Origin of the sequence: Ruminococcus sp. AM31-15AC (genome assembly GCF_003462045.1) — a bacterium.
GTDB classification, from domain to species: domain Bacteria; phylum Bacillota; class Clostridia; order Oscillospirales; family Ruminococcaceae; genus Hominimerdicola; species Hominimerdicola aceti.
On the sequence record NZ_QTYG01000023.1, the window covers coordinates 1 to 40505 of the forward strand.

41 protein-coding genes are annotated in these 40505 nt (G+C 43.7%); 20 read left to right on the plus strand and 21 right to left on the minus strand.

Features of this window, described 5'->3' with window-relative positions; genetic code table 11:
* The first annotated feature begins 115 nt into the window (after window positions 1-115).
* The 5 genes from DW793_RS07970 (at window position 116) to DW793_RS15950 (ending at window position 3463) form a co-directional block, all read left to right on the plus strand.
* On the plus strand, window positions 116-766 hold the full coding sequence (locus DW793_RS07970; protein ID WP_117877055.1) for a TIR domain-containing protein: 651 nt from the start codon (window positions 116-118) through the stop codon (window positions 764-766).
* Window positions 767-787: 21 nt separating this feature from the next.
* A complete protein-coding gene (locus tag DW793_RS07975) occupies window positions 788-1660 on the plus strand; it encodes a macro domain-containing protein (protein WP_147342180.1) in 873 nt (290 codons plus the stop codon).
* Between the two features lie 112 nt (window positions 1661-1772).
* A complete protein-coding gene (locus DW793_RS07980; RefSeq protein ID WP_117877051.1) occupies window positions 1773-2339 on the plus strand; it encodes a TIR domain-containing protein in 567 nt (188 codons plus the stop codon).
* Between the two features lie 696 nt (window positions 2340-3035).
* The gene (locus DW793_RS07985; RefSeq protein WP_118157577.1) at window positions 3036-3239 is read left to right on the plus strand and encodes a hypothetical protein; all 204 of its coding nucleotides are present in this window, start codon (window positions 3036-3038) and stop codon (window positions 3237-3239) included.
* Window positions 3236-3463 carry a sigma-70 family RNA polymerase sigma factor gene (locus DW793_RS15950; protein ID WP_118157578.1) on the plus strand — a complete coding sequence of 76 codons (228 nt, stop codon included), beginning with the start codon at window positions 3236-3238 and terminating at the stop codon, window positions 3461-3463. The genes DW793_RS07985 and DW793_RS15950 overlap by 4 nt, the downstream gene beginning before the upstream one ends.
* Before the next feature lie 182 nt (window positions 3464-3645).
* On the opposite strand, the gene DW793_RS14615 is transcribed toward DW793_RS15950, so the two are convergent.
* On the minus strand, window positions 3646-3804 hold the full coding sequence (locus DW793_RS14615) for a hypothetical protein (RefSeq protein ID WP_181979935.1): 159 nt from the start codon (window positions 3802-3804) through the stop codon (window positions 3646-3648).
* 116 nt (window positions 3805-3920) lie between these two features.
* Here DW793_RS14615 and DW793_RS07995 point away from each other — a divergent pair, with 116 nt between their 5' ends.
* From DW793_RS07995 to DW793_RS08035, 10 genes are all read left to right on the plus strand, one after another.
* Window positions 3921-4124 (plus strand): hypothetical protein, encoded by a 204-nt coding sequence (locus DW793_RS07995; protein WP_117905928.1) that lies wholly within the window; start codon window positions 3921-3923, stop codon window positions 4122-4124.
* 1 nt (window position 4125) lies between these two features.
* Window positions 4126-4473: a type II toxin-antitoxin system PemK/MazF family toxin gene (locus tag DW793_RS08000; RefSeq protein ID WP_117864168.1), complete on the plus strand. Its 348-nt coding sequence runs from the start codon at window positions 4126-4128 to the stop codon at window positions 4471-4473.
* Complete coding sequence (locus tag DW793_RS14620; protein WP_178182115.1) at window positions 4466-4624, plus strand: hypothetical protein; 159 nt, start codon at window positions 4466-4468, stop codon at window positions 4622-4624. The genes DW793_RS08000 and DW793_RS14620 overlap by 8 nt, the downstream gene beginning before the upstream one ends.
* Window positions 4625-4636: 12 nt before the next feature.
* Entirely contained in the window at window positions 4637-4750 is a 114-nt protein-coding gene (locus DW793_RS08005; RefSeq protein ID WP_118157579.1) for a DUF3789 domain-containing protein, read from the plus strand.
* 72 nt (window positions 4751-4822) lie between these two features.
* Window positions 4823-6367, plus strand: a complete 1545-nt coding sequence (locus tag DW793_RS08010) for a recombinase family protein (RefSeq protein ID WP_118157580.1) — start codon at window positions 4823-4825, stop codon at window positions 6365-6367.
* 106 nt (window positions 6368-6473) lie between these two features.
* The gene (locus DW793_RS08015) at window positions 6474-7412 is read left to right on the plus strand and encodes a recombinase family protein (protein WP_118157581.1); all 939 of its coding nucleotides are present in this window, start codon (window positions 6474-6476) and stop codon (window positions 7410-7412) included.
* Window positions 7351-8967: a recombinase family protein gene (locus DW793_RS08020; protein ID WP_252969747.1), complete on the plus strand. Its 1617-nt coding sequence runs from the start codon at window positions 7351-7353 to the stop codon at window positions 8965-8967. Before DW793_RS08015 ends, DW793_RS08020 begins: the two co-directional genes overlap by 62 nt.
* Window positions 8968-9026: 59 nt before the next feature.
* Entirely contained in the window at window positions 9027-10130 is a 1104-nt protein-coding gene (locus DW793_RS08025; protein ID WP_118157583.1) for an amidoligase family protein, read from the plus strand.
* 13 nt (window positions 10131-10143) lie between these two features.
* The gene (locus DW793_RS08030; RefSeq protein WP_117939024.1) at window positions 10144-10647 is read left to right on the plus strand and encodes a gamma-glutamylcyclotransferase family protein; all 504 of its coding nucleotides are present in this window, start codon (window positions 10144-10146) and stop codon (window positions 10645-10647) included.
* A 13-nt stretch (window positions 10648-10660) separates the two neighbouring features.
* Window positions 10661-10930, plus strand: coding sequence for a hypothetical protein (locus DW793_RS08035; protein ID WP_118157584.1), 270 nt, complete (start codon window positions 10661-10663; stop codon window positions 10928-10930).
* 225 nt (window positions 10931-11155) lie between these two features.
* On the opposite strand, the gene DW793_RS08040 is transcribed toward DW793_RS08035, so the two are convergent.
* Window positions 11156-13906 carry a glycoside hydrolase family 3 protein gene (locus tag DW793_RS08040; protein ID WP_118157585.1) on the minus strand — a complete coding sequence of 917 codons (2751 nt, stop codon included), beginning with the start codon at window positions 13904-13906 and terminating at the stop codon, window positions 11156-11158.
* Window positions 13907-14142: 236 nt separating this feature from the next.
* Here DW793_RS08040 and DW793_RS08045 point away from each other — a divergent pair, with 236 nt between their 5' ends.
* The gene (locus DW793_RS08045) at window positions 14143-19911 is read left to right on the plus strand and encodes a DUF3320 domain-containing protein (protein WP_118157586.1); all 5769 of its coding nucleotides are present in this window, start codon (window positions 14143-14145) and stop codon (window positions 19909-19911) included.
* 61 nt (window positions 19912-19972) lie between these two features.
* On the opposite strand, the gene DW793_RS08050 is transcribed toward DW793_RS08045, so the two are convergent.
* From DW793_RS08050 to DW793_RS08075, 7 genes are all read right to left on the minus strand, one after another.
* Complete coding sequence (locus tag DW793_RS08050; RefSeq protein ID WP_118157587.1) at window positions 19973-21709, minus strand: ABC transporter ATP-binding protein; 1737 nt, start codon at window positions 21707-21709, stop codon at window positions 19973-19975.
* Between the two features lie 2 nt (window positions 21710-21711).
* Window positions 21712-23460, minus strand: a complete 1749-nt coding sequence (locus tag DW793_RS08055) for an ABC transporter ATP-binding protein (RefSeq protein ID WP_118157595.1) — start codon at window positions 23458-23460, stop codon at window positions 21712-21714.
* Between the two features lie 249 nt (window positions 23461-23709).
* Window positions 23710-23874: a hypothetical protein gene (locus DW793_RS15365; RefSeq protein WP_252969749.1), complete on the minus strand. Its 165-nt coding sequence runs from the start codon at window positions 23872-23874 to the stop codon at window positions 23710-23712.
* 50 nt (window positions 23875-23924) lie between these two features.
* Window positions 23925-24272, minus strand: coding sequence for a TetR/AcrR family transcriptional regulator (locus tag DW793_RS15370; protein ID WP_252969751.1), 348 nt, complete (start codon window positions 24270-24272; stop codon window positions 23925-23927).
* 123 nt (window positions 24273-24395) lie between these two features.
* Window positions 24396-24983 (minus strand): TetR/AcrR family transcriptional regulator, encoded by a 588-nt coding sequence (locus DW793_RS08065; protein ID WP_118157588.1) that lies wholly within the window; start codon window positions 24981-24983, stop codon window positions 24396-24398.
* A 5-nt stretch (window positions 24984-24988) separates the two neighbouring features.
* Window positions 24989-25867, minus strand: a complete 879-nt coding sequence (locus DW793_RS08070; RefSeq protein ID WP_118157589.1) for a hypothetical protein — start codon at window positions 25865-25867, stop codon at window positions 24989-24991.
* Window positions 25867-26223, minus strand: coding sequence for a dihydropteridine reductase (locus DW793_RS08075; protein ID WP_118157590.1), 357 nt, complete (start codon window positions 26221-26223; stop codon window positions 25867-25869). The genes DW793_RS08070 and DW793_RS08075 overlap by 1 nt, the downstream gene beginning before the upstream one ends.
* A 220-nt stretch (window positions 26224-26443) precedes the next feature.
* Here DW793_RS08075 and DW793_RS08080 point away from each other — a divergent pair, with 220 nt between their 5' ends.
* From DW793_RS08080 to DW793_RS08095, 4 genes are all read left to right on the plus strand, one after another.
* Window positions 26444-27592, plus strand: a complete 1149-nt coding sequence (locus tag DW793_RS08080) for an SLC13 family permease (RefSeq protein ID WP_118157591.1) — start codon at window positions 26444-26446, stop codon at window positions 27590-27592.
* An 82-nt stretch (window positions 27593-27674) separates the two neighbouring features.
* Window positions 27675-28274: a hypothetical protein gene (locus DW793_RS08085; protein ID WP_022288117.1), complete on the plus strand. Its 600-nt coding sequence runs from the start codon at window positions 27675-27677 to the stop codon at window positions 28272-28274.
* A gap of 58 nt (window positions 28275-28332) precedes the next feature.
* Window positions 28333-28437, plus strand: a complete 105-nt coding sequence (locus DW793_RS08090; RefSeq protein ID WP_022288118.1) for a DUF3789 domain-containing protein — start codon at window positions 28333-28335, stop codon at window positions 28435-28437.
* A gap of 240 nt (window positions 28438-28677) precedes the next feature.
* Window positions 28678-30171, plus strand: a complete 1494-nt coding sequence (locus tag DW793_RS08095; RefSeq protein ID WP_118157596.1) for a sodium:solute symporter family protein — start codon at window positions 28678-28680, stop codon at window positions 30169-30171.
* A 507-nt stretch (window positions 30172-30678) separates the two neighbouring features.
* Here DW793_RS08095 and DW793_RS08100 read toward each other — a convergent pair.
* From DW793_RS08100 to DW793_RS08155, 12 genes are all read right to left on the minus strand, one after another.
* Complete coding sequence (locus tag DW793_RS08100; RefSeq protein WP_046439839.1) at window positions 30679-31083, minus strand: bis(5'-nucleosyl)-tetraphosphatase; 405 nt, start codon at window positions 31081-31083, stop codon at window positions 30679-30681.
* Window positions 31084-31258: 175 nt separating this feature from the next.
* Entirely contained in the window at window positions 31259-31492 is a 234-nt protein-coding gene (locus DW793_RS08105; protein WP_022288121.1) for an acyl carrier protein, read from the minus strand.
* Window positions 31493-31602: 110 nt separating this feature from the next.
* Entirely contained in the window at window positions 31603-32418 is an 816-nt protein-coding gene (locus DW793_RS08110) for an acetyl-CoA carboxylase carboxyltransferase subunit alpha (protein WP_022288122.1), read from the minus strand.
* Window positions 32411-33289, minus strand: a complete 879-nt coding sequence (gene accD, locus DW793_RS08115) for an acetyl-CoA carboxylase, carboxyltransferase subunit beta (RefSeq protein WP_046439842.1) — start codon at window positions 33287-33289, stop codon at window positions 32411-32413. The genes DW793_RS08110 and accD overlap by 8 nt, the downstream gene beginning before the upstream one ends.
* Window positions 33289-34659 (minus strand): acetyl-CoA carboxylase biotin carboxylase subunit, encoded by a 1371-nt coding sequence (locus DW793_RS08120; RefSeq protein ID WP_038672424.1) that lies wholly within the window; start codon window positions 34657-34659, stop codon window positions 33289-33291. Before DW793_RS08120 ends, accD begins: the two co-directional genes overlap by 1 nt.
* A 38-nt stretch (window positions 34660-34697) precedes the next feature.
* Window positions 34698-35129 (minus strand): 3-hydroxyacyl-ACP dehydratase FabZ, encoded by a 432-nt coding sequence (fabZ, locus tag DW793_RS08125; protein WP_022288125.1) that lies wholly within the window; start codon window positions 35127-35129, stop codon window positions 34698-34700.
* A gap of 20 nt (window positions 35130-35149) precedes the next feature.
* Window positions 35150-35626, minus strand: a complete 477-nt coding sequence (gene accB, locus DW793_RS08130) for an acetyl-CoA carboxylase biotin carboxyl carrier protein (RefSeq protein ID WP_038672426.1) — start codon at window positions 35624-35626, stop codon at window positions 35150-35152.
* A gap of 15 nt (window positions 35627-35641) precedes the next feature.
* Window positions 35642-36874 carry a beta-ketoacyl-ACP synthase II gene (fabF, locus tag DW793_RS08135; protein ID WP_118157592.1) on the minus strand — a complete coding sequence of 411 codons (1233 nt, stop codon included), beginning with the start codon at window positions 36872-36874 and terminating at the stop codon, window positions 35642-35644.
* A 91-nt stretch (window positions 36875-36965) separates the two neighbouring features.
* Window positions 36966-37700, minus strand: a complete 735-nt coding sequence (gene fabG, locus DW793_RS08140; RefSeq protein ID WP_038672431.1) for a 3-oxoacyl-[acyl-carrier-protein] reductase — start codon at window positions 37698-37700, stop codon at window positions 36966-36968.
* Window positions 37701-37715: 15 nt separating this feature from the next.
* Window positions 37716-38330, minus strand: a complete 615-nt coding sequence (locus DW793_RS15375) for a hypothetical protein (protein WP_118157593.1) — start codon at window positions 38328-38330, stop codon at window positions 37716-37718.
* Between the two features lie 9 nt (window positions 38331-38339).
* Window positions 38340-39278 carry an enoyl-[acyl-carrier-protein] reductase FabK gene (gene fabK / locus DW793_RS08150; RefSeq protein WP_118157594.1) on the minus strand — a complete coding sequence of 313 codons (939 nt, stop codon included), beginning with the start codon at window positions 39276-39278 and terminating at the stop codon, window positions 38340-38342.
* A 90-nt stretch (window positions 39279-39368) separates the two neighbouring features.
* Window positions 39369-40376: a beta-ketoacyl-ACP synthase III gene (locus tag DW793_RS08155; RefSeq protein ID WP_252969752.1), complete on the minus strand. Its 1008-nt coding sequence runs from the start codon at window positions 40374-40376 to the stop codon at window positions 39369-39371.
* Window positions 40377-40505 lie beyond the last annotated feature (129 nt).

Sequence of the window (40505 nt, forward strand, 5' to 3'; positions counted from 1 at the left end):
TAAGCAGGTTTTGATAAATGCGTTTTGAACATAAAAAAACACAGTGAATTAGAGTCAATGATTTAATAGGGAACACTTAGTATCGGAATAAAATTTTTTAAATGGAGATGTTATTATGACATATGAAGAAGTAATTGAAAAAATCAGATCAACCACTAAAGTGTCTGTTGTATCCGTAAAAGATATTCAGCACGGAAAAAGTATAACGTTGTCAAACGGAAGTATTATAAACTGTTTTAATACAGGCAAACATAATGTTCAAGGAAGAAACACTGATGAAACTAAAGCTATTCTTGGTGAAACTGCTAAGCTTGGAAACAGAAAAATATTTGTTGTTTACGGTCATGATGATATTGCACGTACACAGCTTGAAGCATTGCTTCGCCGCTGGGATCTTGAGCCGATTATTCTTGATCAGCAGGCTTCAGGGGGACAAACCATAATCGAAAAGCTTGAAGAATACAGTCAAGAGGTTGGATATGCAATAGTTTTGGCAACTCCTGATGACGAAGGAAAATCCAAAAGCGAAGATAGTTACAAATCCCGTGTAAGGCAAAATGTAGTTCTTGAACTTGGAATGTTCCTTGCAAAATTGGGTAGAGAAAAGGTTGCAATTCTGCTTAAAGAAGATATAGAATTTGAAAAGCCTTCTGATATTCATGGTTTAATATATATTCCATTTGACAAGAAGGTGGATGAAGTTGCAATAAATCTCATAAGAGAACTTTCAAAGCAGGGCTATAATATTGACCCATTAAGGATTTGATTGACAAAGATGATTCGAAGAATGCTGACAATAATAAAAATCAACCTAAAATACATACTATCGAAATTCACAATAATCGCATCATCAGTTTTTGGATTGGCTTCAATCGTTCAACTATTTTTTGATTGGAATACAATCGGAATAGAAGACGATGATGTTAAGTGTAAGATAAAGGCTTTTACAGTGCTTTTGTTTATTTGTTTCCTTACAGCACTTGTCTGGGGACTGCATTCATCAAAAGAGGTAACAATACTATCTGAGGATGATGTTGAAATTATTGTAAGATATGATGATCTTATGAAGATAGCATTTCCCAAAAAACCTCAGACTGAAAGAATAGTCGTCATAGCAGTTAATTGTTGTTATGATACTGTTGTAAATGATGACATTATTCACGAAGGCTCTGTGCATGGTCAGTTTCTAAAAAGATTTGCTTATTCGGACGAAAAACGACAAGCTCTTGATGCTGAAATAGAAAGTTCCCTTAAAGCATTTGGCTATGAATATGAGGATATCGCTCTTAACGAAAAAAGAGAAGGAAAGCGAAAAAGATATCCTATGGGTTCAGTATCCCGAATAAAAGGCGAGAATGGAGTTACTTTTTTCTTGCTTGCTCTTACAGAATTTGATGTTGACTGTGTTGCTCATTGTGATAAGCATCAATACTTTGATTGTATTCTAAAATTGTTTGAGTATTATGACAAACATGGTCAAGGGAAGGAACTCTATCTATACCCTATGGGAACAGCCATGTCACGAACAGGGTTATCGAAAAAAGAAGCATTGGAGAGTATTGTTCTTTTAACCCAAATATCTAAAAACTATTTAAAATGCAAGACAACAATAATCGTTGATAAGAAGTGTAAAAACGAAATATCGATTACGGATTTATAACATGAACGTATGTCAGTGGGGGTTAAATTTCCCTATGATATTCTAAGTGGTTATCGCCTCCCTTGTTCATAGTTGTACGGTCGGTTGCCCCTTATTTAAAGGAGAAATCAGAATGGCTTATAGAAATGGTACATATATTGCATTTGACGGTCAGGGAAAGACTGATCCGACACAAAGTGATTTAAAATATCTTGGACTTCTCAGAAGTTGGGATAAGAATTCAAACTTTGATTTTCATTTTATTGATAGTCATAAGAAGACAGCAGCTGTTTTGGATTCAAGCTTGAGAAAAACGCTTGAAAATCGGCTGATGGAGAGAATGCGCAATTCAAAAAACATGCTTCTGGTACTTTCTGGTGAAACTAACTATAATAGAGGATTGCTTAATTTTGAAATAGAGAAAGCAGTTGACTTATATGAACTTCCTCTAATAATAGCATACACGGATTGTTCTCATGTTATTAATTATGATGACTACAGCATCAGATGGCCCAAAGTACTTGTAGATAGAGTCAATGATGGATCTGCAAACGCAATACACATTCCCTTTAAAAAGAAAGCTATAATTGAAGCACTAAACAGATTCTCAGTGAATAGCACAGGAAGTGATATTTTGAGGGGTCCGGATAATGTGTTTTCAAAAGAAGCATATGCACAGTGGGGATATTATTTCTCATAAATATATGATGATATAAAATGGAGGGAGCGTTATGATACAGCATTATTTGCTTATACGTCGTGAAGTATAAGACAAATAAAACTTCAGGAAATACTTGAAAATGAGGAGCTTCAGGGAAATGAAAAAGCCTTATTAACCTCTCTGTTGGATGCTGTTTTCTATTACTATGTTAAGTATCATAACCACGTTGACAATAGTTATAATGTCATGCAGCTGTATAAGCAATATTTTATGGGCTTTTATTCCCACTCTGATTCTTTGTTCTTCTTCAATGCTTTTAGATTCCATTTTCGAGAAACATTTATAACAGATTGAATCCGATGTACTGAACTCGTCACGTTTTTTCGTGCTCGCTGGAGAGCATCGGCAGGATAGATTCCTACACAAAAGGAGTCCATCTTGTCGGTGCTTTTTAATTTATAAATAAAATATTCAACGCCTGATATGCATTATGGCAGGGGATACAAAATATGACCGTTTTGCAGAGAATGCAAACAGCATATTTTGTGCCCTTTCTTTAGTACGCCCATTTTTCAGGCAAACAGAGTCTGTGTACTAAGTATGCAGGCTCGTTTTTTGTGTCCTCAGAAGAAAGGACACAATATGATTTTTACAACAAAGTGGCTGTGCATTATATCCAAATATCCGTAAGCCTTCGTTTTGATTCAAAACAAAAATCAAAACGGAGGAATATTAATGAGTAAAAATACATTGCGTGTCTATGACACCATAGCAAAGAAGTATGTTGAGGTTGAAGTCAGTGAAAACGTCAGAGTGGGATACAATCGAAGTCAGTGGAATATTGACGATAATGACAAGTCGTTCTATCAACATGAGATTCAGTTCTCAGCCTTATCGGAGGCATTGACGGAGCATTTGAGAACTTTCACGAATTTGTGACTGACAAAGATGTTACTGAACGAAATGTTATGCTGCATGCGGAATATGACAGACTGCATAGTTGTTTAGCATTGTTATCGGATGACGAGCGAAAATTAATTGAACTTATATATTTTAAAAACTTAACAATTGAAGAATGCGGAAAATATCTTGGTATTACTCACCAAGCTGTCAGCAAGAAAAGAAAGAGGATTTTGTGCAAACTCTACAAACTTTTAAAATAATCAAAAAAAATGGTTGCAAAAAGCGTTGCTTCTTCCCCTATACAAGCGGAATAAAAATCCGAAGTAGCTTGACAACCGAATATCAACTCTGCAAGTACGTTAATCACACGGTCGGTATGAAATCTCGGCAGCCAAATGAACCATGCGCGACGACCTCAAAAAGCGAGCGATAACCATGACGTTCAGACCTTTGGACAGCAACCAAAGTCGGCGATGAAACGTGTGAGGATAATGATACTTCCCAGTGAGGGCTGATATAGCGGGTGAGAGTCCCATGATGCGGTTACGCTGACCGCAGCTTGCAGAGTTCCGCCGTGACGGTCGTTGAGAACAAATATCACGGAAAATCGTCTGAAACTAACGAATCAGACGAAGGCAAAACGAAGTTATACGGCGGTTTGCGTTATAGCAGACCGCCATTTACATATTAAATTCACAAGAACAGGAGGCTGATAGTATGAATGATATATCAGAAGAAAAAGAAACGCCGAAGCTATTTGACTTTCAGCTAAAATCAAGTAAATTCGGCATTGATGTTAGAATCCCGTGCATAAAGCTTTCAGATAATCACCCATGCAAAGGCTGTGTGTGGTATGACAGGAATACCGACGTACTGTTTTGTCCGTTTCATAAGTGTGTAAGATACAGAAAAGGTGAATGAAATGCTGATTAAACGTGGAGATATTTTTTACGCAGATTTGAATCCCGTGGTCGGCTCAGAGCAAGGCGGTATTCGTCCTGTGCTGGTGGTACAGAATAATGTGGGAAACAGGCACAGCCCAACGATCGTGGTTCTTCCGCTTTCGACGGCAAAAAAGCATTATCTTCCCACTCATATTCATATCCGAGGTTCAAAAACATTGCCCAAGGATTCAATCGTGCTTGCGGAACAGATACGGACGATAGACAGATACCGATTGAAAAGTTACGTGGGTTCAGTTGATTTTGAACTTATGGAAAAAGTAGAAAAAGCGATGAAAATAAGTATAGGAGTTGATTTTGATGACTAAATTTGGACAAGCAGAATACAGCGATTTTATGGCGAGAGTATTTGCGGACAAGCTTGATGAAATTCTTGAAGCAGCCGACAAACAGAATTTTAACAGCAAAAATACGGAAGATATATACGGTCAGTTCCCGTCTTCAAGGGACGCAGCATAAGGGGGTTAAGAAATGTTAGGATTTATTATTGGATTGCTTGCAGGCGGTACAGCGGGAGTAATCACAATGTGTCTTTGCACTGCGGCAAAGCAGACAGATGAAAATATGTCAAATTCGGACAAGTAATTTTGTCGGGTTTGGTAATACCATTCTGAAAAGATTTGTGGTATTCTTGTTGGTTGAAAGGAGAGTGAGAAAATGCCGACAGTAACGGTTATACAGCCGACAATAGCAGAAGAAAAAGCAGTCAAGATACGTTGTGCCGCATATTGCCGAGTATCAAGCGATTCCGAAGATCAGCTTAATTCCTTTATGGCTCAGACAAGGTATTACAGTCAGTTTTTTGAGGATTCGGAAACAGAGGAACTCATCGACATATATGCTGACGAGGGTATCACAGGAACCCGTGAGGACAAGCGTGACGAGTTTCAGCGAATGATAAAAGACTGCCGAAAGGGTAAAATCGACAGAATTTACACCAAGTCCATAAGCCGCTTTGCCCGAAATACAAGGGATTGTCTGAAGAACGTAAGAGAATTGAAATCCCTTGGAATTACGATATATTTTGAGAAAGAGAATATTGATACCGCTAACATGACTGACGAAATGATGATAACAATTATGGGCGGTTTGGCGCAGGAGGAATCGACGTCCATTTCGCAGAATATGCAATGGAGCATAAGGAAACGTATGGCTAATGGAACATATATAGTATCCCATGTTCCATACGGATATATGAAATCTGGGGGGAAAATGATTGTAAATCCTAGAGAAGCTGAAATTGTAAAGCGCATATATGAAGATTTCTTGAATGGAAAAGGACTCCTGCGGATAAGTAATGACCTTAATGCAGGGGGTATTCCAAAAAACTCAAAAGGCGAACCTTGGAACAAAAATGTTGTACGGTATGTACTGACAAATGAAAAATATATTGGGGACTGTCTTTGGCAAAAGAAATTTACCGAGAATGTATTCCCTTTCAGGAAAAGCAAAAATCAAGGTCAGGTGGACAGCTACTATATAACCGACGCTCACGAGCCGATTATATCAAGAGAGGACTTTACAAAGGTTCAAACGCTTTTAAAACAGCGCGGCGAATATTACGGTAATACCGAATTTAAGCAGTATCCGTTAACTATGAAAATTTTCTGTGATAATTGCGGAAAAATATATAGACGCAAAAACATAAATGGAAAAATTTATTGGGTATGCCGAACGCATGATAACAGAGCAAAAGATTGTCCGAATAAGGCAATAGCTCAGAAATTGATCTATATTTCATTTATCAGATTATGCAATAAGCTGTGGTACAACTACAAGCAAATTCTTGTACCTCTCCAAACGTCGTTACAGGATTTAAAGCTGAAAAGATTCAGCGGAAACACCAATGTTATGGATATTCACAAAGAAATCGCAAAACTTAAGGAGCAGACCCATGTACTCGCAAGGCTGAAAACAAAAGGATTTCTGGACGAGGCTAAGTATATTGAACAGACTACGGAGCTTACAGCTAAAATCAATAAGCTGCAAGTTGAGCTGAAGAAGCTTTCACGTTCCGACGATGAGGATGAAACGCTTGAACAGATAGAAATGCTGTTCGACTTCTTTGAAAAGCGAGATAAGCCGATAACCGAGTTTGAGGAATCTACGTTTGAGAGTATCGTTGAGAAGATCGTGGTAATAGATCAGCATGAGCTGGAGTTTCACTTGATTGGCGGATTGAAGTTCAAAGAAAATATATAACAGAAAATGCCTTGCAGTAAAATTGCAGGGCATTTCTTTGTTAGTTTTGGCACTGGATTTCCGCAGAATTTTGTGGTATCCTTGTTGGTTGAAAGGAGTGATATCAATGGCAAGAAACAGAGTAATCCCCTTCGGCTACTGCATGAAAAACGGCGAAATAACTACCAATCCAAAAGAAGTTTACGCAGTTGAAGAAATTTTTAGAGAATATCTGAATGGCAGCAGTTTTCTGCAAATCGCAAAGTTGATGGAGTCTGAAAAAATCAGGTACAGCGAGGATTCCGACCGTTGGAACAAAAATATGGTCAAGCGGATAATCGAAAATGAGAAATATCTCGGAACTGACAAATATCCGCAGATAATTGATGAGGATATTTTCAAGCGAGCAAATGAAAAGCGGGTACAGAAAGCTACTACGCTTAATCTGGTATGCGATGATTTACAGGGAATCAGAAAGGTTACATACTGCCTTGAATGCGGAGAAAAGCTTTTCAGAAGAACTAACGGCAAAGGACGTGAATATTGGAACTGCGGAAATCCCGATTGCTTTAAATATGAATATCGACTGACAGATCAAATGATAATAGGTGCAGTGCTGACCGTTTTAAACACTGCTATTGCAAATCCCAGCCTATTAGAGTACGGCGGCGAAATAAGCGTGTATTCCCCTACTGTCGATGTTATCCGTCAGCAGAATGAGATAAACCGGATGACAGATTCTGCTCAAATAGATTTTGACAGAGTGAAAGCTGAGATTTTCAGGCTTGCCGAGCTGAAATACGATTGCTGTACTTACAATGACAGTCCGCAGAAAACAGCGGAAATCAAGGCTCTGCTTGAAAATCACGAACAATTAAATACGCTCGATATTGGCTTATTTAAGTCCTGCGTAAACAGGATTTTGATAAGCCATTTTTGTACCATAGAGGTTGAATTAATCAACGGCACACGCATCCAAAACATATCAGAAAGGAATGAGAATTGTGTCAACCGCATCGAATGTAACGATAATTCCTGCCAAAGCGCAGACTGCGGAGAATCGTGACAAGTATCACCAGCTTCGTGTTGCTGCATACTGCCGTGTAAGTACAGAGCAAGAGGAGCAGCAAAACAGCTATCAGGTTCAGATCGCATATTACACAGACTTGATAAATCGCAAAAAAAAATGGACACTTGCAGGAATTTTTGCTGACGAAGGTATCAGCGGTACTCAGACAAAAAAGCGTACCGAATTTAATCGCATGATCCGTATGTGCAAAAACAAGAAAATTGATTTAGTGATCACAAAATCCATAAGCCGATTTGCCCGAAATACTGTAGATTGCCTCGAATATGTCAGACAGCTTAAAGACTTGGGGATAGGCGTTGTTTTTGAAAAGGAAAATATAAACACGCTGACAATGACAAGCGAGTTTATGATAGCTCTGTACGGCAGTTTTGCACAGGCGGAATCGGAGTCAATAAGCAAAAATGTAAGCTGGGGCAAAGAAAAGGCTTTCCGTGAGGGCAAGGTACAGTTTCAGTATAAATATCTTCTCGGCTACAAAAAAGGGGCTGACGGCAAGCCCGAAATTGTACCTGATGAAGCTGAAACAGTAAGACTGATTTACACGCTGTACCTTGACGGATACACGCTTTTAAATATCGCAGATACGCTTATGGCTCAGGGCAGAAGGACGGCTACAGGCAAAAATATCTGGAGTAAAGGCGAGGTTCAGCGGATTCTGAAAAACGAGAAATATGTCGGCGACGCACTTCTGCAAAAGACTTTCACGGTGGACTGCATAACTCACAAAGTGGTGAAAAATAACGGAGAGCGACCGATGTATCTGGTTACTGACCATCACGCTCCGATAGTTGACCGTGACACGTTCAACCGAGTACAGCAGGAGCTTGCAAGGCGAACTTCCAAGCGTAAAATCAGTGATAAAACCAAAACTGAGCAAGGCAAATACAGCGGAAAATATGCGTTATCAGAGCTGTTGATATGCGGTCACTGCGGAACTCCATACAGACGCAGGGTGTGGTCAAGAAACGGCAAAAAGCAGGTGGTCTGGCGGTGCATAAGCCGTTTGGAACACGGCAAAAAGTACTGCCCCGATTCACCTACGATAAAAGAAGAACAGCTACACCAAGCGATAATTCGGGCGATAAACAATTACTATTCCTGCCGAAATGATATTGCAAGGATTTTAAAAGCGAATATTGGTTCGGTGCTTGAATGTCAAGGTCAGGAGGAAATTTTAGCTGCCGAAAAAAGGCTTAGGGAAATCGACCAAGCAAGAAATGATTTAGTCAATTTGATAGCCTCCGGCGGCTGCGACGAGGACAAGCTTGACAGTGAATTTGAAAAGCTTTATGCGGAAGAACAGCAGTTGAGCGAACGTCTTGAAAATCTGAAATTGCAGAACAAAACTTCAGAAGGAACACAGGCGAAACTTGATGAAATTATGGATATGATAGAGCATGAAAAGTTTGAGTTGGAAACCTTTGATAATGTGCTGATACGCAAATTAATCGAGTGCATAAAAGTACTGAGTAAGACCGAAATATTGGTGATTTTCAAGGGCGGATACGAAGTTAGAACGGAAATTGAATAACGATTAAATTTACGGCTTGCGGAGAAATCTGCAGGCTGTTTTTGTTGGGAGGCGGTTATTTGGCAGGCAATTTTGATGGGATAAAGACAAGAAATTTTGGCATTGAGATAGAAATGACAGGCTTAACTCGCTGTCAGGCGGCAAAAGCGCTTTCAGGTGTTCTGGGAGGAGAGGTTGTCCATGAGGGTGGCACTTATGATAAATATACGGTTAAAGATATTAAAAGCAGGGATTGGTCTATTGTGTACGACGGAAGTATCAACTGTTACAATGCAAACGGCGACCGAGCTTCCAAATCCTACAGTGTGGAAATGAATTCTCCTGTTCTTGAATATGGGGATATTCCGCTTTTGCAGGAGGTTGTACGAGCTCTTAGAAAAGCGGGCGGAGTAACAGGTCCGAGATATTGTGCAGGCACGCATATACACATTTCGGCAGACGATTACACTCCGCAGCAGATACGCAATCTTGTAAATATTTTTGCAAGTAAGGAGGACTTTCTGTGGGACGCTTTGCAGGTTTCTTCTGCTCGTGAATCCTACTGTCACAAGATGGATAAGCAGTTCATCGAGGAAATTAACCGAAAAAAGCCTAAAGATATGGAAGAAATAAAGGGACTTTGGTATCACGGCAGAATGAGCGAACAGTTTCAGCATTACTCAAATAGCCGATATGTTATCTGCAATCTGCACTCATTCTTTCAGCATGGTCATTACGAGATAAGGGCATACAACGGAAGTCTTCATGCCGGTGAGGTAAGAAGTCAGATAGTTCTTGCGCTTGCCATAAGCAATGCGGCAATGACTAAGAAATACTGTTCTCCGCGCATTTCACAAAGCGATAATATGCGGTACAGCTTTCGTGTATGGCTTTTGAATCTTGGACTTATCGGAGATGAGTTCAAGAATTGCAGAACGCATTTGCTAAAACATTTGGATGGCGATATTGCATGGCGGCACCCGGAGGACGGAATAGCCGCAAGAGCAAAGCTGAAAGAAAAACGTGAAGCTGAACGGCAAGCCGCCCGTGGGCAGCGTGTCGAGCCTGTAAGCGAGGTTCAGGAGTTAAACGAAAATGTATCCGATGAAAATTCAGAGCCGACAGAGAGCGAATGTGAGAACTTTGAAGAAGATGAAGAAATGGGCATGGAAATGTCAATGTGATCGGAGGTAGAGAATGAAAAATAAACAGTTATATATTGCATATGGAAGCAATATAAATTTGGAGCAAATGGCATACAGATGTCCACATTCAAAGGTTGTAGGAACATCAGAAATCAAGGATTATGAATTAGAGTTCAGGGGCGTTGCAACAATCGTTCCGAATAAGGGTGCAAGAGTTCCCGTTCTGATATGGGAGCTTGACGAAAGGGATTTGCCTACTCTTAACAAATACGAAGGCTACCCCAGTTTCTACAGGCAGGAAAAAATGACCTTTGAAATGGACGGAAAAACCTACGAAGGTATGGCATATCTGATGAATCGTGGGACAATTTCTCCACCGAGTCAGCAGTATTACAACACGATTTTGCAGGGATACAGAGAAAACGGTTTGGACGAGAAATATCTTCAAACAGCTCTTGAAAATTCTCAGCAGCTTGAGTATTACGTGAATGATGAATTCGATGAGGATTTTGATGATGATTACGACCTTGACGATGATATGCAGATGAGATTTTAAGGAGAGTGGTTGAATGAAATACAATGGTTTTTATGTGAAAATATCTCCCGATACTGATCTGCATCGGGAGGATAAGGACGGTAATGATGTTCGCTGTAACGGGTTTACAGTTGAAGTCTTTGCAGATAAGTCCGAAAAGCTTGAGATTGATGTTTTTTCGGCGGCGGTGGATTTTGAACTGCTGGAAGACAGTCTTGAAGAAGTGGAACAATTTGCTAAGGATTATATTGACTGTGAGGAGAAGGAATACCGTAGAATGAGTGATGAGTTCAATGAACATTGACCGGTAGAAATAATTTTTAATCGGAATGGTCATAATTTATCTCGTTTTAGATATGCATCCATTTGGTATCAGCAAGACAGTTTCAGGACTATCATTCGATAGTCCTTTTTTCATGCCCAGATCACCCACAAATACCACAAAAAGATCGGTCAGTAATCCCATTTGGGATCTACTGACCGATCTTGCTGTTTATTCACTTGCACAAAACATAACGCTAGCCTTAAATCAACGTTTCTCGTCCGTCAGCTCAAACCTGATACTGTGCAGGTCAAGCCCATTCTGTGCAAAGTATATCCTGAAAGTTGTGAAGCGTGAGAACATAGGCGTTTTCTTTTCCATTGAAACGGCCTTTCCACCTGTGCCATTAAAAGTGAACGTACCCACCGCAGTTCCCATGCTGAACAGCGTCATAGGTATCTGCGCAAGCTCACTCTGCGTAGAGCTTGCCGTGACTATCACCCTGTAAATACCGAAGTTTGACAAGTCAAGAGCAAAGCTGTAGGAAGTGCCTTTCTTTGTGTCAACATCACTAAGGTCAAGAGTTATGTCACGGTCTACCTTATAAAACTGCACAGGCTTGTCGTCCTCCTGCTCCTCGTCCTCTCGGTTTATCACCTTGACAGTATCTCCAATACCCTCCGCACGCTTAAGAGCATTAGTGTGAAGAAGGAATCCGCATATGTTCGCCGCATTTCTCTGAAGCTCACACCTCTCTATACCGCCATTTTCAAGGGCAGCAAGCGTGTTGTCGTCATTCTTTTCTCCGTCAGGACAAACCATGTAAACATCGTTCTGCGCCCTAGCCATAGCCGCAAGATCCGTCTTGTCAGGCTCTTTTCCACGAACGTTTATGTTCGCCCACCAGTCCGTCATGGTGAAGCCCTTGAAGCCCCATTCCTCACGAAGTATCACTGTGTTAAGGTCAAAGTTTCCTGCCGTCCACAAGCCGTTTACTCTGCCATATGTGGTCATAACAGAGGAAGCTCCTCCCTCTTTTACCGCTATCTCAAAACCCTTTAGATATATCTCCCTGAGTGCTCTTTCCGATACCACCGAGTCGATAAAATGCCTGTTTGTCTCACGATTGTTCGCACAGAAGTGCTTTATCGTACCTGTCACTCCTGCACCAGCCATGCCCTTTAACTCAGCCGACGCCATTTTGCCCGTAAGAAAAGGATCTTCCGAGAAATACTCAAAGTTTCTGCCGTTCAAAGGGTGTCTGTGAATGTTCATTCCGGGACCAAGCAGACAATCCACCTTGTTAGCCGCCATTTCAAGCCCCATAAAAGCGAAAAGCTCACTTGTAAGCTCCTTGTTGAACGAAGAAGCTATCATCGTACCGTTCGGCAAGCTGAAAGCCTTTGTGCCGCAGTCAAGCCTCATACCCGACGGACCGTCCGAACAGCAGCCCGCAGGTATGCCAAAGCCATTGAGATTTTCCGACACTCCCCCGAACGCCGAAGCCGTGCCAGCCGTGACCCTAGGGCTTCCCATGCCCTCGCCCCTTATAATGCAGGAAAGGTCATAGTCTGAAAGCTGTGCAATAAATTCGTCCATTGTGTTCTTGCCGTTCTTAACGTCCCAAAGCTTTATGCCCTTGTCACCGGTGTATGCTATCTCTTTCGGAAGCTTCTCCAAACGCCTTGCACTTTCGTCTACCTCAGATACAGGAACAGCCTCTCTGCCAATGCTGAAAGCTCCGCCCTCGCAAACAGGCTTTATCCTCTCAAAACTCTCCACAGGAGCAAGCGCCTGAGTGAGCCTTTCTGTTACCAGATCCTCACCCTGCTCAAAACTGCAAGCATATTCCGCACTTCTCACGTCACTGCCCACATAGAATTTATATTCCCCTGCTTCAAGCACATAGCATGACTTGTTGCCCGTCACGCCCGAATCGTCATAAGAAGCAAGCTTTGCGATATCCACTGCTATCTCAACCACCTGCTCTTCCTGTGGTACAAGCTCCCTGGTCTTTTCAAAGCCGCAAAGCACTCTAGCCGCCTTGCCGAGTTTGCCCTGCGGAGCTTCGCAGTAGACCTCTATTACCTCTTTGCCCTTGTAAGAACCGATATTTTTCACCGATACAGAAAGCTTCACAGCCCCCTCTGTTATCTCAGCCTTTTCCGTCTTTATCTCAAACTCAGTGTATGAAAGACCAAATCCGAACGGATAAAGCACCTTTTCTTTAGCAAAAGTCTCAAAATAGCGATATCCCACATAAATATCCTCAGCGTAAATATCCCTGTTTTTCTCCCTGCCGAAATTAGCGTCCGAAGGGTAGTCCGACGCCTTGTATGCGATAGTGTCAGGAAGCTTTCCGCTTGGGCTGACCTTTCCTGTCAAAACGTCCGCTGTACCCTTTCCGCCTGTCATTCCCCCCTGCCAAACATAAAGCACAGCATCAGGGGCAATTCTGTTTATGTCGGTCATATCGATGATATTTCCCACGTTGAGAAGCAAAACAACTTTTTTGAAATGCTCCCTCACCACCGTGAGCATAGCTATCTCGTCATCGCTTAGCAAATAAGAGCCTGCCTCCAGCCTGTTGTCCTGCTCCTCGCCTGCCGTCCTGCCTATTATCACAATGGCAGTTTCACAGCTTTTTGCAGTTTCTTTGACAAGTCCCTCGTCAAGTGGCATCTCTTTCTGCGACCAAGGCTCTCCGCCCCAGCCCTCGCCTAAGTCGAATGGGTTTTCCTTGTCCCATTTTCTGTATGTGTCAAGAAGTTTCTCATTGACCTTTACGCCATTATCAATAAGCCCGTCCAGAATGTTCACTACCTTAGTAACGTTCACCATTCCTCCCGAGCCTGTTCCGCTTTTATAATAATGAAACTGTATGCGTCCGAAAACAGCCACCTCTTTGTCTGTATCAAGTGGCAGAGCATTATTATCATTTTTGAGCATAACGATTCCCTCAGAAACCATTTTCGCCGCAGTATCAAGATATTTGTTCCAATCAAGTATTCTTTCCATAGCTTTCACCTTTCCAAATTTTCTATTGAATTTCAAAGTGTATTATAGCACAACCCTCCCACCTATTCAATAAAGATACTATGAACAATGGGTTTACTTTTTATATAGCATATCCTGTCCTCAGGAAAAATATTGCACAATGTGTTTGTTTGTGCTATAATGAGTATATATGACTGCACCGCACGCTTCTTGTTCGGTGTTCTTTATTAAAAAAATTATTGTCGGAGGGGTTAAAAGTGGATAATATCGTCACTGTCGGCGGACACATAAACGCATCTATAAACTTTGCCATGCAGCAAAACTATGTCCCTGTCATAAGAAGTCTTGTAGTAAACAACAACTCAGAGGAAGTCCTTGAGAATATCGGACTTAAAATAACCTTTGAGCCTGAGTTTGCAAAGGAATTTACATATTATATCGGCTCTATCCCCGCAAAAAGTTCTGCCGAGATATCCCCCGTGAGAATATCTACCAACACAGATCTTCTTTTCTCTCTTACAGAAAAAATGGTGGGCAATATCACCATTGAGGTGCTTCAAAAGGGTGAAAATATCTTCACCTATCAGAACACTATAGAGCTTCTCGCCTGCGATCAGTGGAGTGGTTTGAACATAATGCCTGAGATGATAGCCGCATTTGTTACGCCAAATCACCCTGCGCTCTCCCCAATCATTCATGAAGCTTCCACGTTCCTGAAAAAGTGGAAGGGCGACCCCTCTTTCACAGGCTATCAGACCAACAACCCAAACAACGTGAAGCTTCAAATGGCAGCAATTTTTGCCGCCCTCGTCCAGCAGAAAATAGTCTACAACGATCCCCCTGCAAGCTATGAAGTCATAGGTCAGAGGATACGCCTGCCGCATAAGGTCTTGGAGCAAAAAATGGGCACTTGTCTTGACCTTGCGGTGCTTTATGCCGCCTGCCTTGAAGCGGTGGGACTTCACCCTCTGCTGTTTTTCATGACAGGTCACGCATTCTGCGGCTGTTGGCTTGAAAACGAAACTTTCGCAGATTGTTGCGTTGACGATGTTTCCGCCATTGAAAAGCGCATTGCGGAAAATGCCGAAGAAATGCTCCTTGTGGAGTGTACAGACTTTGTTGACAGCAACGTTCACGATGTCGAGCGTTTCGACCATGCCATGAAACACGGCAAAGACCATATAAGCAACATGGAATTTCAGTGCGTCATAGACATTATCCGCACCCGTGGAAGTGGCATAAGACCTATCCCACTGCGTCCCGAGCAAACCTATTCAGGTATGCAGCTTGCAGAAGGATCCGACAAGCCAAAAGAGATTCTCGCCCCCTCCGAGCTTAACAGCTCGCTTCTTGGCAAAGTGGCAGAGGGCAACGATAAGCCCGTCACAAAAATGCGCATATGGGAAAGAAAGCTCCTTGATTTCAGCCTGCGAAATTCTCTTTTGAACTTCCGTGTCACAAAGAACACCATGCAGCTTATGACCGCAGACCTTGGAAAGCTTGAGGACGAGCTTGCAAGCGGAAGTGACTTCCGTATCATGGAAATACCTACCGAGTGGACAGTTTCCACTCGTGACGCAAAAATATTCGCTATCGAGAACGAAAAGGACCTTGTGACAAATATCGCCGAGAACGAGTTCAAAAACAACCGCATAAGAACTTTCCTCAGCGAAACTGACCTTGACTCTGCCCTGAAAAACCTCTACCGCTCTGCAAAGGTGAGCATGGAGGAAAACGGCAGCAACACCCTTTTCCTCGCCCTGGGACTTCTCCGCTGGTATGAAAGCGACCTTTCCGAAAAGCCACGCTATGCCCCTTTGGTGCTTATCCCTATAGATATCGTCCGCAACACACGCAATAAGGGCTATATAATAAGGAGCAGGCAGGAAGAAACTCAGATAAACGTCACGCTTCTTGAATATCTCCGACAAGATCACGGCATAAGTATCACAGGTCTTGACCCTCTACCACTTGACGAACACGGCATTGACCTGCCCCTTGTTTTCAATACTATCCGTCAGGCGGTCATGGGCAAAAAGCGTTGGAACATTGAGGAATATGCCTTTATAGGTCTGTTCTCGTTCAGCCAGTTCGTAATGTGGAACGACCTTCGCAACCGCTCAGAGGAGATAAGCCAAAACAAGGTGGTGTCCAGCCTTATGGCTGGCTCTCTCACCTATGCCCCCGAGGATATAAGCATAACCCCTGAGAATATAGATTCCGACCTTGACCTTGAAAACATGGCAGTGCCAATGAGCGCAGACTCCTCACAGCTTGCCGCCATTGCCGCATCAGGAAACGGCCAAAGCTTTGTTCTCCACGGTCCTCCGGGAACAGGAAAATCTCAGACTATCACAAATATGATAGCAAACGCACTCTATAATGATAAAAGCGTGCTGTTCGTTGCAGAAAAAATGGCAGCCCTCAACGTGGTGCAGAAACGTCTTGCAAACCTAGGGCTTGACCCGTTCTGCCTTGAACTCCACTCCAACAAGACAAACAAGACCACTGTCCTTGCAGAGCTTGACAAAGCCCTTGAAGTGGGCAAAATAAAATCTCCCGAGGAGTATTCAGCCGAAGCCGCAAGGCTCAAAGCTCAGAAAGCCCAGCTCAACGATACCATAACCGCACTTCACGAAAAGCGTAACTGTGGTGTGGCCCTTTATGAAGCTATATCAGCCTATGAGCGCAGTATATCCGAAAAAGACAAAATATCAGTTTCAAAAGATATCTTCACAAACATAACAAAGGAAACTCTCGACCGTTTCAGCGACCTTGTGCATAGATATTCAATAGCCATAGCCGAAACAGGCGACTTTGCCGACTTCCCACTTAAAGATATCGGCATTACATCATATTCTATGGAACAGCGTGACAAGTTCCACACTGAAGCCGCCGACCTTGCCCAAAAAGCCGCCGCTTCCTCTCAGTGCGCACAAACTCTCGCACAGGCTTATAGCTACAGCGGCGACCTTGACAAGACAGCAGTAAAAATGCTTTCCCACATATACAAAGCTTCCACCGCTGACGGTGAACTTCTTGACGGACTTCTCTGCGCACCTCACTATGATATCACCCTGCAAAAGATCAAAGATACTCTTGCCGTAGGGAAAGAGTATACCGCTCTCTGCACCGATATCCTCAGCCATTTTGAAAAAAGCATTTTTGACCTTCCTGCGTCAGAATCGAAAATGCTCTATAAGCAGGCAGAGCAAAGCTGGTTCCTGCCAAAAGCCATGAAGCTTGGAAAGCTCACAAAGGGAATAAAGCTCCACGCCAAAGACCCTGCTTCCGTTACAAAAGCAAACCTTGGTGAAATTCTCGATAAGCTTTGCACCATAAGCGAAAAGAAAGACTTTCTACGAAGCCTGCCGTCAGATGTAACAGCGCTTCTCACAGGTATTTACATGAACGAGCAGACCGATTGGAATGTCCTTGAAAAAGCCGTTTCAAAAACCGACAGCATTATGAATGCCATTAAGCAGAAAGCGGGTGCTGACCCTGCACAAATGGCTCAGACTATCGGAAAAGCAAACTGCACTTCTGAAGGACAGGCTCTCTCCTCGTTCCTTGAAAAGCTTTCAGCCTTTGAGGACAGCTTCTCAGCCAACATGACCGCCATAGAAGCAAGTGCAAATTGGCTTGACTTATCTGCAGAAAAGCTTAATACCTATGCCGAAAACGCCGATAAGCTTAGATACGCCGCCCAGTTCAACAGCGTTGACAAAGAGCTTTCCGACAACGGACTTTCAGGTGTCAGCGATAGCTACCGCACAGGCAATGTTGACAGCGAAAACGTAGAAAAAGCGTTCTCCTGCACGCTAAACTATCAGCTTGCACTTATGATAATAAACAGCGATAAACGTCTTAGCCAGTTCAGCAGTAACAGTGCAAACGACCTTATCACACAGTTTAAAGACACTCTCGATAAATTCTCACGCCTGACTATACAGGAACTTTTGGCTCGTCTTTCCGCAAAAATACCTGCCCAAGGCTCAGCCTGCGCTTCCACCTCTGAAATGGGCATACTCAAACGTGCCATAAAGAGCAACGGCAGAATGATGTCACTTAGAAGCCTTTTCGATAAGATACCAAATCTTCTCCGCAAGCTCTGCCCTTGTATGCTCATGAGTCCCATATCAGTTGCACAGTATATAGACCCCTCGTTCCCTAAATTCGACCTTGTTATCTTTGACGAAGCTTCACAGCTTCCCACAGCCGAAGCCGCAGGCACTATTGCAAGGGGCGAGAACGTTGTTATTGTGGGCGACCCTAAACAGCTCCCGCCAACAAACTTCTTCTCCTCAAATCGGATAGACGAAGAAAACAGCGAAAAAGAAGACCTTGAAAGCCTCCTTGACGATTGCCTTGCTATCTCCATGCCGCAGCAGTATCTCAAATGGCATTATCGTTCACGCCACGAGAGCCTTATAGCCTACAGCAACATGAAATACTATGACAATAAGCTTCTCACATTCCCGTCCCATAACGACCTCATTTCAAAGGTGAGCATTATCCACCCGGAGGGTCACTATGACAAGGGCAGAACAAAGCAGAACAAGGCGGAAGCAAGAGCCGTTGTTGACGAGATAATAAGACGAATGAGCGATGAAAAGCTCCGTAATGACAGCATAGGTGTTGTAACATTCAGCTCCGTTCAGCAAAATCTCATTGACGATATGCTCTGCGAAGAGTGGGCAAACCACCCTGAGCTTGAAGAGCTTGACAGAAAGTCACCGGAGCCGGTCTTCATCAAAAACCTTGAGAACGTTCAGGGCGACGAACGTGACGTTATACTCTTCTCCATCGGCTATGGTCCTGACGAAAAGGGACAAGTTTCAATGAATTTCGGCCCTCTCAACCGTGACGGCGGCTGGCGAAGACTTAATGTAGCAATATCCCGTGCAAGAAAAGCCATGATAGTCTACTCTGTCCTCCGTCCTGAGCAAATAGACCTTTCAAGAACACGTTCCGAGGGCGTTGCAGGACTTAAAGGCTTCCTGGAGTTTGCCGAGCGTGGAAAGCTTGCCGTAACAGCCCACAGCACCACAAAAAGCACAAGCGACAGCACGGTAACAGAGTGTATCGCAAAAGCCATAAAAGAGCTTGGCTATGGGGTGAAATGCAACATCGGAAGCTCCGAGTTCAAAGTTGATATCGGCATAATCGACCCTGACAACGAAAAGGAGTATCTCTTGGGCATACTCCTTGACGGTGAAAACACTCTCCACAGCTCAACCGCACAGGACAGATTTATCCTACAGCCAAGTGTGCTTAACGGTCTTGGCTGGAATATCCTGAGAGTGTGGACGCTCGATTGGTTTGACGATAAGGACCGAGTTCTGGGAAACATAAAAGCCGCCATAGACAGCGCACCAAAGCATGAAGCCGAAACCGCTCCCGCCTCAAAGCCTGCCGTCTATGCCACAGCGCAGTTTGAAAGAGAAGAAGCTTCCAGCCTCACATCAGCCTTTGCACAGCCCTATGTGACCGCAGATATTGGCATAATGGGTACATCTGATGACTTTTATAAACCCGAAAACAAGCAGAAAATAAGGGAAACAGCCGAAAAGATAATCGCTGTCGAAGCACCAATAAGCGAGAAGCTTTTCATGAGAAAAGTTTTCACCGCATGGGGCATAACACGAAGCGGCTCAAGAGTGGAAAGCGTCTTTGCCGATGCCGCACAAGGCGTTTCACCATTCGCCACAGCCGATGAAAACAGAGTTTTCCTTTGGAAAGAGGGTCAATCCCCTGAAAGCTATTCTATCTATCGCACAAGCGACGATACCAACAAGCGAAGCATGGAGGATATCCCCTCCGAGGAGATAATAAACGCCGTGAAAAAAGTGCTTTGCCAGCAGATAAGCCTTTCAGAAGCCGACCTCGTAAGAGAAACAGCCAAGAAATTCGGCTACACAAGAGCTGTAGGCATAACGGAGAGCGTAATAAGCTACACCCTGAAAAAAGCTCTCACCGCAGGTCTTATCAAAAAATCAGAAAGCGGAAACATCTCCGCAAAATAATACGCAAACAAACCAAAACCACCGCCGAGAGCTTTCCTCCCAGCGGTGGTTTCTGTTCATATCAGTATTTCCATTTCTCCGAGCAAAGCTGCATCTCAGCCATGTGCTTGTAGATACCGTTGATCTTTTTAAGCGCCTCAGGCGAGCCTGTCTCAGCCACCTTTCCGTCTTTAAGCACAACTATCTTGTCCACACCGTCAACAGTTCTCATTCTGTGTGCTATTATAAGCACAGTCTTGTTCTGTATAAGCTTTGCAATAGACTCCTGTATAAGCGACTCGTTGTCAACGTCCAGAGAAGCCGTAGCCTCGTCCATAAGAATGATAGGAGCGTCCTTTAGAAATGCCCTCGCTATGGATATACGCTGTCTTTCACCGCCCGAAAGCTCCGAGCCGTTCTCTCCTATCATGCTGTTCCACTTATCAGGCATCTTCTCAACAAAATCCTCGCAGTGTGCAAGCCTTGCCGCCGCCATAACCTCCTCGTCCGTTGCGTCCTTTCTGCCTATCCTGATATTCTCCATAACAGTGTTGTTAAACAGCGTTACATCTTGGAAAACGATAGAGTAAAGTGACAAAAGCTTCTCAGGGTCAACGTTTGCAACATTCATTCCGCCAACAGTTATCTTGCCCTTGTCATTATCCCAAAATCTTGCCGCAAGCCTTGCAACAGTGGTCTTTCCTCCGCCGGACGGACCAATAAGTGCTGTTATCTCACCCTGTTTTGCAGTGAAGCTTACATCAGAAAGCACCTGCTCTTCACTCTTGTATGAAAAAGCAACATGATCGAATGTGATATCATAACCCTTGTTGTCAAGCTTATCACTGCCCGACTGCTCCTCGTGCGAAAGTATCTCGTCCATACGATTGCAGTTTGCGTCAAGGCTTATTATAGCAGCCAAATTCTGAAGCGCTATCTGAAGCGGCTCATACATTCTTGTTACCACCAGCAGGAACATAAAGAACGTCAGCACCGTTATCTCACCATTTACAAGAAGCGAGCTTCCCACAACAGCCACAGTTCCAATACCGAGCTTTAGTATCATCTGCGCTGAGCATACGAATACCGCATTTGCAAACTCCGCCACGATAGCGTGCTTTTCCACAGCCTTTATCTTCTTTTCAAGCCCCTCAGAGTATTTCTCTGTCATGTTGTATGAACGCAGGTCACGGAGAGTTTCAAGCCCCTCCTGAATGCCGTCAATGCAATCTATACGATATTTCATCGTCTTTTCGTGTATCCTTGACATAACCTTCTTTGAAGAAATAACTATGATAAATGCTACCGGCATTACCCAAACTGAAGCAAGAGCCATTCTCCAGTCAAAGAAAAACAAGCTTATAACAATGATAGTAGTGGAGGCGATACCGCCCACAAGCTCAGGTATCCAATGCGAAGAGCCTGTTTCTATCATTGCACAGTCCGTCATGATAGTGTTCGTAAGGTCGGCAAGGTCTTTCTTGCCAAAGTATGAAAGGGGTATCTTCCTGAGCTTTTCCGCAAGCGTCCTTCGTCTTACACCGCTTTCAACATATGTAGAGTAAAACGTGGACTTATACTGAAACAGCGTTGTAAGGGCAATAAGCAAAAGCACTCCCACTATCGCCCCGATAAAAAGCCAGAACTTATCTCTTGGAAGCTCTCCCTCAAGAAGATATGAGGAAAGCACATATAAAAGCCCCACAGGGAGCATAAGCACAAGGTTAGCAAGCGTAACAGCAATAAACGCCCTTATCATGCCTTTTGCACCCTTGTCTGAAAGGGCATATTTGTGTTTTAATTTTTCCGTGAAGCTCATAATCAAACCCCTGCCTTTCTGACCTGCCAGCTTACAGACCTGTTGTATTCGTTCCACATACGGCTGTAGATCCCGCCCTGCTCTATAAGCTCCTCATGCTTTCCGCTCTCTGCTATCCTGCCCTCAGAAAGAACGTAAATGCGGTCTGCATTTGTTACCGTTGAAAGCCTGTGTGCTATCATTATAACTGTCTTGTCTTTTGAAAGCCTCTCAAAAGCCTGCTGAACAGACCTCTCGTTGTCAGGGTCGGCAAAAGCCGTCGCCTCATCAAGTATAAGCACAGGCGCATTTTTCAAAAACGCCCTTGCAATAGAAAGCCTCTGACACTCGCCCCCCGAAACGTATATGCCCTTTGAGCCGATCATAGTATCAACACCCTCAGGGAACTTTTCGATTATATCCATGCACTGTGCGTCACGAAGAGCCTGCATTACCACCTCGTCCGTGGCGCCAGGTCTGCCCATTCGCACGTTGTCGAGAATACTCATTTTAAGAAGCTTGCTGTCCTGGAAAACATATGAAACATACTTCATAAGCTCCTCTGACGGAATGTTTCTCACGTCTGCCCCTCCTATCTTTATAGAGCCGCTCTTTACATCCCAGAAACGTGCGATAAGCGAACAAAGGGTGGTCTTTCCTCCCCCTGAGGGACCTACTACCGCAATATGCTCTCCTGCCTTTATGTTCATCGTTATTCCGTCAACAGCGTTGCTCTCTGCATTGTCATAAGCAAACACCGCATTGTCAAGCTGGATAGATGAGTCCTTTGGAGTTTCACCGCTCTTTGTCTCAGCAAGCGGCTCAGTTTCAAGAATAGAATACATTCTGTTCACAGCGTCGTCCACCAACATCTGTGACTCTCCTGCATATGCTATCTTCATAAGTGTTACAGTAAGAATAGAAGTTATTATCACATAAAAGAAAAGATTAAGAACAAACTCGTCCGTAACTCCATGGGAAGTGAGTTTGAAAGCCGCAATTATAAGCGCCGCAAAAATGCCGTTTGCCGCAGTGGTGAAGCATATCATAGGAAGCATCATGTTCTTTGTGTATCCAAGAGTCCACTTTTCATATTCGTCAATAGCAAGCTTGAAACGCTTGAAAGAAAATATCGTCTGACCAAAGGTTTTTACAACAGGTATTCCACGAACATACTCCACCGCCTCAGATGACATTTTTTCAAGTGCATTCTGATACTGCTTCATATCCTCCGCCATTTTAGGACCCATCATAAGCGTGCCCATAAGCACAAATGCGATGAACGCAGGGATAAGGCTAATAAGTCCAAGCCGCCAGTCGAATATGAACATCATAACAAGCAGACCCACAGGGGTCGCCATTGAAACAGCCTTGTCGGGAAAATTGTGGGCAAGATAGGTTTCCGTTGACGCACTTGAATCCATAACTATCTTTCTTATCTTACCTGTTCCCTCTGTTTCAATATAACCCAGCGGAAGCTTCATGATATGCTTCATCATGCTCACTCTCATGTTAGCCTGCACCCTGAACGCTGCCTTGTGAGAACACATTAGCGCAGCGATATATATAACCATTCCAAGAAGTGCAAAGCCCACAGCCTCCCAGCCGTATCGGCTTATGTTCTCCGCCTTTGAAAAATCAGGTCTTACCCTGAGTATCTCTTTTATGATGCGCCAAACATCATAAAACGGTATCAGTGCTATCCATGCACTTATTACAGCAAGAACAGCAGAAGCGTAGGAATAATACTTATGTCCGCCTGCATAGTGCATAAGAACTGCAAAGGAACTTTTCTTTTTCTCTTTCTTTTTCACAACAATACCTCCTGTTTGTTTATAAAGTTAGATTAAACTAACCCATTGCCATTTAAAAAGCAACACCCTATATGGGGTTGCTGAAAATGTTAAAAGAATAAAATGATTTTGACGGTTTATTTGTAAGGGAGCGGCTAAACGTTTCCTAAACAGCTCCAAACATAGCTATAGCGGGCGAACACTGTTTGCCCCTACAAGTGCATATCATCACAGGTCTGCCCCAAGAACTTTCCCCCAGCCTGCGAAGCAGAACTCTCTTATGCTTTTCATAAAGATCTGCGCCTCATCATAAGAAAGATCATGAGAGACCACCTCGTAAATATAAGACCAGCCTGTTCGGCAGATAACGTGTATAAAGAAGTCGCTCACCATGTTTTCACGCCTTGAAAACTGCTTTACAAACTCCCTGTAATACTTTTCCTCTATCTCAGCAAGCTCGTCAAAATAATACTCATACTCCGTTCCTGCCGAGTGGCAGAAGATAAGCTTGAAAACGTCAAAGTTTCATAAATATATTTCAGCACAAGCTCAGTTCCCTCATTGCCCTGACTTGTCGCCTCCGCAGGGTCGCCGCTCTCCCTTGCAGCGGTTATGCTTTCAAGATACAACTCCATAAGTCCGTCTGCAGCCGGCTTTACTACCGCCGAAAAAAGTCCAGCCTTGTCCCCAAAGCGTGTATATATAGACCCCGTACTTACTCCGCTCTCAGAAGAGATCCTGCGAAGATTTGAATTTTGAAAGCCGTGTTCAAGAAATTCTTTTTTTTGCACTCTCTATAAGAGTTTCTGTAACTCCTGCTGTTTCCGTTCTCATTTTGCACCTGCCTGAAAATAACCATGTTATAATAACGATGTTATTATAACATGGTTATTTAAACTTGTCAAGGGGGAATATCATATTTTTTTAAATTTCGGTATACACCCCTCTATCATCTTTGTGATATGCTCTATATCGTCCTTGCAGCCGCCCTTTAGCCATTCCTCTATTATCCCTGCTATGCCGTTTACATAAAATGACATAATATAGTGTCTCTGCTCCTCAGGCACACCGAACCTTTCCAGTACAGGGTCAAAAATATGCTCGAACATCTTCTTGTAAGTCCTGTCCGCACCAAACACAGCAGGATTTTTCATCGCCGCCTGATAAAGATGCCTGTTGTTCTTCACATAATTGAGATAAGGCAGCAGATATTCGGGCTTTATCCATATAAGCTCATCGGGTGAGCAGCTTTCTATTTCCGGCAAAACGCTCTGCCTGTCCTTAAAAGTTTCGAGAAATTTGTTGTTCATATATTCAAGGCTCTCTTCCAAAAGATCGCCGATAGTTTCATAGTGCAGATAAAAAGTCGAGCGATTTACCCCTGCACTCTGACATATCTCTTTAACAGTTATAAAAGAAAGATCCTTTTTCTGAAGCAGTTCAAGAAACGCCTTGTCCATTTTCTCTGCAGTATTAAAATATTTGCTATCTGACTTGTTCAAATCTCTCACCTCTCTGTTTTGAGCTTTCTGCTGTGGATAATCATATACACCGCTATCACTATCACAGCACCGAACACCGCTGTGCCTGTAAGAGTGTTCATAAGCTTTCTGAAGCCCTCACCATCTTTTGAAAATGCTGAGATCATCGCCGTCTGCAAACCAAGTATAGACATCATTGCAGACACCAAATTAAGTACCTTTGCCGCAGACAAAACAGGGTCGCCCAGCCTGCGAAACTTCACCAGATTTACCACCGAGATTATCCCTATATAAAATGTATACATGGCTGAAACATATATTATATACCCAGGATATGAGTACCCTGAGTTCGTCTTTATCATCAGCAGTATCATTCCGCCCATAGGTATATTTAGTACAAAAAGTAGCCACGCCGTGTTGCGGTAACACCTGAGTCTGTCTGCATTTTTTCTGTTGTAACAGCTTATAAGATACACCCTTAGTATGCCAAGCACAAGATAATACACCGCCATTGAAATAAACCATACGGAATCATACGTCACCCCTGCAACAAAGCGGAACACCACATATAGAAAATTCACCGCCATTCCCTGATAAATGCTCACGCTTCCACGAAAAGAAATGTCGCTGAAATATTTCCCTCCAAACTCAGTGCCTTTTAGCTTTACAACAGCCCTGTTGTTTTTTGAAAAATTTCTGATACTTTTGTATATCTTAGGTGCTGAAACTGATACCACAGAAAGGGCATAAGCAGATATACCATATATAGTATATACGGCAATGCCATGCTGATTTTTAGAAGCAAACACCCATATAAGTCCTCCAAAACCTATGAGCGACACTAAAAAGATGACCCACTTAGGTGGGAAAAAGAGCTTTAAAAGTATGCTCTTTGCCTTTTTCATTATTCCTTGTCACTTATAGTTTTCGCAAGTTCAATTATCTCAAAAGCATATTTCTGCTTTCCCTTTTCAAGAAGTTTTTTGTATATCGGCAGATTAACTCCCATGCCTATCATGCCGATAATGCCAATGATAATTCCTGCAACGAAAGAAGCCGTTGAGCCGCTTCCGATAACTCTCATTCCAAGGCACATTCCAATGCCGAAAACCAGTGCCGAAAGTATTCCCAGCGAGTAAGTAAAAATGTTCGCAGGAAGCTTTGCCTTTTTATCGAGCTTGCGAAGTGCCACCACCTTTGATGTGTCCTTTGGTGCATATTCATTTGCCAACTGTTCTGCGTAGATCTTATCTGTGTTCATTTTTCACAGCCTCCTTTGTATTTTATGTCTATATTATACATAACTCCAAAAGAAAACTGAACAACATCTCCGCAGCTTTGTGTCGATTTTAATTTTTTTCTGATATTATAATACCACACTGCGTTTTTTTCGTCAATGCAGTGACATTCTCGCTCCTTGAAAGATTTTTGATTTTGTAGTATAATCTAAATAAAGAATACAACGACAGGAAATGATAAAAATGAACGCCATAAAAAAAGCCTTTAACTTCGCTAAAAAAGAAACCGTCCTGATAGTGGCAATGCTTTTAGCCGTTATATCTGCATTTTTCATCACACCTGACAAAGCATATGCAAGTTATATCGACTTCAGAACACTTGGACTTCTGTTCTCTCTTATGACAGTGACCGAGGGCTGCAAAGGTCTTGGCATTTTTGAACGCAGTGCAAAATTCATCATAAGCAAAGTCAATACCGCATTTCAGCTTTCCATAGTGCTTGTGGGGCTTTGCTTCTTTTCAAGTATGTTCATAACAAATGACGTTTCACTTCTGACCTTTGTTCCCCTCACTCTCACCGCCCTCTCAACTCTCGGTGAAGCAGGCAACAAGCTTCTCATACCCATTGTCGTCATGCAGACCATTGCCGCAAATCTTGGCAGTATGCTCACGCCTATAGGCAATCCTCAGAATCTATACCTTTTTGGTGTATCAGATATGAAGCTGGAAGATTTTCTTGTACTTATGCTTCCCTTTACTATTGTGGCAGGAGCGATGCTTTTTCTGTGGACGCTTGCAGTGTGTAAAAAGTCAGGAAAGCTGTCTGTCAAGACAGATATAACTGCTGAAAACTTCGATACATATTCGACTAAAGACAAGACAAAGCTTTCAGGATACGTCCTGCTTTTTGTACTTTGCCTGCTTACAGTTGCAAGGCTTATCCCATGGCAGATAACAACCCTCTGCGCACTTGCTTTCTCTGCCATTGCTGACAGAAACGTGCTTAAAACAGTTGATTACCCACTGCTTCTTACATTCTGCGGATTTTTCATCTTTATCGGAAATATGGGCAGAGTAGAGATTTTCCGCAGTGTCCTCAGCAGCATAATAAACGGTCACGAGCTTTTTATTGCCGTTGCCGCAAGTCAGATAATAAGCAATGTTCCATGCGCTATACTCCTTTCAGGCTTCACCAACAAGCTGAACGCACTTATAATAGGAACGAACATAGGCGGCCTTGGCACTCTTATCGCCTCCATGGCTAGCCTTATATCCTACAAGCAGATATGCCGCAGCCACCCACATATCAAAGGCAGATATTTCGCATATTTCACAGCCGCAAATATCGCTTTTCTCGCTGTGATGGCTCTTATCATAATGATCGCAGTATAATTCTTCATCTGTCCAAAAAATGTTACCACAAATTTGTTTTAGTATGGTATAATACTTTAAAAAGGTGAAAGGTGCAAGCATTATGCAGCAAAGTGATGACAACTACTGGGACAAGTATATCAATAGTTTCAACATGAATTACATTCCTAAAAAGGAAAAAGCCGTTTCGCAACGTGAAGACGATGAGCTTAAAGGCGCAAAGCTTGTTTCGGGAGATTATGTTTATGTTCAAAGGCGCAAGCTTATAGGCTTCTGTCACTGCGACCTGCACAAAGGCTATGTTACAAAAAGCATTTACAGAAACCACAAATGCGGTGAAAAGCAGTGCGTTTTCTTTCAGAAATTTGAGGACTGCCCCTTTTGGGCGGCTGAAAAAGGTTATAAACGCTACAAAAATCTTTCTTCCGCACAAAAAGCCAAAATAAAATCCGAGGAAGAAAAGTTCGTGCGCATGGCGGAAGAGCTTCAAAAATTGGCTGACAAGTTCGGCTATCCAATGAAGATAACAAGCGTTCGTCAGGGGGAACACAAAAAGCACATCATTGTTTTCTATCTTTCCGACCGACCATACAATGATTTTTACCGCTTTCTTGACCTATCCCGAACCTTCGGTTTTTACCGCTCGGCTTATGTTGAGCTTCGCCATGTCAAGGATATAAACGGAAACTACGCCCTCATGTGACCATACCGCTGAATAACGCTGTCAAGAAATGCCCACACTATCCGCAGGAGGTGTTTTTATGCTTGAATTTTTTGCAGGAACGCTGGTAGGCGGTTTTGTGGGCGTTGTGACAATGTGCCTTTGTATCACCGCAGGCGAAAGCGACCGTCACGATGAACGATGATGTTTTACACAGGTAAGCTTCGTGATTTTCACCAAAAAAGCTGCCGCAAAATTTCCCTTTGCGGCGGCTTTTTTATGCCGTTTCGTATTGACAAATACTCCGCTTTGTACTATAATAGTATCATTGTACTTTAGCAAGTAAAAACGCAAAAGCATAAAAGCTTTAAAGCGACACATGAAGTAAAAGGAGTGTATTGGATTGACAGCAAGGTGGATAGTATTGGTATTATACCTTGCACTTATGATAGGCATAGGTGTTTATTACCGCAGAAAATCGGCAAGCGTCAATGATTTTGTACTGGGAGGAAGAGGTCTTGGAGCATGGTTCACAGCCTTTGCATATGGAACTTCATACTTCTCGGCAGTAATTTTTGTAGGCTACGCAGGAAAATTCGGCTGGAATTACGGTGTAGCTTCCACATGGGTAGGAATTGGAAACGCCGTCATAGGCTCATGGCTTGCATGGAAAGTTTTGGGCAGACGTACAAGGATAATGTCAAAGCACCTTGAGGCAAAGACCATGCCTGAATATTTTGAAAAGAGATACAACAGCAAGCCTTTGAAGATAGTTTCGGCACTTATCGTGTTCGTATTCCTTATCCCTTATACGGCTTCGGTCTACAACGGCTTGTCAAGACTTTTCGAGAAGGGTTTTGGCATTCCTTACAGATATTGTATAATCGGCATGGCAGTTTTCACTGCGGTGTATGTTATCATGGGTGGCTACAAGGCTACAGCACTGAACGATTTTATTCAGGGAATAGTAATGCTTGTAGGCATTGCGGCGGTAGTGCTTGCAGTGCTTGGCGAAAACGGTGGCCTTGGAAATTCTCTTGACCTGCTTGGTGATATTCCTGGCGCAAATGGCGACAAGGGTGCATATTCGTCACTATTCGGCCCTGACCCTATAAACCTTGCAGGCGTTGTTATTCTTACCTCTCTCGGCACATGGGGACTTCCGCAAATGGTGCAGAAATTCTATGCAATAAAAGACGACAAGGCTATCAAAACAGGCACTATAGTATCCACATTCTTTGCAGTAGTGGTAGCAGGCGGCTGTTACTTCCTTGGTGGCTTCGGCAGACTTTTTGTCAAGAGCGCTGACGGACTTCCGGAGGGCGGTTTTGACGGAATAGTTCCGACTATGATGGAGAAGCTTCCTTCACTGCTTTTCGGACTTGTTATCGTTCTTGTGCTTTCGGCTTCAATGTCAACGCTTTCATCACTGGTGCTTACATCAAGCTCCACTTTGACTATCGACCTTATCAAGCCTATAATGAAAGAAAAAATGGACGAGAAAAAACAGCTTATCACAATGAGAATTTTCATTGCCGTATTTCTTATCATCTCAGTTGTGCTTGCAATAATCACCCTTGAAAATCCGCAGACAGTAATTTCAACTCTCATGTCTATCTCATGGGGCGCACTTGCAGGAGCATTCCTTGCGCCGTTTATGTACGGACTTTTCTGGAAGGGCGTAACAAAGGCGGCCTGCATGGCAAGCTTTATCGCAGGAGTAGGCATAACGGTGGTACACATGGCATACTACACCCTTGCAGGACACACAGGAACACTTTGGGGCATAAACCTTGCCTCGCCTATCAACGCAGGCGCATTTGCAATGCTTTTCGGACTTGTTCTTGTACCTATCGTTAGCCTTATCACAAGGCAGAGCGACGCTGACAAGGCTCATGCTGAAAAGGTGTTCGAGTGTTATAATGACAGCGAGATATGATTTCACATCGCTTACATAATTGAAACGCAGACAGGGACGGACTTTGTTCGTTCCTGTTTTTTTAGGGGGATAACGCCCCTTGCATCAATTATGCACAAATTTTGCACATATGATTTATGCAAACAAATGATTTATATTTTAATTTGGTAACATTTCTGCAATTGTTGCATTTTTTATGCAACAAAACACCCCTTTTTCGTGTATAAGTAGAAAGCGTTTTGACACTTGCGGGCACGTACAAGCCCTGTGACTTAGTGAAACCGAAGGGAGTTTCTGGAGCAGGCTGTAGAGTACTTGTGTCAGAACGTGGGCGTGCATTTGATATTTTGTGTATGCAAAACCTAGGGCATTATACTCGGTGACACACCCCGAACGCAACTTGAAAATCGAATATAAAAAGGTGTCTAAAATGCACTCAGCTTTGATTTTATCACGCACCATGACGATGCAAACAAAAAGTTCCATAAAACACCGTTCAACACCTGAACGCATTTTATGGAACTCTTTTCAGATTATAAATTTCTTCGCCTTGTTTACAATACTGCGGTCGTTTTCATAAGACAGGACCTGTCCTGCCCTGCCGATCTCGACCCAGCGTATGTCTGCGATCTCCTCTTCCTGAGGAGTGTAGTCGGTGTTCTTTGCTTTGCCGATAAAGTAGACAACGATCTTCTGTGTGTCCTTCCTTGGTGAATAGGACACTATCTCCCGAAACGTGGTATCAAGATTTACGTCTATCCCCGTTTCCTCCATGATCTCACGCTTGGCAGTTTCTTCCTCTGTTTCATCGCCCTCAACGTGACCCTTTGGGAATGACCAGTGACCGCTGTTGATATGCTTTATCAGCAGTATCTCGGTGTTTCCGTGATACTTTCTGTAAACGATAGCACCGCAGGATTTTTCATGCAGCATCATTTTTCCTTTCCGGAGCATAGCCCCAATATTTACTCATTGATTTAATTATATCACAACAGCCCTCATTTGTCTATACCCTTTAATAAATATACTCCCATTTTGTGCACATTCCACAAATCAGGTAAAATAAAAAAAGCCGTGCAAAAGCACAGCTTTTTGAAACAGTCAAAGATTATTCCTCGACCTTGTTCTCGATATACTTAACGATATCGCCAACAGTCTTGATGTTCTCGACCTCTTCATCAGGGATCTCTACATCAAAGCTCTCCTCGATGCTCATTACAAGGTCAACTACGTCCAGTGAGTCAGCGCCGAGATCATCTGTGATAGAAGCCTCCATAGTTACTGCGTCCTCTTCAACGTCGAGCTGCTCTACGATAATGTCCTTGATCTTATCAAATACCATTACTTTACCTCCATTCTGTACTTTACTGGGTCTGCCGCTCAGCGCAGCATTTATGTCAGCCGCCGCCGCTCATAAGTCGGCAAATCATTCGGCATGATCATCAAAAAAACTCATTCCTGCGAACTTTCCTCAAACTCGCCCACAGTCCTAAACTTATTATACCGCCCCTCAAGCAATTCGTCAAGACCTTTTTGCAATTTTCTTTTCAAAGCTCCCTCGATATAGTCAGAGATATTCTCCGCAGTGAGCTGTGGGTCGTTATGTGCGCCGCCGTCGGCTTCGGAAATTATATGGTCGCACACGCCAAGTCTTGTAAGATCCTCGGCGGTTATCTTCATTATATCGCAGGCTTCACGCTCTCTTGTGGAATCCTTCCACAGGATACTTGCAAAGCCTCTCGGTGATATTACCGAATAGATAGCGTTTTCAAGCATTGCAAGCTCATCGCAAACTGCAAGAGCCAGCGCTCCTCCCGAACCGCCTTCTCCGAGTATTATGGAGATAACAGGAGTCTTGAGGGTCATGAACTCCATGATGTTTTTGGCTATCGCTTCGCCCTGACCACGCTTCTCAGCTTCTACGCCGCAGAATGCGCCTGCTGTATCAACAAGGCATATAACAGGTCTATGGAACTTCTCAGCCTGCCTTGCAAGCCTGAGAGCCTTTCTATAGCCCTCAGGGTGTGGCATACCGAAATTGCACTTCTGATTTTCTGCAAGATCTCTGCCCTTTACCTCTGCAATAACTGTAACAGGTATGCCCTTAAAATAGGCTATACCACCCATAACAGCACCGTCGTCGCCAAAAAGTCTGTCTCCGTGCATCTCAAAGAAATCGTCGAATATAAGAGGGATATAGTCCTTGGCAGTCGGTCTGCCCTTGTGTCTGATTATATCAAGTCTTTGACAAGCTGTCAGCTCACTCATTTGAGGACACCTCCTTTGCCGGCTTATGAAGTCTGAGTATATGAGCGAGAACTCTTCTCATTTTCTTTCGCTCGACTATCATATCAACAAAGCCGTTTTCAAGCATGAACTCGGCAGACTGGAAATCGTCAGGAAGCTTCTGCTTGATAGTACCCTCTATAACACGTCTGCCTGCAAATCCGATAAGCACCTTTGGCTCTGCGATTATGATATCGCCCAGTGACGCAAAGGAAGCTGTTACTCCGCCCGTGGTAGGGTCGGTCATAACTGCGATATAAAGCAGACCTGCTTGGTTATGTCTAGCCACAGCACCGCTTGTTTTCGCCATTTGCATAAGGGAAACTATACCCTCCTGCATTCTTGCTCCGCCTGAGGCTGTGAATGCGATAACAGGGAGCTTATTTGCGGTGGCGTATTCGATAGCTCGTGTTATCTTTTCTCCCACAACGCTGCCCATGGAAGCCATCATATAGTTGGAATCCATAACGATTATAACTATCTTCTCGCCTCTTATGGCAGCCTTTCCTGTGATAACGGCGTCTTTAAGACCGGTCTTTTCTCTCAAAGCCTGCTGTTTTGCTTCATAGTCAGGGAAATCTATAGGATTTTTTGATACCATATCCTTATCAAATTCCTCAAAGCTACCCTTATCTATGGTGATATCAAGACGTTCTTTTGCGGTAAGTCTTGAATGGTAGTTACAGTGAGGACATACCTTGCCGTTTGCCTGAAACTCCTCCATAAAAGTGACGTTTCTGCATCTTGGACACTTGAAAAGCAGACCCTTTGGGATATCGGTCTTTTTCTTGTCATCGTCCGCCTTATCGCCGTTAAATCTTACTTTAACGACAGAAAACAGATCTTCAAGCATTATTCCTTACTCCTCTCATCTGCCAAAATGTCGGTACGGTTAAGAAAACCGTTATCGTAATTGCCCTCTAAAAACTCCGGGCGTCTTATAAGCTTGAGCTGGAAATCAACATTGGTTGCAACGCCGTCCACGATAAACTCAGACAGCGCCCATGTCATTTTTGCAATAGCTTCTTCTCTATTCTTACCGTGAACAATGAGCTTGCCTATCATGGAATCGTAATAAGGCGGTATCTCATAGCCCTGATAAACTGCGGTATCTACTCTTATTCCTGGTCCTCCGGGGATAAAGAGCGACTTTATCCTGCCCGGTGACGGTCTGAAATCAAGAAGCGGATTTTCCGCATTTATACGGCACTCTATTGCATGACCTGTCAGCTTTATATCCTCCTGCTTTATAGACAATCTCTGTCCTGATGCGATAAGGAGCTGTTGCTTTACAAGGTCAACGCCTGTAACAGCTTCTGTGATAGGGTGTTCCACCTGTATACGGGTGTTCATTTCCATGAAATAGAACTCGCCGTTTTTATCCACAAGGAACTCAATAGTGCCTGCGTTCCTATAGCCGCAGACCTTAGCGGCTGTACAAGCGGCTTTGCCCATTTTCGCACGAAGCTCCTCATTCATAAAGCTTGCAGGGGAAGGGGCTTCCTCGAGGACTTTCTGATTTCTTCTCTGCATGGAGCAGTCACGCTCGCCCAGATAGATAACATCGCCGTAATTATCTGCAAGTATCTGTATCTCGATATGCTTAGGATCTTCTATGAATTTCTCAATATAGATCTCGTCATTGCCGAAGCAGGCAAGAGCTTCCTGCTTTGCGGCGGTCATCTGCGCTTCAAGCTCATCGTCGGAGTGAACGATCCTTATGCCACGTCCTCCGCCGCCTGCTGAAGCCTTTACCATAACAGGGTAGCCAAGATCTCTTGCAAGGGTATGCGCCGCATGGATATTTGAGATAGCGCCGTCTGAACCCATTATAACAGGCACGCCTGCTTCTTTCATTGTTTCCTTTGCCTGCGCTTTATCGCCAAGCATTTCAATAGACTCGGCTCTTGGTCCTATGAAAGTTATGCCGCACTTTTCGCACATTCTCGCAAAGGACGGATTTTCAGACAGAAAGCCAAAGCCCGGGTGGATAGCGTCTGCACCTGTTATCTCGCAGGCGGAGATTATCGCCCTGACATTAAGATAACTGTCCTTGCTTGGTGCAGGACCTATGCAAACGGCTTCGTCTGCTATCTGAGCGTGGAGAGCATTTCTGTCGGCGGTGGAATATACCGCAACAGTATGTATGCCAAGCTCTCGGCAGGCTCTTATAATGCGGACAGCGATCTCGCCTCTGTTCGCTATCAATACTTTTTTGAACATATTATGCCTCACTAATTATGACTAGAATAAGAGATACCTTACTTTATCGCAAAAGTTATCTCAGCGGAAACAGCCTTCTTGCCGTTTACAGAAGCAAGTGCCTTTCCAACGCCGATAGGACCCTTGACTTTGATTATCTCCACCTCGATATCCAGCTTATCACCAGGCACTACCTGCTGACGGAACTTACAGTTGTTTATGCCGCCGAACAGACCTATCTTGCCCTTATTCTCAGGAAGTGAAAGCAGTGCAACTGCACCTGCCTGCGCACACATCTCTACCATAAGTACACCCGGGGTAACAGGATAGTTCGGGAAATGTCCCTTGAACCAAAAGTCCTCAGCCTTTATATACTTTGTAGCCTTTACACGCTTGCCCACTTCAAGCTCGTTTACCTCGTCGATAAGCAGAAAAGGGTCACGGTGAGGGATTATTTCCATGATCTGCTCTTTATTCAAAACAACTGCCATTGTCTTTCCTCCAAATCAGTTTAGTCAAGTATCATTATGGTCTGATCGAACTCAACAGCGTCGCCGCTGTTTACGCATATCTCTCTTACCACGCCGTCAAATTCGCTCTGTACTTCGCTCATTACCTTCATGGACTCGATAATGAAGATAGTGTCGCCCTTCTTTATCTTGTCGCCAACGCTTACGAACGGCTTTGAATCAGGTGACGGAGCGGCATAGAATGTTCCCACGATAGGGGCTTTAACTGCCTTGCCGCCTGTTACCGGTGCTGATGTTGCCGACGCTTCCGGTGCTGTCTGGGCAGCAGGTAAAGCTGTGCCTACAGCCATTGGCATAGGCATTCCCATTGGTGCAGGAGGAGGGCATTTCTTGCCCTTTACTGTTATCACCTTGTCGCCGTCAGCTATTGTTATCTCACCGAGGTCTTTATTCTTCACGATATCGGCAAGCTTCTCTATTGTTTCAAGGTCAAACTGACCATAAATTTTTTCGCTCATATCAGTTTCTCCTTATCAGTCGCACTTCTTGATGCAGATAGTAGCGTTATGTCCGCCAAAGCCCAGAGAGTTTGAAAGTGCTGCATAGACAGGCATTTCTCTGTTGCCCTCAACGCAGTAGTCAAGGTCGCACTCAGGGTCAGGAGTGGTGTAGTTTATTGTCTTATGAACAAAGTCGTTCTGTACAGAAAGTGCAGTAACGATAGCTTCCATGCCGCCTGCTGCACCGAGAAGATGACCTGTCATAGACTTTGTGGAATTTATAACAGTCTTTCTTGCTGCCTCTTCGCCGAGAGCGATCTTGATAGCTGTTGTTTCATACTTATCGTTAAGACCTGTTGATGTGCCGTGAGCGTTGATATAGTTTACCTGCTCAGGTTTCAGACCAGCCTCTTCATAAGCATACTTCATTGCATATGCCGCAGGCTCACCTGTTGGTGATGGGCTTGTCATATGGTAAGCGTCGCCGGTCGCACCGTAGCCTGCTATCTCAGCTATGATATTCGCACCTCTTGCCTTAGCGTGCTCATATTCCTCAAGGCAAAGGATACCTGCACCCTCGCCGAGGACAAAGCCCTGTCTGTTCAGGTCAAATGGAGTTGACGCTTTGTCAAGCTCTGTTGCCTTTGAGAGAGCCTTCATATTGTTGAAGCCGCTGAGTGCGAAATGAGAGATACAAGCCTCTGAGCCGCCGCAAAGGCAAACGTCAAGATAGCCGTCCTTTATTTTTCTGAAAGCTTCGCCGATAGCGTGAGTACCTGAAGCGCAAGCTGTAGTGGTACAGAAATTATCGCCCTTAAAGCCTGTATGCATTGCAACAGTACCAGCCGCCATATTGCCTATCATCATAGGGATAAAGAAAACTGATACCTTATCAGGCTTTTCGTTGAACTTTGTTACTTCCTTTTCGGTCATGTTAAGGCCGCCGATACCAACACCGATTATAACGCCAGCCTTAAATGGATCAACGTCCTTGAAATCAGAGCCGGCCATTTTAAGAGCCTGCTTTGCAGAGCAAACAGCGAACTGAGTAAATCTATCCATTCTCTTTGCTTCTTTTTTATCTATATACTCAGTGCAGTCAAAATCCTTGACAGCGCCGACTATCTTTACAGGAAAATTTTCGGTATCAAACTGGTCAACATAAGATAGTCCGTTCTTGTTAGCCTTGATATTAGCCCAAAATTCCTCTACGTTCTTGCCAAGAGGGTTTACTGTACCCATACCTGTGATAACAACTCTTCTCATTTAAACACTCCTTAGTATCATTTAAAACATATCAAATCTACATTCCGTAAAACAAATCTACATGACGTAAGATGCCCGTCACGGTGAGTGGCTACATCATAAGTCCGCCGCTTATTTCTATTACCTGTCCTGTAACGTAGCTTGCGTCCTTGGAAGCAAGGAAGGATACAACGCCTGCTATCTCGTCAACTTCGCCGTAACGCTTCATTGCTATCTGATTTATCATAGCCTGCTTCTGAGCGTCTGTGAGCTTGTCTGTCATAGGGGTCTTGATAAATCCAGGGGCTACAGCGTTGCAGGTGATACCTCTTGAGCCAAGCTCCTTTGCAACTGTCTTTGTCATGCCGACGATAGCCGCCTTTGTTGCGGAATAGTTTATCTGTCCAGGGTTGCCGTAAAGTCCTGCAACGGAAGCAAGATTTATTATCTTGCCTGACTTCTGTCGCATCATAACGCTGCCCACAAATTTTGACATATTGAACACGCTCTTCTGGTTTACAGCAACTACCATATCGTACTGCTCCTCGCTCATACGAGCCATAAGACCGTCACGAGTGATTCCTGCGTTGTTTACGAGAACGTCGATAGTGCCAAAACGAGCCTTTACTGCCTTGACTGTTTCCTCTACCTGTGCATAGCTTGAAACGTCGCAGATGAACTTTTCACACTCTACGCCCTCTGCCTTTATCTTATCCATTATATCGTTATCTTCAAACATTGCCTCAGAGATGTCGTTGAGAGCAATATTATAGCCGTCCTTTGCAAGTCTGAGTGCTATCGCTGCACCTATTCCTCTTGCAGAACCTGTTATCAATGCTGTTGCCATTTTATTTTCCTCCTGTTATTTCTGCATGATGTAAATGATATCTCTGAGAGTATCATAATCTATCATATCTTTGTAAATGGTCTGTTTTCTTCCGTTCGGTAAAAGTACCTTCATTCCGTTTTTATTTTCCTTAAGCAAGGTCAGCTCCTTTACCTCATATACTAATATCCTGCTGTTTTCGATCTCCCCGTCAAGAAGCTTTTTCAACGTATAATGGTCGCTTAAAAATTCCATTGCGTCGTCCTGTGCTTTCATAATGCTTCTCATACCGTGATTTGAAGTATTAGAATGCGAATGCGGTACAGCTGCACCTATACTATAAAGCGTCCCCTTATAATACGCATAGCAGGTAAAATTTCTCATATGTTTTGCCGATGCTTTTGCGGCAGCTATACTGATGTATACAACGCACAGTAAAAATACTATAAACACAGCAGCTGCTGCCATTTCTGTTTCCTGTGAAGTGACCTTTCTGACCGCATCACGGTTTGCTGCTGAATCTTTTCCAATAAAAATAAATAATGGTATCGTTGAAAGTATCAGCACTAAAAGTGCAGGTATCATTCTGACAAGCACACTTTTACCGATCTCACTTCTCGAAGCCGGCGGATATTGAAATAACTTTATCATATTATTAGTTTATTTGTTCAGCAGCTTTTCTGCTTCTGTAAACATTTCTTCTATCATGTCCTTTGCAGGTTCGACCTTCTTTACCATGCCTGCGATAGCTCCGCAGAGGAAAGAACCCTCCTCAAGGTTGCCGTCCTGAACGGCTTTTCTCAGTGAGCCGAGAGTGATCTCCTCAAACTCGTCAGGAGTGATAGTGCCGTTTGCTTCACCGCTTGCAAGCTTCTTTGAGAACTTTGTCTTAACGTTTCTGCATGGGTGACCTGTATATCTGCCTGTTACGATACTGTCTGTATCCTTTGCCTTTACAACAAGCTCCTTATAAACAGGGTTTATCTGACACTCCTCTGCGGCAAGGAAACGTGTGCCGAGCTGAACGCCCTCTGCGCCAAGCATGAATGAAGCGGCTATTCCTCTGCCGTCTGCTATTCCGCCTGCGGCGATAACAGGTATCTCAACTGCGTCAACTACCTGTGGTACAAGACACATCGTTGTGTTCTCACCGATATGTCCGCCTGACTCTGTTCCCTCTGCAATAACAGCGTCTGCGCCTGCTCTTTCCATTCTCTTTGCAAGAGCAACTGACGGAACGACAGGTATCACCTTTATGCCTGCTTCTTTCCATGCAGCCATATACTTGCCTGGGTTGCCTGCGCCTGTTGTTACGACAGGTACGCCCTCGTCTATAACGAGCTGAGCGAGGTCGTCGGCATTAGGGCTCATGAGCATGATATTAACACCGAAAGGCTTGCCGTTTACAGCCGCCTTTGTCTGTCTTATCTGATCTCTCAGGTAGTCGATAGGTGCAGAGCCGCCTGCGATTATGCCAAGTCCGCCTGCGTTTGAAACTGCGGAAGCGAGAGTATGCTCAGCTATCCAAGCCATACCGCCCTGAAAGATAGGGTATTTTATACCCAAAAGTTCAGTTATTCTTGTCTTTGTAGTAGTCATAGTAGTTCTCCTTATTGTCAAAAGCAAATTTTATGCCATAATACATAATAACAATTTATTATGTACCGAATATAAACTGTATATTGATCATCAATACTCGAAAACAGCCGCACCATAAGTAAGTCCGCCGCCGAAGCCTACAAGACAAACCTTGTCGCCTCTTTTTATCCTGCCTTCTGCAACTGCGTCGCAAAATGCGATAGGGATAGATGCGGAAGATGTGTTTCCATAGCGGTCGATATATACCGGGAACTTGTCCATTGAAACGCCAAGGTGCTTTGCGGCAGTTTCGATTATTCTTATATTTGCCTGATGCGGCACTATCCAATCAAGGTCATCAGGGGAAATCTCTATCTTTGCACAAGCCTGCTCAACTGCATTTAGAAGTGCCTTTGTGGCAAACTTATAGACCTCTTTGCCGTCCTGCTTGAAGAAATAACCCTTCGTTTCAGGCATATCCATATCAAATTCCTCGGTATTGGTTCTGAAAGCGTTCTCAGACTTCAAAGCACGAGAAGCAAGATACTTTGCACCGTTTCCGTCTGCGCCAAGGAAACTTGAATATGTAGTATCCTCTGCTGTTTCAAGAACGAAAGCGGCTGCGCCGTCACCGAAAAGCACGCAGGAAGAACGGTCGGTATAGTCAACGAATTTTGAAAGCTCCTCAGAGGCTACCAAAAGAACAGTCTTTATTCCGTCGCCGCTCTGAAGGTATCTCTTTGCGGTATCAAAGCCGTAAACAAAGCCTGCACAAGCAGCGTTAAGGTCAAATGCGATACAGCCTATCGCGCCTATCTCTCTCTGAATAAGGCAGGAAAGTGACGGAGTGAAATAATCCCCTGTTACTGTTGTGGCAATAATAAGGTCGATATCCTCTGCCTTTACTTCTGCGTCAGCCATTGCAGCCTTTGCTGCCATTGCTCCAAGATAGTATGTAGGCTCGCCATTTGTGATGTGTCTTTGCTTGATGCCTGTTCTCTGAGTTATCCACTCGTCGCTTGTTTCAACGATCTTTGTGAAATCCTCGTTTGTTGCGACCATTTCAGGCACATATTTGCCTATGCCCTTGATCTTTACGCCTGTTACTTTACTTCCCACTGATTTTTCCTCCTGAAAATTCTATATTATATATTGTATATCTCCGCAATTTGTGCTATAATGTTCTTGTTCCTATGGAGCAAGTCAAAATATATTATATCAAATATAATTAGTTAATTTTTTAACTAT

What these genes read in the sequence shown, in the direction of transcription:
- DW793_RS08040 (WP_118157585.1), bottom strand. Translation starts at nt 13,906, where the DNA reads ATGGAAAGAATACTTGATTGGAACAAATATCTTGATACTGCGGCGAAA.
- DW793_RS08085 (WP_022288117.1), top strand. Translation starts at nt 27,675, where the DNA reads ATGCAGCAAAGTGATGACAACTACTGGGACAAGTATATCAATAGTTTC.
- DW793_RS15375 (WP_118157593.1), bottom strand. Translation starts at nt 38,330, where the DNA reads ATGATAAAGTTATTTCAATATCCGCCGGCTTCGAGAAGTGAGATCGGT.
- DW793_RS08090 (WP_022288118.1), top strand. Translation starts at nt 28,333, where the DNA reads ATGCTTGAATTTTTTGCAGGAACGCTGGTAGGCGGTTTTGTGGGCGTT.
- fabF (WP_118157592.1), bottom strand. Translation starts at nt 36,874, where the DNA reads ATGAGAAGAGTTGTTATCACAGGTATGGGTACAGTAAACCCTCTTGGC.
- DW793_RS08080 (WP_118157591.1), top strand. Translation starts at nt 26,444, where the DNA reads ATGAACGCCATAAAAAAAGCCTTTAACTTCGCTAAAAAAGAAACCGTC.
- accB (WP_038672426.1), bottom strand. Translation starts at nt 35,626, where the DNA reads ATGAGCGAAAAAATTTATGGTCAGTTTGACCTTGAAACAATAGAGAAG.
- DW793_RS08095 (WP_118157596.1), top strand. Translation starts at nt 28,678, where the DNA reads ATGATAGGCATAGGTGTTTATTACCGCAGAAAATCGGCAAGCGTCAAT.
- DW793_RS08070 (WP_118157589.1), bottom strand. Translation starts at nt 25,867, where the DNA reads ATGAAAAAGGCAAAGAGCATACTTTTAAAGCTCTTTTTCCCACCTAAG.
- DW793_RS08075 (WP_118157590.1), bottom strand. Translation starts at nt 26,223, where the DNA reads ATGAACACAGATAAGATCTACGCAGAACAGTTGGCAAATGAATATGCA.
- DW793_RS15365 (WP_252969749.1), bottom strand. Translation starts at nt 23,874, where the DNA reads ATGGTGAGCGACTTCTTTATACACGTTATCTGCCGAACAGGCTGGTCT.
- DW793_RS08035 (WP_118157584.1), top strand. Translation starts at nt 10,661, where the DNA reads ATGAAATACAATGGTTTTTATGTGAAAATATCTCCCGATACTGATCTG.
- fabK (WP_118157594.1), bottom strand. Translation starts at nt 39,278, where the DNA reads ATGACTACTACAAAGACAAGAATAACTGAACTTTTGGGTATAAAATAC.
- DW793_RS07975 (WP_147342180.1), top strand. Translation starts at nt 788, where the DNA reads ATGCTGACAATAATAAAAATCAACCTAAAATACATACTATCGAAATTC.
- DW793_RS14620 (WP_178182115.1), top strand. Translation starts at nt 4,466, where the DNA reads ATGACTAAATTTGGACAAGCAGAATACAGCGATTTTATGGCGAGAGTA.
- DW793_RS08100 (WP_046439839.1), bottom strand. Translation starts at nt 31,083, where the DNA reads ATGCTGCATGAAAAATCCTGCGGTGCTATCGTTTACAGAAAGTATCAC.
- DW793_RS07970 (WP_117877055.1), top strand. Translation starts at nt 116, where the DNA reads ATGACATATGAAGAAGTAATTGAAAAAATCAGATCAACCACTAAAGTG.
- DW793_RS08050 (WP_118157587.1), bottom strand. Translation starts at nt 21,709, where the DNA reads ATGAGCTTCACGGAAAAATTAAAACACAAATATGCCCTTTCAGACAAG.
- DW793_RS08055 (WP_118157595.1), bottom strand. Translation starts at nt 23,460, where the DNA reads ATGCACTATGCAGGCGGACATAAGTATTATTCCTACGCTTCTGCTGTT.
- DW793_RS08110 (WP_022288122.1), bottom strand. Translation starts at nt 32,418, where the DNA reads ATGAGTGAGCTGACAGCTTGTCAAAGACTTGATATAATCAGACACAAG.
- DW793_RS07980 (WP_117877051.1), top strand. Translation starts at nt 1,773, where the DNA reads ATGGCTTATAGAAATGGTACATATATTGCATTTGACGGTCAGGGAAAG.
- fabG (WP_038672431.1), bottom strand. Translation starts at nt 37,700, where the DNA reads ATGGCAACAGCATTGATAACAGGTTCTGCAAGAGGAATAGGTGCAGCG.
- DW793_RS08030 (WP_117939024.1), top strand. Translation starts at nt 10,144, where the DNA reads ATGAAAAATAAACAGTTATATATTGCATATGGAAGCAATATAAATTTG.
- DW793_RS08015 (WP_118157581.1), top strand. Translation starts at nt 6,474, where the DNA reads ATGGCAAGAAACAGAGTAATCCCCTTCGGCTACTGCATGAAAAACGGC.
- DW793_RS07985 (WP_118157577.1), top strand. Translation starts at nt 3,036, where the DNA reads ATGAGTAAAAATACATTGCGTGTCTATGACACCATAGCAAAGAAGTAT.
- accD (WP_046439842.1), bottom strand. Translation starts at nt 33,289, where the DNA reads ATGCTTGAAGATCTGTTTTCTGTCGTTAAAGTAAGATTTAACGGCGAT.
- DW793_RS08105 (WP_022288121.1), bottom strand. Translation starts at nt 31,492, where the DNA reads ATGGTATTTGATAAGATCAAGGACATTATCGTAGAGCAGCTCGACGTT.
- DW793_RS08000 (WP_117864168.1), top strand. Translation starts at nt 4,126, where the DNA reads ATGCTGATTAAACGTGGAGATATTTTTTACGCAGATTTGAATCCCGTG.
- fabZ (WP_022288125.1), bottom strand. Translation starts at nt 35,129, where the DNA reads ATGGCAGTTGTTTTGAATAAAGAGCAGATCATGGAAATAATCCCTCAC.
- DW793_RS07995 (WP_117905928.1), top strand. Translation starts at nt 3,921, where the DNA reads ATGAATGATATATCAGAAGAAAAAGAAACGCCGAAGCTATTTGACTTT.
- DW793_RS08005 (WP_118157579.1), top strand. Translation starts at nt 4,637, where the DNA reads ATGTTAGGATTTATTATTGGATTGCTTGCAGGCGGTACAGCGGGAGTA.
- DW793_RS08120 (WP_038672424.1), bottom strand. Translation starts at nt 34,659, where the DNA reads ATGTTCAAAAAAGTATTGATAGCGAACAGAGGCGAGATCGCTGTCCGC.
- DW793_RS08010 (WP_118157580.1), top strand. Translation starts at nt 4,823, where the DNA reads ATGCCGACAGTAACGGTTATACAGCCGACAATAGCAGAAGAAAAAGCA.